The organism is Nocardioides islandensis (assembly GCF_015352455.1).
GTDB classification, from domain to species: domain Bacteria; phylum Actinomycetota; class Actinomycetes; order Propionibacteriales; family Nocardioidaceae; genus Nocardioides; species Nocardioides islandensis.
In genome coordinates, this window is the sequence record NZ_JADKPN010000012.1 from 1 (window position 1) to 57,671 (window position 57,671).

The window sequence follows — 57,671 nt, forward strand, 5'->3', positions numbered from 1 at the left end:
CCGTCGCGGTGTCCCCGTCGCGCTTGATGCGCACCTGGTCACCCTGGGTCTCCACCTGCGACGCCAACGTCACCTGCGGCACCCCCAACCGCTCGGCCAGCATCGCCGGCAACACCCCCATCGACCCGTCGGTCGAGGCCATCCCACACATCACCAGGTCCGGCACCCCACCACCAGCGGCCTTCTTCACCGCGGCGGCCAGCACCAACGACGTCGCGATCGCATCCGACCCCGCGATCGCCTCGTCCGAGACGTGCACGCCCGCGTCCGCACCCATCTGCAGCGCCTTGCGCACCGCATCCGCGGCCTTCTCCGGACCGACGGTCACCGCCGTCACCGTCACGTCGTCGGGGCTCTCGGCCTTCTCTTTCAACCGCAACGCCTGCTCCACGGCGTACTCGTCCAGCTCCGACAACAACCCGTCCACACCCACCCGATCCACGGTGTAGTCGGACTCGAAATGCCGGTCCGCAGTCGCATCCGGCACATGCTTCACACACACGACGATGGAGGTCACGGGCCCGAGGCTACTAGCGCGTAACCGGCGCCTGACACCGCGTCAGCCGTGCGATGACTCACAGCGAGGCACCGGTCACACGTCGGTCGGAGGCGTGCCTCCCGACCCCGTTCAAGTGATGTTGAGCTTGACCTGGCTGGTCGAGCGCTTGAGCGTCGGAGAGCCCAGGTACTTGGCCACGATGAGGTACGTGCCGGCCTTGCGGACGTTGGCGAACACCGTCCTGGCCTTGTCCCTGCTGGTCAGCGCGACGGTCGCCGTGCGGAGCTTCGTGCCGTTCCGCTTGAGGGTGAACTTCACCGAACCGGCGACGTCGGTGCCGAACTCGGCGACGACCAGGGCCTTGCCGACGAGCCGGAAACGGGTGTCCCGGTAGGTCATCGAGGCGGTCGTGGTGGTCGGCCCGCGCACCACGGTGAAGGCGGTGGTGGCCTGGCTGGGCGCCTTGGTCTTGTCGGTGGGGGTGAAGACGGCGGTGACGTGGTTGGGACCCATCGTGAGCGCCTGTGGGAGGTCGGCCCTCGCCTTGCCGCCCTTGACGGCGACGGTCACGGTCTTGCCGCCATAGGTGAAGGCGACCGAGCCCGAGGGCTTCGAGCTGCTGCCGCTCTGGGTGACCTCCGCACGGGCGACGGGCATGGAGCCGTACCCGACCGGTGCGTCGACGGTGAGCGTCGTGGTGGTCGTCGTCTGCACCGCGGTCACGCTGTCGACGAGGAGGTTCTGACCGGTGGCGGGCGTCAGCGCACAGGTGAACGTCGTGACGCCGGGGGCGACGGTGTTGCCGGCCGTGTCCTTCGGCGTCAGCGTGGCGGTGAAGTTCCCGGCCCCGATCAGGATCGTGGTGCCGACCGCCTTGGCGGTGATCGTGCCGCCCGGGCCTGTCCCGATGAGGTGCATCGGCGTCCCCGGAGCCGGGACCGCGGTCTTGGGAATCGTCAGCGTCGAGACGCGGCTCACGCCGTCGACCGTGCCGGTGGACTGGCTGGTCCCCTCGACGGTGGCCACGTTGAGCCCGCGCAAGGTGGTCGCGAGCGTCTCCGGGATCGTCACGTCGGAGGTCACGGTGATGGGCACGGTCATCCCGGAGCCGAGGGTGGCCGGTGCGTTGGTGTCCACGACCGCGCTGAAGTCGTACTCGCCGGCGTTCGGGCTGGTCGTGCAGTGGTAGGTGAGGGCCACGCTGGCGGCCTGGGTGGGTGCGGTGAGGACCACAGCACCAGAAGCGACCAGGGCACCGGTCGCGATCAGGGCACGGCGGACGAGCTGAGAGGAGGTCGTCATGCCCGCCATCCTCTCAGGGGCGGATGATCCGGTCCACGATCCTTCCGGCGACCAGCCAGACGATGGCCGCCAGCCCCCAGTTGAGCAGGGCGTCCTTCACCTCGGCCGTCTCGGCGTTCTTGTCGTCGAACCCGAAGACGCCGTCCTTCCGGTCGAACACGCCGAGGTCGATCTTGTTGGCGAGGTCGAGCACGAACTTCACCGCGTCGTTGTCGCGGTTCACGGTGTCCTTCAACGCGATCAGCAGTGCGCCGATCGCCAGGACCAGCGCGGCGAGCACGCAGACCAGCCAGACCAGCTGGGCCAGCCGGAGACGGACGAGGTCGACGCCCGCCTTCGCCTTGGCGGCCGCGGCCGCGCCGCGCCTGGGCTTCTGCTCGCCCGGGGTCGAGGGCGTCTCGGTCGTCTCGTCAGCCACGGTCCGTCCTTCGGGGTCAGGTGCTCCCAGCTAGAGGTCCAGCCTGGCACGTCCCGAGCCGGTTCACGGGGATCACCGGCCGACGAAGCCCGCCTTGCCGGGCCCGTTCTCGACGAAGGACCGCATGCCGATGTCGCGGTCCTCGGTCGCGAAGAGCGCCGCGAACTGCTGTCGCTCGATCTCCAGCCCGGTCTCCAGGTCGACCTCGATGCCGCGGTCGATGCTCTCCTTCGCCGCTCGGAGGGCGTACGACGCGGCGTTCGCGAAGCGTCCGGCCCACGAGACCGCCTCGGCGTACACCTGGTCGGCCGGGAACACCTTGTCCACCATCCCGATCGCCAGCGCCTCGGTCGCCTTCACGAACCGTCCCGTGAACACGATGTCCTTGGCCTTGCTCGGGCCGACCAGCCGCGTCAGCCGCTGGGTGCCGCCGGCGCCGGGGATGACGCCCAGCAGGATCTCCGGCTGGCCGAGGACGGCGTCCTCGGCGGCGTACCGGACGTCGGCACACAGCGTCAGCTCGCAGCCGCCCCCGAGGGCGTAGCCGTTGATCGCGGCGATCACCGGCTTGGGGATGCGGGCGACGGCGGAGAACGCCGACTGCAGGGCGCCGGAGCGGCGGACCATGTCGGTGTAGGACATGTCGGCCATCTCCTTGATGTCCGCACCGGCGGCGAAGACGTTCTCGCCGCCCCAGACGACCACGGCCTTCACGTCGTCACGGTCGCTCGCCTCGGCCGCGGCGGCCCGGATCTCCTCCTGGACCTGGACGTTGAGGGCGTTCATCTTCGGCCGGTCCAGCCGGATCGTGCCGACGCCGTCGGCCACCTCGAGGCGTACGAACTCGCCCATCTCTGTCTCCTGTCTCCACCAACTGATCGGGTCCTTGTCGCGCGACCGACCCTAGCCACCACAATGTGCCGGGTGAGTTCGGAGAGCTGGCCGGAGAGCTGGCGGTGGCGCACCCGCGACGAGAAGCTGGAGGTGTGGCCGGGCCGGCACCAGGACCTGGGCGCGACGTGGGCCCCCGAGGCCACGAACTTCGCCGTGCACGCCCCCGAGGCCACTGCGGTGTGGGTCTGCCTCTTCGACGAGGAGGGCGTGGAGACGAGGCACCAGCTGACCGAGCACACCCTCGGGGTCTGGAACGGACAGCTGCCGGGCGTCCAGGTCGGCCAGCGCTACGGCTTCCGGGCCGACGGCCCCTGGGACCCCCGGCACGGCCGGCGGTTCAACCCGCAGAAGCTCCTGCTCGACCCGTATGCGCTGGCCATCGACGGCGAGCCGGTGCCCGGCCCCTCGCTGCTCGACCACGTGGCCGACGGTCGGCGCAGCAAGTCCGACTCGGCCGCCGCGATGCCGCGCAGCGTCGTGGTGCACGACGAGTTCGACTGGGGCGACGACATCCCGATGCGCCGCCGCTGGCGGGACACCGTCATCTACGAGCTGCACGTGAAGGGCTTCACCCAGCTGCACAACGAGATCCCCGAGCACCTGCGTGGCACGTACGCCGGGCTGGGGACGCCCACGGTCACCAACTACCTCAACGACCTCGGCGTGACGGCCGTCGAGCTGATGCCGGTGCAGCAGTTCTTCACCGAGCCCGCCGTCGCCGCGCGGGGCATGAAGAACTACTGGGGCTACAACACGATCGGGTTCTTCGCGCCGCACGCGGCGTACTCCTCCTCGGGCACGCGCGGCCAGCAGGTCCGGGAGTTCAAGGAGATGGTGCGCAGCTTTCATCGCGCCGGCATCGAGGTGTACCTCGACGTGGTCTACAACCACACGGCCGAGGGCGAGTCGTCCGGGCCGACGTACGCGTTCCGGGGGCTCGACGACCTCGGGTTCTACAAGCGGTCGGGCGCGCCCGGCAGCGCGTACTGGGACGTCACTGGCTGCGGCAACACCGTCGACTCCTCCAACATCCACGCGCTGCGGCTGATCCTGGACTCGCTGCGGTACTGGGTCACCGAGATGCACGTCGACGGTTTCCGCTTCGACCTGGCATCGGCCCTCGCCCGCACCGGGCACGAGATCGACCTGCGCAGCGCGTTCCTCACCACGATCGGGCAGGACCCCGTGCTGCGGTACGTGAAGCTGATCGCCGAGCCGTGGGACGCCTCCATGGACGGCTACCGCGTCGGGTCGTTCCCGCCGCCCTGGGTCGAGTGGAACGACACCTACCGCGACACGATGCGCGACTTCTGGATCCGGCCCGGCCAGATCAGCGCGGTGGCGTCGCGGCTGGCGGGCTCGTCGGACCTGTACGCCGACGACGGCCGGTCGCCGTACTCCTCGGTGAACTTCGTGACCGCCCACGACGGGTTCACCGTCAGGGACCTGGTGTCCTACGACCGCAAGCACAACGAGGCCAACGGCGAGCACGACCGCGACGGGTCCGACAACAACCGGTCCTGGAACCACGGCGTCGAGGGCGAGACCGACGACCCGGAGATCGTCGCGCTGCGGCGGCGGCAGGCCGCGAACCTGATGATCACGCTGGCGCTGTCCAGCGGCTGCCCGATGATCACGGCCGGCGACGAGCGCGGGCGCACCCAGGGCGGCAACAACAACGCCTACGTCCAGGACAACGAGGTCAGCTGGGTCGACTGGCGCCCCGACGACGCCTGGCTGGACGTCTACGAGCTGACCAAGACCGCGCTGCGGCTGCGCCGCGACCACCACACGCTGCGGCAGCGCCACCACCTGGCCGGCACCCCCACGCTCGAGGGCGGCCCGAAGGACCTGGCCTGGATCCACCCGTCGGGCCGGGAGATGGAGGCGCACGACTGGTACGACGAGGGGCTCCACGTCATCGGCATGTTCGTCTCCGGCGACCCGCTCCGCTCCCCCGGCCCGCACGGTGAGCAGCAGCGCGACTCCTCGTTCCTGATCTGGCTGAACGCCGACGACGACGAAGTCGAGGTGACCCTCCCGAAGAACGAGTACGTGCAGTCCGGCGAGGTCGTCCTCTCCACCTGCGCCGACCACCCGATCGGCACGCCGGTCGACGCGGGCGACGTGCTGACCTTCGGTCCCCGCACCGTGGTCGTGCTGCGCCACTGACCGCCGAGTTGCGCCTCCGGCGCGGCCGAGTTGCGCCTCCGGCACGGTCGAGTTGCGCCTCCGGCACGGCCGAGTTGCGCCTCCGGCACGGCCGAGTTGCGCCTCCGGCACGGTCGAGTTGCGCCGCGGGCGCACGTACGGGCGATCCGAGGCGAAACTCAGGGGTGCCGGAGGCGCAACTCGGCTTACGGGAGCGCGACGACGCCGAGCTCGGCGACCGAGGCCAGCAGGCTGTTCTTCGGGATGACGCGGACGGTGTAGCCGAAGGCGCCGGAGTGGTCGAGGGTGACGGTGCCGTCGAAGCGGAACCGGCCGCCGTCGTACGCCTCGGCCACGGACAGCGACCCGGTCGTGGTGTCGACGAGGGCGTCGTCGGCGTCGATCACGCCGTGCACGACCTGGACGTCGACGTCCTCGGGAGTCAGCGAGCCGAGGGCGACGAAGGCCCGCACGTTGAGGACGTCGCCGACCTCGGGGGCGTCACCGACGCCGCCGGACTCGACGTGCTCGACGCGTACCTCGCCCCAGCCGTTCCTGACCTTCTTCTTCCAGGCCGCGAGCGTCGCAGCGCCGGCGTAGTCGTCGTTGAGGGCGCGGCCGTTGACGGCGGCGGGCGTGTAGAGGTTGCGCGTGTAGTCGCGCACCATCCGCGACGCCAGCACCTTGGGGCCGAGCGACTTCAGCGTGTGCCGGACCATCTCCAGCCAGCGGGTGGGCACGCCGTCGCCGTCGACGTCGTAGAACTTCGGCGCGACGTCGTTCTCGATCAGGTCGTAGAGCGCGTTGGCCTCGATGTCGTCACGACGGTCGGGGTCGTCGACGCCGTCCGCGGACGGGATCGCCCAGCCGTTGTTGCCGTCGTACCACTCGTCCCACCAGCCGTCGAGGATCGACAGGTTGAGCCCGCCGTTCAGCGCGGCCTTCATGCCGGACGTGCCGCAGGCCTCGTAGGGACGCAGCGGGTTGTTGAGCCAGACGTCGCAGCCGGGGTACAGCGGCTGGGCCATCGCGATGTCGTAGTTCGGGAGGAAGACGATGCGGTGGCGCACCTCCGGGTCGTCGGCGAACCGGACGATCTCCTGGATCAGCTTCTTGCCGCCGTCGTCGGCGGGGTGCGACTTGCCGGCGATGATCAGCTGCACCGGACGCTCGGGGTGAAGCAGGAGCTTCTTGAGCCGGCCCGGGTCGCGCAGCATCAGGGTGAGCCGCTTGTACGACGGCACGCGACGCGCGAACCCGATCGTCAGCACGTCGGGGTCCAGGGCCGAGTCGACCCAGCCGAGCTCCGCCTTCGCGATGCCGCGGCTCAGGCTCGACTTGGTCACCCGGCGACGGGCGTCGTGCACCAGCCGCTCGCGCAGCTCGCGCTTGACCGCCCAGATCTCGGTGCCGGGCACCTCGTCGACGGCCCGGAAGAACACGTCGACGTCGTCGCCGTCGGGGTCGGCCCCGCGGGACGCGGCCAGCTCGATGACCTCGCGGGCCACCCAGGTCGGCGCGTGCACGCCGTTGGTGATCGAGCCGATCGGCACCTCGGCCTCGTCGAACGCCGGCCACAGGCCGTTGAACATCTCGCGGCTGACGTGACCGTGCAGCAGCGAGACGCCGTTGGCGCGCTGGGAGAGCCGGAAGCCCATGACCGCCATGTTGAAGACGCTGGAGTCACCGCCCTCGTAGTCCTCGGCGCCGAGGGCCAGGACCTTCTCGACCGGGATGCCGGCCGTCGGGCCGGTCTTGCCGAAGTACTGCTCGACCAGCTCGCGCGGGAACCGGTCGATGCCCGCGGGCACCGGGGTGTGGGTGGTGAAGACGGTGGACGCCCGGGACACCTCGAGCGCGGTGTCCCAGTCGAGGGCCGGGCCGTCGGCCCCGACCGTGAGCTCGCGGATCCGCTCCAGGCCGAGGAAGCCGGCGTGGCCCTCGTTGGTGTGGAACACCTCGGGGTCCGGTGCGCCGGTGATGCGGGAGTACACGCGGAGGGCGCGAACGCCACCGACGCCGAGCAGCAGCTCCTGGCGGAGGCGGTGCTCCTTCTGGCCGCCGTACAGCCGGTCGGTCACCTCGCGGTACTGGTCGGGGTTGCCCTCGACGTCGGAGTCGAGCAGCAGCAGCGGGACGCGGCCGACGTGAGCCACCCAGATCCGGGCGATGAGGTCGGGGCCGCCGGGCATCTCGATGGAGACGGTGGCGCGCTCGCCGCTGCTCTCGCGGAGCAGGGACAGCGGCAGCTCGTCGGGGTCGAGGACGGGGTAGGTCTCCTGCTGCCAGCCCTCGCGGGACAGCGACTGCTTGAAGTACCCCGCCTTGTAGAGCAGTCCGACGCCGACCAGCGGCACCCCCAGGTCCGAGGCCGCCTTCAGGTGGTCGCCGGCCAGGATGCCGAGGCCGCCGGAGTACTGCGGGAGCACGGCGGTGATGCCGAACTCCGGGGAGAAGTAGGCGATCGCCCGCGGGGCGGCGTCACCGGCCTTGCGCTGGTACCAGCGGTCGGCCGAGAGGTACCCGTCCAGGTCGGCCTTGGCGGCGTTCAGCCGCTGGACGAACCCGTCGTCCTCGGCCAGCTCGCTCCAACGGTCGCGGCCGACGGCGCCCAGCAGGTGGACCGGGTCGTGGCCCACGGCGTCCCACGCGACGGGGTCGACCGAGGCGAACACGTCCTGCGTCGCGGGGTGCCAGGACCACCGCAGGTTGCCCGCCAGGTCGGCCAGCGGCTCGAGGGCCTGGGGCAGGACGGGGCGGACGGTGAATCGACGGATTGCGCGCACCGAGCGACGGTAGCGGAGATTCTCTGGATCGATCCAAATTGCACCGCGCCGGGTGAGACGAGCGTGCGAGTCTCGACCGGACGACGCGGGCAGGTTGAGGAGCGATCGGCGCGGACCGGAGCGCCAGCGACGGGCGGCGCGACGCGTCTCGAAACCCTCCAGCAGGACCAGGCACACCCGTTCGCATGGTCTCGACACGGGCTCGCTGACGCTCGCCCGGCTCGACCACCATGACGCCAGACACGGGCTCGCTGGCGCTCGCCCGGCTCGACCAGCACCACGCCAGCGACGGGCGGCGCGACGCGTCTCGAAACCCTCCAGCAGGACCAGGCACACCCGTTCGGATGGTCTCGACACGGGCTCGCTGACGCTCGCCCGGCTCGACCACCATGACGCCAGACACGGGCTCGCTGGCGCTCGCCCGGCTCGACCACCATGACGCCAGACGCGGGCTCGCTGGCGCTCGCCCGGCTCGACCAGCATGCGGGTGGACGCCCGGCTTGCACGCGTACCCAGGGTTCGCAATGGTGGAGGGCATGGTCGGCCGGATTCCCATCCTCAACGTCATGCCCGTGGTCGATCTCGGACGACAGCCCGCCAAGGCGACCGTGGGCGAGCCGATGCCGGTCTCCGCGACGGTCTTCCGGGAGGGCCACGACAAGCTCGGGGCCGAGGTCGTGGCCACCGACCCGGCCGGCGTACGCCGCGACCCGGTCCTCCTGCGGAAGCACCCCGAGCGACCCGACCACTACGAGGCCTGGCTGACCCCGGACCTCGAGGGCGCGTGGACGTTCGAGGTGCAGGCCTGGTCCGACCCGATCGGTACCTGGCAGCACGCCGCCGGCCTGAAGATCCCCGCCGGCGTGGACGTCGAGCTGATGTTCACCGAGGGCAGGCTGCTCTTCGAGAAGGTGAAGGAGGGCATCACCGAGGCCCACGACAAGGAGGTCCTCGAGGGCGCGATCGCGGCGGCCCAGGACACCGAGCGTCCGGTCGAGGCCCGGCTCGCCGCCCTCCAGTCCCCCGAGCTGACCCGGCTGCTGGCCGCCCACCCGGTCCGCGAGCTGGTCACCATCGAGGGCCCGTACCGGCTGTACGCCGACCGCCAGCGCGCGCTGTTCGGCGCCTGGTACGAGTTCTTCCCGCGCTCGGAGGGCGCGTACGTCGACGAGAAGACCGGCAAGGTCGTCTCGGGCACCTTCAGGACGGCTGTCAAGCGGCTCGACTACGCCGCCGACCTGGGCTTCGACATCGTCTACCTGCCGCCGATCCACCCGATCGGCGAGGTCAACCGCAAGGGTCCCAACAACACCCTGTCCCCGGGTCCGGACGACCCCGGCTCGCCCTGGGCGATCGGGTCCAAGGACGGCGGCCACGACGCCATCCACCCCGACCTCGGCACGTGGGAGGACTTCGACGCGTTCGTGGCCCACGCCCAGGGCCTCGGGCTGGAGATCGCGCTGGACCTCGCGCTCCAGGCCGCCCCTGACCACCCGTGGGTCGAGAGCCACCCCGAGTGGTTCACCACGCGCGCCGACGGGACGATCGCCTACGCCGAGAACCCACCGAAGAAGTACCAGGACATCTACCCGGTCAACTTCGACAACGACCCGACCGGCATCTGTCGCGAGGTGCTCCGCATCGTCAAGCTGTGGATGTCGCACGGCGTCCGCATCTTCCGCGTGGACAACCCGCACACCAAGCCGGTCGCGTTCTGGGAGTGGCTGCTGCGCGAGATCCGGCGTACCGACCCCGACGTCCTGTTCCTGGCCGAGGCGTTCACCCGGCCGGCGATGATGAGCACCCTCGGGTCGATCGGCTACCACCAGTCCTACACGTACTTCACCTGGCGCACGGCCAAGTGGGAGATCGAGGACTACCTCCGCGAGCTCTCCCACCACACCGACCACGTCATGCGGCCGAACTTCTTCGTCAACACCCCCGACATCCTCCACGAGTCGCTCCAGTACGGCGGCCCGGCGATGTTCAAGATCCGCGCGGTGCTGGCGGCGACCGGCTCGCCGAGCTGGGGCGTGTACTCCGGCTACGAGCTCTACGAGCACGTCGCGGTCCGGCCGGGCAGCGAGGAGTACCTCGACTCGGAGAAGTACCAGATCCGCGTCCGTGACTGGGACGGCGCCGCGGCCGAGGGACGCACGCTCGCGCCGTACATCAAGGGCCTCAACCAGGTGCGCCGGCAGCACCCCGCCCTCCAGCTGCTGCGCAACGTCACGATCCACTCCGCCGACGACGAGAACGTCCTGGTGTTCAGCAAGAGGGCCGGCGACGACATCGTGGTCGTCGTGATCAACCTCGACCCGCACGGCACCCGCGAGACGACCGTGCACCTCAACATGCCCGCCCTCGGCCTGGGCTGGCACGACAGCATCACCGTCTACGACGAGATCACCGAGCAGACCTGGAGCTGGAAGGAGCACAACTACGTGCGGCTCGACCCCGGTCACGAACCCGCCCACATCCTGAGCGTGAGGAAGCCGTGACGACCTCGGAGAGCACTCCGTCGGAGGAGGTGCTCGGCAGCGTCCGCGGCGACTTCTCCGAACAGACCCCGAGCACGCCGGGCCACGTCGACGTCTCCGAGGAGGTGACCGAGGTCGACGCGCCCACCGAGTCGCTGTCGACCCCGGACTGGTTCAAGACCGCGGTGTTCTACGAGGTCCTGGTCCGGTCGTTCCGCGACTCCAACGGTGACGGCACCGGCGACTTCCGCGGCCTCACCGAGAAGCTCGACTACCTCCAGTGGCTCGGCGTCGACTGCCTGTGGGTGCCGCCGTTCTTCACGTCTCCGCTGCGCGACGGCGGGTACGACGTCGCCGACTACACCGACATCCTCCCGGAGATCGGCACGGTCGAGGACTTCCACCACTTCCTCGACGAGGCGCACCAGCGCGGCATCCGCGTGATCATCGACTTCGTCATGAACCACACCAGTGACGCACACCCGTGGTTCCAGGCCAGCCGGTCCGACCCGGACGGCCCGTACGGCGACTTCTACGTCTGGTCCGACACCGACGAGCTCTACGAGGAAGCCCGCATCATCTTCGTCGACACCGAGCCGTCGAACTGGACCTGGGACCCGGTCCGCCAGCAGTACTACTGGCACCGGTTCTTCTCCCACCAGCCGGACCTCAACTTCGACAACCCGAAGGTGCTCGAGGCGATGCTGGACGCGATGTCGTTCTGGCTCGACATGGGCCTCGACGGGTTCCGCCTCGACGCGGTGCCCTACCTCTTCGAGCGACCCGGCACGAACGGCGAGAACCTCAAGGAGACCCACGACGCGCTGAAGACGGTCCGGAAGTTCGTGGACACCAACTACCCCGGTCGGGTGCTGCTCGCCGAGGCCAACCAGTGGCCGGCCGACGTGGTCGACTACTTCGGCGACTTCGAGGTCGGCGGCGACGAGTGCCACATGTGCTTCCACTTCCCCGTGATGCCGCGCATCTTCATGGCCGTCCGCCGCGAGTCGCGCTGGCCGATCTCGGAGATCATGGAGCAGACGCCCGCGATCCCCGAGTCCTGCCAGTGGGGCATCTTCCTGCGCAACCACGACGAGCTGACCCTCGAGATGGTCACCGACGAGGACCGGGACTACATGTGGAACGAGTACGCCAAGGACCCGCGCATGAAGGCCAACATCGGCATCCGCCGGCGGCTGGCCCCGCTGCTCGACAACGACACCAACCAGATCGAGCTGTTCACCGCGCTCCTGCTCTCGCTGCCCGGCTCGCCGGTCCTCTACTACGGCGACGAGATCGGCATGGGCGACAACATCTGGCTCGGTGACCGCGACGGCGTGCGCACGCCGATGCAGTGGACGCCCGACCGCAACGCCGGGTTCTCGGCCGCGACGCCGGGCAAACTGCACCTGCCGGCCATCCAGGACCCGGTCTACGGCTACCAGAGCGTGAACGTCGAGGCACAGCTCGAGAACGCCTCCTCGCTGCTGCACTGGACGCGCCGGATGATCCACGCCCGCCGTGGCCACCCGGCGTTCGGGCTCGGCACCTTCACCGACCTCGGCGGCAGCAACGCGACGGTGTTGTCCTATGCCCGCGAGCACCAGCGCAACGACGACAGTGGCGACGGCACCGACGTCATCGTGTGCGTGAACAACCTGTCGCGCTTCCCGCAGCCGGTGGAGCTGGACCTCCGCAAGTTCGAGGGCCTGGTGCCCATCGAGCTGCTCGGCGGGGTCACGTTCCCCCCGATCGGCGAGCTCCCGTACCTGCTCACGCTCGGCGGCTACGGCTTCTACTGGTTCCGGCTGGTGCGCCCGACCGAGGAGGCGACCGCCCCGTGAGCGACGACATCACCAAGCCCCACGACGGCCTCGCGGCGTTCGTCCAGAACGCCCGCTGGTTCGGCGGCAAGGGCCGGCCGTTCGAGGTCACCGACGTCCGCCGGCTCGGCTGGGTCGACACCGGCACCCGGGCCAAGGCCTCGATCGAGCTGCTGACGCTGTCCTACGAGGACGGCGCGACCGAGTACTACCAGCTGCCGCTGTCCTACTACGCCGACCCCGAGGAGCGCCTCAACCACGCCTTCGTCGGGTGGTGGGAGGAGGCCGAGCTCGGCGGGTTCGTGCACGTGTACGACGCCGTGCACGACCGCGACGCGATGGCCGGCTGGCTCAAGGCGTTCGACGCGGCCAAGGACGGGAGGAGCCGCACCGGCGACCTCGAGTGGCACCGGCTCCCTGGGCACGACCTGGACCTGGAGGCCCACTCGACGCTGTTCTCCGGCGAGCAGTCGAACTCCTCGATGGCGTTCGGCGACGACGCCCTCCTCAAGGTGTTCCGCAAGGTCACCCCGGGCGTGAACCCGGACATCGCGGTGCACCAGGTGCTGACCGAGGCCGGCTCGGACCACGTGGCCCACCTCTACGGCTGGCTGGAGATCGCCGACGACGGCGCTCCCCTCCAGCTGGCGATGCTCCAGCAGTTCCTGCGCACCGCCAGCGACGGCTGGGAGGCCGCGCTGGCCAGCGTGCGCAACCTGTTCGCCGAGGCCGACCTGCACGCCGACGAGGTGGGCGGCGACTTCGCCGGTGAGGCCGCCCGGCTGGGCGAGTCGCTCGCCGAGGTGCACCAGACGCTGGCCGACCACTTCCCCACCCGCGTCCGCACCGCCGACGAGCAGCGCGAGCTGGCGAACGCCATGGCCGGCCGGCTGGACGCCGCGCTCGACGTGGTGCCCGAGCTGGCGGCGTACGCCGACGGCCTGCGCAAGACCTTCGCCAACGTCGCCGACGTGGCGTCGGTGACCATCCAGCAGGTGCACGGCGACCTGCACCTCGGGCAGACGCTGCGCACGGTGAAGGGCTGGAAGATCGTCGACTTCGAGGGCGAGCCGGCCAAGCCGCTCGCCGACCGGGTGCTCCCCGACTCGCCCTGGCGGGACGTGGCCGGCATGCTGCGGTCCTTCGACTACGCGCCGCGGGTCGCCGAGCGCACCGCCGCCGGGGCCGACGACACCGGCGCCGAGCAACGGTCGTTCCGGGCCGCCGAGTGGGCCGAGCGCAACTGCGCGGCGTTCCTGGACGCCTACGTCGGCGGCCGGGAGCTGACCACCGACGAGCAGGCCCTGCTCGACGCCTACGTGGCCGACAAGGCCGTCTACGAGGCCGTCTACGAGGCTCGCAACCGCCCGACCTGGGTACCCGTGCCGCTCAGCGCCATCGAGCGCCTGGCGGGTTGAAGCTCTCGACAAGCCCGACCACCGAAAGGACCACCATGGCTGTACGTCCGGTGAACACCGAGGAGCTGGAGCTGCTCGTGCACGGCGGCCACGGGCACCCCCACGCGCTGCTGGGGCCGCACGTCCACGAGGACGAGGTGACGGTCCGCATCTTCAAGCCGCTCGCGAAGACCGTCACGGTCTCCTACAGCGGGCCCAAGGGGTCCGGCACGGTCGAGCTCGACCACGAGTACTCCGGCATCTGGGCCGGCACCCTGCCGGTCAAGGAGGTGCCGGACTACCGCGTCCACGTCGACTACGGCCAGGGCGCCATCGAGCTCGACGACCCGTACCGCTTCCTGCCGACCCTCGGCGAGATGGACCTGCACCTGATCAACGAGGGACGCCACGAGCAGCTGTGGACCGTGCTCGGGTCGCACCTCCACCAGTACGCCGCCGACGTGGCGGGCACGTCGTTCGCGGTGTGGGCCCCGCAGGCCAAGGGCGTGCGGATCAAGGGCGACTTCAACAGCTGGGACGGCCGCGAGCACCCGATGCGCCAGCTCGGCGAGTCCGGCGTGTGGGAGCTGTTCGTGCCGAACGTCGGCAACGGGACGAAGTACAAGTTCCTGATCCTCGGCGCCGACGGCCAGTGGCGCGAGAAGGCCGACCCGATGGCCTTCCACACCGAGTCTCCCCCGGCGACGTCGTCGGTGGTCTTCGGCTCGTCGTACACCTGGGGTGACGACGCGTGGATGGCCCACCGTGGCGACTCCCCTGCGGTGCACGGGCCGATGTCGGTCTACGAGATGCACCTCGGCTCCTGGAAGAAGCACTGGGGCGGCGACGCCTACAGCTACCAGCAGCTCGCCGACGACCTCGTCCCCTACCTGGTGGACCTGGGCTTCACGCACGTCGAGTTCCTGCCGGTGATGGAGCACCCGTACGGCGGGTCGTGGGGCTACCAGGTCACGTCGTACTTCGCTCCTACGGCACGGTTCGGCGACCCGGACGGCTTCCGGTACCTCGTCGACCGGCTGCACCAGGCCGGCATCGGCGTGATCGTCGACTGGGTGCCGGCGCACTTCCCCAAGGACACCTTCGCGCTGTCCCGGTTCGACGGCACCCCCCTCTACGAGGACCCGAACCCCTCGCGCGGCGAGCACCCCGACTGGGGCACCTACGTCTTCAACTTCGGCCGCCGCGAGGTGCGCAACTTCCTCGTCGCGAACGCGCTGTACTGGCTGGAGGAGTTCCACGTCGACGGGCTGCGCGTGGACGCCGTCGCGTCGATGATCTACCTCGACTACAGCCGCGAGCCCGGCGAGTGGCAGCCGAACATCCACGGCGGCCGGGAGAACCTCGAGGCCGTCCAGTTCCTCCAGGAGATGAACGCGACGGTCTACAAGCGCGTCCCCGGCGCGATGACGATCGCCGAGGAGTCGACCAGCTGGGAGGGGGTCACCCGGCCCACCGACACCGGCGGTCTCGGGTTCGGGTTCAAGTGGAACATGGGCTGGATGCACGACACGCTCGGGTACTTCGAGCGCCAGCCGGTGCACCGTGCGTGGCACCACAACGAGCTCACCTTCGCGCTGGTGTACGCCTGGGCCGAGAACTTCGTGCTGCCGATCAGCCACGACGAGGTGGTGCACGGCAAGGGCTCGTTGCTGCGCAAGATGCCCGGCGACCGCTGGCAGCAGCTGGCCAACCTGCGCGCGTTCCTCGCCTACATGTGGGCACACCCCGGCAAGCAGCTGATCTTCATGGGCATCGAGATCGGCCAGGAGTCGGAGTGGGCCGAGGCCCGCGAGCTCGACTGGTGGCTGCTCGAGCACTCCGAGCACCGCGGCGTCCACGACCTCGTGCGCGACCTGAACCGCACGTACGTCGACACCCCGGCCATCTGGTCGCGCGACGACGAGCCCGAGTCGTTCCAGTGGATCAACGCCAACGACGCCGGCCACAACGCGCTCTCGTTCGTGCGCAAGGGCCGCGACGGCGATCCGGACCTGGTGTGCGTGGCGAACTTCTCGGCCGTCCCGCACGGCGACTACCGGCTGGGTCTCCCCTCCACCGGCCGCTGGGACGAGGTCCTGAACACCGACGCCGCGACGTACGCCGGCTCCGGCGTCGGCAACCTCGGCGCCATCGAGGGTGTCGAGGGCGACCACGACGGCCAGCCGGCGTACGCGACCCTCGTCCTCCCGCCGCTGGCGACCGTGTGGTTCCGGAAGTCCGAGCGCTCGAGCGGCGAGCCTGCGAGCCGGTCGAGCTGAGCGAGGAGGTTGAGGAGCGTTCGGCCCGGTCCCGAGCTCGCGAGGGAGCGGGCGACGCGTCTCGAAAACCCGTGGGACGAAAGGCGGGCTCGACCACGGACGCTCCATTGTCGAGCGCCCGGCTAGGGTTCGAGACGTGACGGTCCCCGAGCAGCCGACGCTGACCGACGGCGTGGTGACGCTGCGGCGCTGGACGCTGGAGGACGTCGAGGAGGCGGTGGCCGGGCACGACGAGGTCATCGCGCACTGGTTCGGCTGGCCCGTCGACGGAGTCACCCCGGAGCGCATGAGCCAGGCCATCGAGCGCTGGCACACGGCGTACGCCGAGGACCGCAGCGAGGTCGCCTTCGCCGTCGAGGCCGAGGGCAAGCTGGTCGGCAGCGTGGACCTGCGCCGGCGTGACGACGGGGTCGGCGAGCTGTCGTGGCTGCTGTTCCAGGGCCAGCGCGGTCGCGGGTTCGCGACCCGGGCGGTGCGGATGCTCGCCGACTTCGCGCTGTCGGAGGACCGCCAGGGCGGGCTGGGGTACTGGCGGGTCGAGGCGAAGGTCGAGCCCGACAACCAGGCCTCGCTGCGCGTGGCGACCCGCAGCGGCCTGCGCCGCGAGGGCCTGCGGCGCATCGAGCAGGGACACGGCGACCGCGACGAGACCGCGTCGTACGTCGTCCTCGCGCGCCTGGTCAGCGACCCGCCGCTGAGCGAGCCGGAGAGCTTCCGGTCGCTGCTGAACTCGTTCCTCCCCCGCAAGCGCGCGATCGGTCAGCTGCTGGTGCGCGACACCGCGGGCCGGGTGCTGCTGTGCCAGCTGACCTACAAGCGCGACTGGGACCTGCCGGGCGGGGTCGTCGAGGTCGGCGAGTCACCCCGTCTGGCCGTCGGGCGCGAGATCGAGGAGGAGCTCGCGCTCGAGATCGACGCGGGCGGCCTGGTGCTGACCGACTGGCTGCCGCCGTGGGGCGGCTGGGACGACGCGGTCTGCCTGGTGTTCGACGGCGGCGTGCACGACGCGTCGATCCTCGACGCCATGGTCACCCAGCCCCGTGAGATCCGTACCGCGGAGTTCTGCACCCTGGACCAGGTCGAGGAGCGCTGCGCCGACTTCACCGCCCGCCGCATCCGTGCGGCCCTGGCGGCCGTGGAGTCCGGCGTGCCGGGGTACACCGAGAGCGGTCGCTGACGCCTCGAGCGCTCGCAGGCCCGAGAGGTCGGATGCTGCCGGTGCTCGGGTGCCAGAAATCGCGCGATCGCGCCCAAACAGCAGGTCCAGGCCGCTCCAACCTGCAATATCCGCGCGATCGCGCGATTCCTGGCACCCCGACGACTCGCCCCGACCAGCGGTCTCGCGTCAGCGGTACGAAGCCGCCTGCACGTCGTACAGCTCGGCGTACTTGCCGCGCGCCGCCATGAGTGACTCGTGGCTGCCGACCTCGGCGACCTCGGCCCCGTCGAGCACGACGATGAGGTCGGCCATCCGGACGGTCGAGAACCGGTGCGAGACCAGCACGGTGATCCGGCCGTCGACGTTGTCGGACCGGGCGGCGGCGGCGAACCGCTCGAACAGCGCGTGCTCGGTCTCCGCGTCGAGCGCTGCCGTCGGCTCGTCGAGCACGAGCAGCAGCGGCGCCTCGCGCATGAACCCGCGGGCCAGCGCGACCTTCTGCCACTGCCCGAACGACAGGTCCACGCCGCCGGGCCAGTGCGGCCCGAGCTGGGTGTCCAGGCCGTCCTCGAGACGACGGACGACGTCGTCGGCGCCGGCCCGCGTGACGGCTGCCGACGCGGCCTCCGGGTCGTCGAGGCGCGGGAGGTCGCCGAGCCCGATCGACTGCTGGGCCGCGAGCTCGAACCGGTAGAAGTCCTGGAACGCGCCGGCCACCCGTGCCCGCCAGGCCTCCGGGTCGATGGTGTCGAGGGGTACGCCGTCGACGAGCACGTGTCCGGCGGTCGGGGCGTACATCTGGGCGAGCAGCTTGACCAGGGTCGACTTGCCCGCGCCGTTCTCCCCCACCACCGCGACGACCGAACCGGCCGGGAGGTCGAGGGAGACGTCGCGCAGCACCAGCCGGTCCCGGGCACCCGGGTAGGCGAACGACACGTGGTCGAAGCGGATCCCGTCGGTCAGCCGCACGGGGGCCGGACCGTCGCCGGTGCGCTGGACCGCGGCGTAGTCCTCCAGCCACGCGAGCCGTCGTGACCCGTCGAGCCACACGCCCCGCAGGAAGCCGATCTCGCCGACCGTGGCGCCGACGTACCCGGACAGCCGTCCGCCGGCGGCCAGCACCAGCAGCACGTCGGCCACCGTCCCGTCGAGGCCGTCGGTGACCCAGACGACCGCCACGACGAAGCCGAGGCCGAAGACCGTCCAGGCGAGGGTGTACCAGACGGCGCTGGCCCAGCGCGCCGTCGTGGTGGGGCGGTACCACTCGTCCCAGGCCGTACGCCGGCCGGTCGCCACCCGCGAGCCGAAGCCCAGCACCCGCAGCTCACGCGCCGGCGCCGCGGTGGTGGCCAGCCGGTAGAAATGCGTCGCCCGGCGCTGGTACGGCGCGACCTCCTCCTGCACCCGGCGCTCGACGCCGGGGCGCCAGCCGGACGCCGCGACCGTGGGCAGCGCGGCCACCACGAGCAGCGCCAGTGACCAGTGGATCGACATCAGGAGGCCGATGGTCACCCCGAGCCGGAGGATCCAGCCGCAGGTGGAGAAGACCGACATGTACAGGTGGTCGAGCACGAAGATCTGGTCGCGCAGCACCGACAGCCGGTCCAGGTAGTCGGGCCGTTCCTGGTGGGCGACGGTCACCACGCGGGCCTGGAGCCCGGCCACGTGGCCCTCGAGCGCGATGGTCACCTTGTCGCGGAACCGCCGCTGCAGCCGCGTCGAGATGACGCGCAGCAGCCAGGTCAGCGTCGCCGAGGCGCCGAGCCCGACGGCCGCGACGGTCACCAGCCGGTCGTCGCCGCCGACGACACCCTTGCCCAGCAGGGCCAGCCAGAGCGCGACCATCGCGTCCGGCAGCGCGGAGAGCAGGGACAGCACGAACGCCGTGGTCAGCAGCCGCGGCTCGTGGCGGTAGCCGAGCTTGAACAGCCGCCACATGGAGGAGAGGGCGCCCGGAAGGGCGTCCGGCTCGACCTCAACGGAGGACGTCATACTCCACCCCCTCCTCGTCCGCGGTGAGGTCGAAGCGCTGCGCCTGGAGCTCGAACATCGTGCGGTAGCGCCCGCCGAGCGACATCAGCTCCGCGTGGCTGCCCAGCTCGGCGACGCGGCCGTCCTCGACCACGCAGATGCGGTCCACGTGGCGGACGGTCGAGAAGCGGTGCGAGACCAGGATCGTGGTCACCCCGCGGGTCGCCTCGAGCAGCCGCCGGAAGATCTGCGCCTCGCCGCGCACGTCCAGCTGAGCGGTCGGCTCGTCGAGCAGCACGACACCGGCACCGCGACGTACGGCGCACACGGCCCGGGCCAGCGCGACCCGCTGCCACTCACCGCCGGAGAGGTCGAGGCCGCCGGCGTACTGCGTGGACAGCACCGTGTCGAGCGGCGCGAGGTGGTCGGCGCCGGCCGCGGCGAGGGCGGCCAGCACGTCGTCGTCGGGGGCGCCGAGCGGCGCGACGTTCTCGCGCAGCGAGAGCTCGAACCGCGTGAAGTCCTGGAACACCGCCGCCACCCGGGAGCGCCACTCGACGACGTCGAGGTCGCGCAGGTCGGTGCCGTCGACCTCGATGGCGCCGCCGGTCGGGTCGTAGAGCCGGCAGAGCAGCTTGGCCAGCGTGGTCTTGCCGGCGCCGTTCTGGCCGACGATGGCCAGCGAGGAGCCGGCGGGGATGGTCAGGTCGAGACCGCGCAGCACCTGCCGGTCGGTGCGCGGGTAGGCGAACGACACGTCGCGGAACCGGATCTCCGCGCTGGGACGACCCGCCGCCGACTCTGTGCCGAGGCGCGAGAGCCGTCCGGCCTCGCGGGCGGTGGTGCGCAGGCGGAGCACGGCAGCCACGGGGGCGGCAGCGCCGTCCAGCGCCCAGTTGAGCCCGCCGAAGGCGATCAGCGACGCACCCACCGCGACCTGCGCGTAGACGACCGCGCGGCCCAGCGGGACGGCGCCGCTGCTGGCGTCGTGGGCGAGGGCGGCGAGGACGCCGACGTTCGCGGCCGTCACCAGGACGACGCTCAGTGCCAGGGACCGCTCGCGCAGCCGGGTCGCGGCCTGCTGGAGGTCGAACAGCTGCCGGCGCCGCTGGGCGAACCGCTCCAGCGACCAGTCCGCCAGGCCGAACACCCGCAGCTCCTTGGCCGGAGGCGGGTCGACCGCGAGCCGGAAGGCGTACTCGGCGTGCAGGCTCGCCTCGCGCACCACGTCGGTGTTGCGGTCCTTCCAGACGGCACTCTCCCGCAGCAGCCAGTGCGTGGCGCCCCACGCGGTGACCAGCGCGAGCGGTGCCCACCACGCGTAGCCGAGGAGCACGACCGCCGACGCGACCCCCGTGCCGAGGTCGATCAGGCCGGTGGCGATGAACGGCAGGTTCACCTCCATCGGCGGCCCGTGGTGCCCGCTGTCGAACTCGCGGGCCACCGTGATGTCGCCGGCCAGCGTCGGGTCCTCGAGGTGGCCGATGCCCGGCGGGTCGACGCAGGACGCCGTGAGGTCGTCGTACAGCCACGCCGAGACGCGGTGGCCCAGGCTCTCGCTGACGGTCTGGTGGAGCGGAGCGGAGACCTGCAGCGCGACGAACACGAGCCCCATGGCGACCAGCGGACCGGTCGTCGACGAGCGGCCCTGCACCGCGCCGATCACCAGGCCGGTGGTCACCGCGAAGACCGGCGGCAGCACGGCACGCAGCCCGACGAGCGCCCACCAGGACGCCGCCAGCGGCCGCCCGGCGCGAGGCAGGTTCGCGAAGAACTGCCACTCCTGCCGCTCCCGGAACCGCACCCGCCACACCCTAGGTCCCGGCTCCGACGGCTCAGGCCAGCCGCTGCACCACGACCCGCGCGAGGTCGCCCTCCAGCACCCCGTCGCGACCGGTGGCGGGGAGGGGTGCGGCGAGCACGCCACCGTCGGCGAACACCTCCAGGACCGGGCCGTCCACCACGAGGCGCACCCGTTCGCCGGACCACGGGAGCTCGTGTCCCGCCACGACGACCGCCTCCTCGGAGGCCTGGGCGCGGAACAGGCCGGGCGACTCCAGCACGTCGCCGGGCCGCGGCGACCAGTCGAGGTCGGCGACGGCGGGCAGCAGCCCGGGCGGCACCTCCCCGGTCCGGCGGCCGTCGAGGGCCGGGTGCGGGCGGGCGACCAGGCGACCGCCCGAGGCCGACAGGAGGTACGGCAGCGAGTGCGCGCCCATCCAGCCGGCCTCGACGTCGCCGATGCCACGCAGCCACACGAGGAGGCCCGGCCGGCCGTCGGCGTCGTGGAAGCCCGAGGCGGCGTACAGGCTCGGCCCGTGGGTCAGCCGTTGCCACGGCGCCAGGCGGAGCCGGTCGCCGTCGTCGTCCTCGACCCAGGCGTACACGACGGCGTGCTGGTCGCTGGGGCCACCGACCGAGATGACCACGACCGGCCGGCCGTCGACCTGGAGCAGCGCCGGGCACTCCCACAGCGATCCCTGGTCGGTGCCGGACGCGGCCACCGCCGGCGGAGTCCACGAGACCAGGTCGTCCGAGCGCGAGGTCCACAGGGCGCCGGAGCCGTCGGTCAGCGAGCCGGCCAGCAGCATCCGCCAGCCGTCACGGTACGGCGCCACGAACGGGTCGCGGAACGCCCTCAGGTCGTCGTCGGCCGGCGTCGTGAGGACGACGTCCTCCTTGCGCCAGGTGGTCCACGACGCGTCGTCGGCGAGCGCGCGACGCACCCGCCCCCGGTCCGCGTCGGCGGCGTCCACGGCCGTGTAGAAGGCGATGCCGTCGGCCACCGAGCCCGACCACACGCCGTCCTCGCCGTCGCCCACGTCCAGGGCGAGGGGCTGCGTCTCCCAGGTGAGCAGGTCCGGCGAGGTCGCGTGGCCCCACGTGCAGGCGACGTCCCAGGTCGTCCGCCCGGCGACGTACTGGAAGAACAGGTGGTACTGCCCCTCGTGCCAGGTCGGGCCGAGCGGGTCGTTCACCCAGCCGGACGGCGGCGAGTAGTGGAGCGCGGGACGGGGGGAGCTCATGGCTGCATCCTTGCCGAAACCACCCCTGCCACACCGGCCTCGTTGGTGCTTGGATCGGCTCATGGTCACCTACGTCTACGACTTCGCCCAGGGCAACAAGGACGAGAAGGACCTCCTGGGCGGCAAGGGCGCGAACCTCGCCGAGATGACGAACCTCGGCCTTCCGGTGCCGCCGGGCTTCACGATCTCCACCGAGGCCTGCCGCGCGTACCTGAAGAACGGCGGCGAGCCGGACGGCCTCGCCGACGAGGTCTCCGCGCACCTGAAGTCGCTGGAGGAGGCGATGGGGCGCAGCCTCGGCGCGCCGGGCGACCCGCTGCTCGTCAGCGTGCGGTCGGGAGCGAAGTTCTCGATGCCCGGGATGATGGAGACCGTCCTCAACGTCGGCCTCAACGACGAGTCCGTGCAGGGCCTGGCCCGCAGCAGCGACAACCCCCGTTTCGCCTACGACTCCTACCGCCGCCTGCTGCAGATGTTCGGCAGCACCGTCCTGGGCATCGAGGGCGAGACCTTCCGCGACGCGCTCGACGACCTGAAGAAGGAGCGCGGCACCACCGCCGACACCGACCTCGGGGTCGAGGACCTCCAGGAGCTGATCGAGACCTACAAGGCGATCATCGAGAAGGAGACCGGCCGGTCGTTCCCGCAGGAGCCGCGCGAGCAGCTCGACCTCGCGGTCCGCGCCGTCTTCGACTCCTGGAACACCGACCGCGCCGTCCTCTACCGCCGCCAGGAGCAGATCCCCGAGGACCTCGGCACGGCCGTCAACGTCCAGGCGATGGTGTTCGGCAACTTCGGCATGGACTCCGGGTCGGGCGTCTGCTTCACCCGCGACCCCGCCAGCGGTGACCAGGGCGTGTACGGCGACTACCTGCAGAACGCCCAGGGCGAGGACGTCGTCGCCGGCATCCGCAACACGGTCTCGCTGGCCGACATGGCCGAGGTCGACAAACGGTCGCACGACGAGCTGCTCGCCATCATGACCAAGCTCGAGCAGCACTACCGCGACATGTGCGACATCGAGTTCACCGTCGAGCGCGGCAAGCTCTGGATGCTCCAGACCCGCGTCGGCAAGCGCACCCCCGAGGCGGCGTTCCGGATCGCGGTGCACATGGCCGACGAGGGCCTCATCGACATGGACGAGGCGCTGGGGCGCGTGACCGGCGAGCAGCTGGCCAACCTGATGTTCCCGCGCTTCGACGAGAAGGCCGAGCGCACCCTGCTCGCCAAGGGCATGAACGCCTCACCGGGCGCGGCCGTCGGCAAGGCGGTGTTCGACTGGGCGACCGCCGTCGAGTGGGCCGACCGGGGCGAGGACGTGATCCTGGTCCGCAAGGAGACGACCCCCGACGACCTGCACGGGATGATGGTCGCCCGTGGCGTGCTGACCAGCCGCGGCGGCAAGACCTCGCACGCGGCCGTGGTCGCGCGCGGCATGGGCCGCACGTGCGTGTGCGGCGCCGAGGCGCTCGACGTGGACGCCCGCGAGGGGCTGTTCGCGGTCCGCAACGGCCCGACCGTCCACGAGGGCGACGTGATCTCCATCGACGGGTCGACCGGCGAGGTGTTCCTGGGCGCCGTCCCGGTGACGCCCTCCTCGGTGGTGCGCTACTTCGAGGGCGAGGACGTCGACGAGCCGCTCGTGGGCGCCGTACGCCGCCTCATCGAGCACGCCGACGCCTCCCGGCGGATGAAGGTGCGCACCAACGCCGACACCGCCGAGGACGCCGCCCGTGCGCGGCGGTTCGGCGCGCAGGGCATCGGCCTGTGCCGCACCGAGCACATGTTCCTCGGCGAGCGGCGCCAGCTGGTCGAGAACCTCATCGTGGCCGAGGACTACGACGGGCAGGAGGCGGCCCTCGCCGAGCTGCTGCCCCTCCAGCGTCAGGACTTCATCGACATCTTCGAGGCGATGGACGGGCTGCCGGTCACCATCCGGCTCATCGACCCGCCCCTGCACGAGTTCCTGCCCGACCTGACCGAGCTGTCCGTCGCGCTGGCCATCGCCGACTCGCGCGGCCAGCGCAAGAAGCGGGACCGCAAGCTGCTCGCCGCGGTGCAGAGACTGCACGAGCAGAACCCGATGCTGGGCCTGCGCGGCGTACGCCTCGGCATCGCCATCCCGCACCTGTTCAGCATGCAGGCCCGGGCGATCCTGGAGGCGGCGGCCACCCGCCTCAAGGCCGGGGGCGACGTGCTGCCGGAGATCATGATCCCGCTGGTGGCGACCGTCCGGGAGCTCGACATCGTGAGGGCCCAGATCGCCGAGGTGGCCGCCGCCGTCGAGGAGGAGCAGGGCATCGAGATCCCGCACCTGGTCGGCACCATGATCGAGCTGCCGCGGGCGGCCATGACCGCGGGCAAGATCGCCGGGTCGGCGGACTTCTTCTCGTTCGGCACCAACGACCTGACCCAGATGACGTGGGGGTTCTCGCGCGACGACGTGGAGGCGTCGTTCTTCTCCACGTACCTCGAGCAGGGCATCTTCCCGGTCTCGCCCTTCGAGTCCCTGGACACCGAGGGCGTCGGTGCGCTGGTCCGCAAGGCCAGCGAGTCCGGCCGGGCGGTCAACGACAAGCTCAAGCTCGGCGTCTGCGGTGAGCACGGCGGCGACCCGGCCTCGATCCACTTCTTCGACGAGGTGGGGCTCGACTACGTCAGCTGCTCGCCGTTCCGGGTCCCCGTCGCCCGCCTCGAAGCCGGCCGGTCGGCGCTGGGCTGAGTCGCCGCGGGCGGGTCGATTGTCACGCGGGTGGCCGATCTAGAACAGGGCCGAGGCGAGGTTCCCGCGAGCGCGGGTGACGCGGGGGTCGGCGTTGCCGACGGCCGCGAACAGGCCGAGCAGGTGCTCACGGGCCTTGTTGCGATCGGCGTCGGAGGTACGCCGGACGAGGTCGATCAGCCGGTTGAACGCGTCGTCGACGTGGCCGCCGAGCATGTCCAGGTCGGCGACGAGGGTCTGGGCGTCGACGTCGTCGGGGTTCGCGGCGCCGGCGGCGCGGGCCTCGGTGAGGTCGACGCCCTGGGTGCGCTGGAGGACCTTCGCCATCGCCAGGCCGGCGGCGGCCTCGGTGTCGGCGGGGTTGGCGTCGACCAGCTTCTGGTACTCGGCCACGGCGCGGTCGATGTCCCCCTCACCGAGGGCGTCCTGCGCGGCGGCGTACCGCGGGTCGGCGATCGGCTCCTGCTCCTCGCCCTCACCCACCGGTGCCGCGACCGAGCGCGGCTGGTGCCGGCCCGTGATGCCCTGCGCGGTGAGCTGCTGGCCGAGCTGGTTGAAGAGGGTGCGCAGCTCGTCGATCCGGATCAGTCCGGGGATCGGCTGCGTGGCCGGCCGCCCGTCGAGGAGCACGAACAGCATCGGCACCTGCGGGATCTGCATCGCCTGCGCGATGGCCGGCGTGGCGTCGATGTCGACGAGCCCGGCGAGGAACCGCCCGTCGTACTCGCCCGCCACCGTCGCCACGTCGCGTGCCATCTGCGCGCTCTCCGGCGCCTGGCTCGTGGAGTAGAACACCAGCACCACAGGCGCGGTCATCGAGGACTCGAGGAGGGACTGGAAGCTCTGCTCGTCGACGTCCAGGGCGTACGCCGACGCGCCGGCCGCGCCGCCGATCCCACCCGCTGGGCCACCCGCCGGGGCGCCCGCGCCGGCGCCTCCGCTCGCGGGCCCGTGCTGGGGCGCCTGACCGGCCGGCCGCGTGAGCCCGGAGAGGTCGATCGCGCCGGGGCGGCTGAAGGGCTGCTGAGTCATGCGGCTATCTTCCCGAAGCCTCCGAGACGCTCCAACTCGGCCCGACGTGACGGCTGCCGCGACCGGCGCCCGCAGGCGCTGTAGACCAGTTGAGGCAATCTCTTCAGTTCGTCAACAGGCGACCCTCACGCCCGCTTGACTGGAGCCCTCTGGGCAGCCCGCCCGGACAACTCCGTCACCGCCCCCGTGAGGAGGCCCCCAGGCCGAGCAGACCGACGACCCCTGTTCTCGAGCAGCAGTCGACCCTCGTGGCCCTGCTCCGCGCATCGGCGAACCCAGGCCGGGCTGCTCGCTGCTCGACCGCAGGTCCTGACGACCTCCCCCCGGTCGTCACGGCCCTGCACCTGGGGCCGGCACCCGGAGCATCCATCGGGTGCCGGCCCACCTCCTCCCCTCGTCTCGGAAAGTCGCTGACCCATGACCGCCCCCTCGATCGAACGGCCGACCCTGCCGCGCCGGGTCCACGACCCGGCCCGCGAACAGATCGGCTCCCCCGCCCCGACGCCACCACCGACCCACGTGGCACCGCCACCTGCCCCCGCACCGCGCCCGGACCCCACTCCCCTGACCATCGAACCCGTGCTGACCCGCCTCGCGGCCGAGCTGCCCACTCTCAGCTCGGCGCTGGTGTGCAGCTCCGACGGGCGGGTGCTCGCGGCGTACGGGCTCACCACCGACGAGGCGACGCGCCTCTCGGTGCTGATCAGCTCGCTGAACGCGATGTCCACCGCGACGACGCAGGCCCACCACGACCGGTCGGTCGACCACGTGACCCTCGCCAGCGGTTCGGCGCACACCGTCGTCCTGACGGTGCCCTCGGCGGCGGCCGGTCACCCGCTGGTCGCGCTGACGGCCGACGACGTCAGCCTCGGCCGGATGCTCCTGCAGGCGCGGAAGACCGCCGACGGCGTGCGCGACGCCCTCGAGAGGTACGCCGGACAGCTGTCGGGCTAGAGCTCGTCCTCGACGACGTGCATGGCGGCCTCCTCGGCGGAGGCCCCGGCACCGTCGATGCCGGCGTCCTCGGCGTACAGCTCGGCGTCCTCGTCCTCGTGGGCCCCCTCGTCGGGTGCCACGAGACGGCCGGCGCGCGCGGTGCCCACCTCGCCGTCGTCGAGGAAGTCGTCGTCCTCCTCGGCGTACGGGTCCGGCTCGGGCTCCTCCTGCGCGATCCGCATGTCGAGCGTCTCGCCGAGCTCCTCCTCGAGCGGGGTGTTGCCGTACCCCTCCGCGACCGACCACTTCTCCGGCGGCGAGTACCCCTCGTCCAGCGGGTCGTCCAGGCCGCGGTTGTCGGTCAGGCTGTCGCCGTCACCCTGCGGCTGGTCCTCGTCGTCGACGCTGTAGCCGCCGTAGACCTCGCTGTCGTTCTCGCTCATGCCCCGACCCTAGACACCGGCCGGTGAGCGATTCGTCAGAGGTCGCCTCCTGGTGGGGACCCGCAGGATCGCTGACGAATCGGGGGGGGCCACCCGTCAGAAGCGCGCGGGCTCCCGGTACTCGCCCCACTCGGCGCGCAGCGCGTCGCAGATCTCGCCGAGCGTGGCCTCGACCCGGACCGCCTCGAGCATCGGCTCGATCATGTTGGCGTCGGTACGGGCGACCTGCACCAGGTGCTCGAGCGCGGCCTTGACCACGTCGTCGTCGCGGCCGGCCTTGCGCTCGGCCAGCAGCCGGACCTGCTCGACCTCGACCTCGTGGGACACCCGCAGGATCTCCAGGTCGTGGGTGACGGACTCGGTGTTGGTGTTCACGCCGACGATCTTCTTCTCGCCCTTCTCCAGCGCGACCTGGTAGACGAAGGCCGCCTCGGCGATCTCCGACATGAACCAGCCCTCCTCGATGCCGCGCAGCAGGCCCTTCGTCACGGGGGTCTCGCCCCGCTGGGTGGCCTGCGCGAGGCGCTCGGTGTCCTGGTGGGACATCGTCGAGCCGCCCATCGAGAGGATCTTGTCGAAGATGAGGTTCGCCTCGGCCTCGATCTGGTCGGTGAGCGCCTCGACGTACCAGGAGCCGCCGAGCGGGTCGGCGACGTTGACGACGCCGGTCTCCTCCATGATCACCTGCTGGGTGCGCAGCGCGATCTCGGCCGCCTGCTCGCTCGGGAGAGCGAGGGTCTCGTCGAGGGCGTTGGTGTGCAGCGAGTTCGTGCCGCCCAGCACCGCCGCGAGGGCCTCGATGCCCGTGCGGACGACGTTGTTGTACGGCTGCTGGGCCGTCAGGCTGACGCCGGCCGTCTGGGTGTGGAACCGCAGCCACTGCGCCTTCTCCGACGTGGCGCCGTACACGTCGCGCATCCAGCGCGCCCAGATGCGCCGGGCCGCGCGGAACTTGGCGATCTCCTCGAAGAAGTCGACGTGCGCGTCGAAGAAGAACGAGAGGCCGGGCGCGAAGAGGTTCACGTCGAGGCCGCGGGACAGGCCGAGCTCGACGTACCCGAACCCGTCGGCCAGCGTGAAGGCGAGCTCCTGCGCGGCCGTCGAGCCGGCCTCGCGGATGTGGTAGCCGGACACCGAGAGCGGCTTGTAGTCGGGGATCTCCGCGGCGCAGTACTCCATCAGGTCGCCGATCAGGCGCAGGTGCGGCTCCGGGCCGAACAGCCACTCCTTCTGGGCGATGTACTCCTTGAAGATGTCGGTCTGCAGGGTGCCGTTGAGCTTGCCGGTGTCGACGCCCGCGCGCTCCGCGGCGACGATCATCATGCAGAACACCGGTACCGCGGGCCCGCTGATCGTCATCGACGTGGTGACGGAGCCGAGGTCGATGCCGGCGAAGAGCCGCTCCATGTCGGCCGCGGAGTCGATCGCCACGCCGCAGTGCCCGACCTCGCCGAGCGACATGCGGTCGTCGGAGTCGCGGCCCATCAGCGTGGGCATGTCGAAGGCCACGCTCAGGCCGCCCCCGCCGCGGCCGAGGATCATCCGGTACCGCTCGTTGGTCTGCTCGGCGTTGCCGAACCCGGCGAACTGCCGGATCGTCCACGTCCGCCCCCGGTACCCCGTCGGGTACAGGCCGCGCGTGAACGGGAACTCGCCCGGCCACTCCGAGTCCTCGGTGCCGTACGCCGGCTCGACGGTCATCCCCGAGAGGGTGGTGAAGTCGGCGTCGCGGGTGCGACCCGACGTCAGCGCAGCGTCGTACCGGGACTGCCAGCGTGCGCGAGGGGAGTCGGTCATACCGAAATAGTAGGACGTCCTACTAATTTACGCGAAACAACGTGCCCTACCTGACCCAGCAGTAGATCTGCCCGTCGCGCACCTCGACCTCGACCGGTGGCTTGGCGCCGTTCTCCCGGAGGTGGTCCAGCACCTTGGTCCGGCCCCGGAGGGAGACCCGGCCGTCGTCGAAGTGCAGGTACGGGTGCAGCAGCGGCCTGAGCTCACCCCAGGAGCCGGAGTCGAGGAACCCGTACGCCGCCATGGCCGGCGCTGGGAGCTCCGGCAGGTCGTGCAGCATCTTCGGGGTGCACATCCGCCAGGCGTCGGTGACCAGCTCGCGCATCTCCTGCTCGTCCAGCCCGGCGAGCACCGCGCACACCCACTGGTAGCGGAGGTCCGAGGTCCCGGGCAGGAAGAACGTGGCCGGGTCCGACGCGACCAGTCCGTCCCGCTCGGCCTTCGGGAACCCGAAGCCCATGGTCAGCTCGTCGGCCGAGAACGCGACGTACACGATCGAACCGACGCGGAACTTCCAGCGGCCCCGGACCTGCACCTCGTACGAGCGCGGCAGGGCCAGCGCCACCCGGCGTACGGCGTCCGCGTCGGTCATCGCGCCCTCACCGGCTCAGTCTGCGAAGTCCCCGGCGTCGCGACGTACCGGCCGCAGCAGGGCCGAAAGCTCGGCGAGCTCGTCCTCGGTCAGCGACTCCAGCGCGAAGTCCGTCGCGACCAGGTCCTTGGTCGCCGCCTCGACCAGCGCCCGGCCGCGCGGGGTGATCTCCGCCAGCACGCCCCGGCCGTCGTCGGGGTGCGGCAGCCGCACGACCAGCCCGTCCTGCACCAGCCGCTGCACGATGGAGGTCACCGACGTCGGGTGCACCTGGAGGCGCTCCCCCATCTTCCCCAGCGGCAGCGAGCCCCGCGAGGAGAAGGTCAGCAGCACGAGCGCCTCGTACCGCGCGAACGTCAGCCCGTGCGGCCTGAGGATCGCGTCCAGCCGGCCGATCACCAGCTGCTGGACCCGCATCAGCGACGTCACCGCGTGCATCGCCGGCACCCGGTCCCATCTCAGCCCCCACTGGCGCGCTGCCTCGTCGATCGGGTCGAACGGCAGCGGCGCCTGGCTCGGTGGCATGGGTCGATTATCGGGCCCACCGCTGGTCGAGGAGGGACGAAGTCCCGTCACGAGACCCGGTGGCGTTCGCAGCCTCCCGCGGTCTCGTGACAGGCGCTGCGCGCCTTCCTCGACCAGCGTCAGCGAACGTCGGCCTGCCTCAGCGTCGCCGGCGTCCCCAGGCGGACGGTACGGCGCGCGATCCACCAGGCGATGACCAGGACGACGAGCAGCACCACGCCCAGCACGCCGCCGAGCACCAGCCACCGCAGGTCGTAGTCGACCGCGGGGTCGAACGTGCCGACCACGCCGATGTCCAGCGACGGGAGCACGAGCAGCAGGGCGGCGACCGCGGCCAGCGCACCGCCGACGACGGCCATGCCGAGCAGCGCGACGTACTCGGTGAGGATCGCCCGGCTCAGGTCCCGCCGGCGGACGCCGACGACGCGGAGCGCGGCGACCTCGTAGGAGCGCCAGCGGAGCTGGACGATCGCGAGCGCCAGCACCCCGAGGAAGGCCAGCGCCAGCGTCAGCACGCCGACCAGCAGGAAGACCTTCCAGCCCAGCGAGAAGGCGTCCGAGCGCAGCTGGTGGAGCTCGCCGGACTCGGTCCGCACGGTGGAGAGGTCGACTCCGGCCTTGCGCAGGTCGGCGATCACCGACCGCGGGGTGCCGGAGGCGACCAGCAGCTCGGTGAGGCTGACGTCGGTGGAGAGGTCGCCGTACTCGCGCAGGGCGACGCCGAGGTCGGAGATGCCGCCGTTGTTCCCGACGACGGGAAGGGCGTCCGCGCGTCCGGTCACCTGCATCGGCGTGCGGGTGCCGATCAGCGACGCCCCCTCGACCTCGTCGCGACCCGCGTCGTCGAGCTTCGTGCCCGTCGTGGCCACCATCGCCGGGGCGTCCGGCAGGTCGGTCGTCGTGATCCGGACGACGGTCGGCTCACCCTCGGCGATGTCGAGGGTGAGCCCACCGGCGCCCGCGCTGAGGGAGACCGGCGCCGTGTCGGACGTGCCGAACGGGCGCGCGGCCCGCCAGGCCGAGGCGTCGGTCAGCCGCCAGTCGCCGGAGTCCTCACCATCGGTCGCGACCGCGGCGATGGTGAAGGTCCCGTGGACGTCGGTGACCGAGGAGCTGCTGCCGGAGAGGTACAGCTGCTGGAGCTCGCACCCCTGCTCGCAGCCGGAGGCGAAGCCCTCGATGGTGGCGTCGCCCGTCAGCGGCAGCTCGCCCATCGGCAGGATCTCCTGCTGGCCGGTGCCGGTGTCGACGTACCTCATCCAGAGCGAGACCGGGAGGTTGAGCTTGCCCTTCAGGGCGATGCCGGTCAGCTCGAACGTCAGGTCGTTGCCCGTCCAGGTGACCGGGTCGGCGCGGACGCCGGAGGAGAGCCATCCCTGCACCTGGCTCGGCCCGGTCCCCCACGACGGGTCCCAGGCCGACACCCGGGCGAACCGCGGTGAGTCGACCAGCGCGACCCTCGCCCCGTCGGTGGTGCGCGGGGTCGGCGGCACGAAGGCGGCGAGGTACCGGCCGTCGGCGTCGATCTCGTGGGTCAGCCAGTAGAGCTGCGCGGGTGAGCTGTCGGTGAAGTACACGGTCGGCGCGCCGACCGTGGCCGCCGCCTTGGACACCCGCCAGTCGTCGGCCACCTTCCACGCCGAGGCCGCGAACGTGGCCATCGCCGTGGCGAGCAGCAGCGGCAGCACCAGCTGCATCAGGTCCTGGCGGCGCACCAGCCGCCGCGAGGCTAGGAACGGCGACAGGCCGCCGCGCGCGGACGTGCGCGACATCCACAGGCGCGCCAGCGCGCCGAGCCCGACGAGCGCCAGGACCGACGCCCCCAGGGCGACGAACAGCGGCGTCAGCAGCTCCAGCAAGCTGGAGGACTGGGTCGCGTCCGACGTCACGACCTGCACGACCGCGGCCGCCGACAGCATGACGAGGGCGCCCTGGGCCAGCAGGGCCCAGCGGGACGTCGTACGCCGCCGGGTCGCCGACGCCAGCGACGCGGCGAGGGGTTCGCGGACGACGCCCAGGACGGCGACGAACGCGCCCGCGAGGGCGGCGACCGTGACGATGACCGCCGACGCCACGGCCTGCGGCGTCACCACGAACGGCGTCTGGCCCAGCCACGTGTCGGTGACGAAGCGCGAGGCCGCGACGGCCAGCGCGATCCCGACCGGCACGGCGAACAGCAGCACGGCCACCGGCTCGGCCACCGCGAACCGGACCACCTTCGCCGACGAGAACCCGCGCAGCTTGGCCAGCGCGACCTCCTGACGCCGTACCTCCGCGGCCGACGAGACCAGGACGTACAGCAGGAGCAGGGCGAGCACGACGAGCGGCACGATCGCGGCGAGGGTGATCTGGGACAGCAGGTGCTGCTCGGCCCGGACGTCCTCGAACAGCGACAGGAGGCTCGCGGGGTCGTCGCTCTGGAGGACCGGCGGCGCCTGGCCCGCGATCTCGCCCTGCCACTCCACGAGGTCCGCGTTGGCGGCGTCCATGGTGTCGATGTCGAGAGCCCGCAGGTCGATCGCCCGCTCGGCGCCACCGACGGCCGCGTAGCCGATGCCGGCCTGGTCGACGAGCAGCGACGGAGCCGGCAGCGGCGGGTCGCCACCCGGCGGCGGACGCAGCAACCCGTCGCCCACGGTGTGCGCCGGGTCGAACCAGTAGGCGTCCGTGGCGTCGGCGATCGTGTAGGTGCCGACGATGGTCCAGGCCTGCGTGAAAGTCGTGGCCTTCTTGTCGTCGCCCGCGAACACGGTGTACTCAATCGTGACCTGGTCGCCGACCTTCTTCTGGAGCGTCCTGAGCATGGTCGGGTCGACCAGCGCCTCGTCGGGACCGGCGGGACACCGTCCGACCACCGTCGCGTGCTCGCACATGCCGTCGCGCCACAGGGCCCGGATCGGGTGCTGCACGCCGCCGACCGGCTGGGTGCTGCCGGTGCTCTCGAGGAAGCCCACCGGCGGGTGCCAGTAGGTGCTGGCTGCGTCGCTCGACGCCAGGTCGAGTGCGGTGTCGACCATGCCCTGCTTGGTGCTGTCGCTGAGCGGCTCGGGGGCCTGGTCGTCGGCCGCCCGGTCCTGGCCCGCCGGCACGCTGGCCACCGTGATCGGGTGGTAGGTGCCCCCGGCCTCGTCCGACGGAGGGGCGACCTCCACCTGGAGGCCGGTCTCGATGTTCGGGCGCTGCAGGGTGCGCTGGTCGAGCACGTGCTCCGAGGACGACCGGGCGTACAGCGGCGTCGCGACCGCGACCAGCATGGACAGGGCGCCCAGCACGAACACGCCGATGTTGAGCCAGCGCCGCGAGCGCAGGCCGGCGAGGAAGGTGCTCATCGGCCGTGGTCTCCCGGAGGCGACACGTCCACCCGGCGTACGAAGAACCCGTCCTCGGTCTCCTCGAACTCGACCAGGGAGCCGGGCGGGTAGTCGTCCGCCCACTCCTCGGGCAGGTGCACCGCACCGTCCTGGTCGATGACGGCGTAGTCGCGGCCGTGCACGCCCTCGGAGCCGATCCGGCCGTTGCGGATGGTGATGCGCCGCGGGATGCGCGAGGCGATGTCGGGGTCGTGGGTGACGATGACGACCGTGGTGCCGAGCTCGGCGTTCACCCGCTGGATCAGGTCGACCATGGTGTCGCGGTCGGCGTGGCCGAGCTGCGAGGTCGGCTCGTCACAGAGCAGGAGACCGGCGCCGCTGGACACGGTGACGGCGAGCGCGACGCGCTGCTGCTCGCCGCCGGACATGGCGTTGACCGGCTTGTCGGTCAGCTCGCCCAGCCCGAGCAGGTCCAGCAGCTGGCGCGGGCTCGGCAGCTCGCGGACGTCGGCGGGCGCCAGGCCGCGGCGGGCGAACTCGACGTTGCCGGCGGCGGAGGCGTAGGTCAGCAGGTTGCGGCGCGCCCCCTGGAGCAGCGAGGCGACCTTGCCGGCCCGCAGCCTGGTCAGCTCGGACTCCGGGATGCGGCTGATGTCGATGCCGTCGACGACCACCTTGCCCGCCGACGCGCGCTGCAGGCCGCCGAACAGCCCCAGGAGCGTCGACTTGCCGGACCCCGACGGCCCGAGCAGCGCAACCTGCTCGCCCGGGGCGATATCGAGGTTGACCCCGCGCAGCGCGACGACGTCGTGCCCGGCCAGCGTGGTGTAGATGTGCACGACGTTCTGGCACCGCACCGCGATGCCCGTACGTCGTCCCACGGCGGTCGAGCCGGCCGAGACCCAGCTGTCGACCGACATCAGGAGGTACCGGGCCGCATGAAGGCGTCGTGCTCGTGGCCGGGCTCGGGTGGCGGGGGCGGGGCCTCGTGCACCTCGATCCTCCCGTCGACCAGGTGCACCTCCTCGTCGCACTCCTCGGCGACGGCCGGGTCGTGGGTGGCGACCAGCACGACCGCGCCGCGGTTCGCCTCCATCCGCAGCTGGCCGACCACGACGTCCCGGTTGGCCTCGTCGAGCTCGCTGGTCGGCTCGTCGGCGAGCAGCACGGCCGCCTCGACGACGAGCGCACGCGCGACGGCGACCCGCTGGAGCTGTCCACCGGACAGCTCGGAGATGAGCCGGTCGGCGAGCTCGTCGACGCCCACCCGGCCCAGGGCCTGGACGGCCTTCTCGGTCGCCTCGACCGGGCCGACGCCGCGGCCGCGCAGCGCGATGGAGACGTTCTCGGCCGCGGTGAGCGTGGGCACGAGCCCGTAGCTCTGCAGCACGAAGCCCGTCCCCGGAAGCGGGTCGCCGGCCTTGGTGGTGACCGGCCCGCCGTCGTACGTCGCGGTGCCGGTGGCCGGCTTCGCGAGCCCGCCGACGAGAGTGAGGAGCGTCGTCTTGCCCGACCCGGAGGAGCCCGTGACCGCGAGCATCCGGCCGGGCTCGGCGGCTACCGACACCGTGTCGAGCACCCGGCGACCTTCGACGTCGAACGACAGGTCGGTCCCGACCAGACGGCCGTCCTGGCGCCCGTCGTCCCCGATCGTGGTCACCCGATGGAGGTTAGGGACGTCCTCCGGCAAATCCCACGCCGGGGTGCCGCCTGTGGCGAAATCGTGACCTCGCGCTACAAGTTCTCCAGGAGCGTGTCCGCGGCGGTGTACGGGTCGGACTCGCCGGCGACGACCGCGGCCGCGAGGTCGTCGAGCTCGACGCGGGCGTGCACGTCGTCCCAGCGACGGCGCAGCGCGGTGACGGCGATCGTCTCGATCTCGTCGCGCACCCGGCGCGTGCGCCTCTTCTCGAGCTCGCCGGACTCGGCCAGCCACGCGAAGTGCCGGTCGATCTCGGCCACCACCTCGTCCACGCCGTCGCCCTTGTGGGCGACGGTCTTCACGATGGGGGGCTTCCAGTCGTCCGCGTCGCGCTCGCCGAGGGCGATCATGCCGCGCAGCTCGCGGCGCAGCTGGTCGGCGCCGTCGCGGTCTGCCTTGTTGACCACGTAGATGTCGGCGATCTCGAGGATCCCGGCCTTCGCCGCCTGGATGCCGTCGCCAGCGCCCGGAGCGAGCAGCACGAGGGTGGTGTCGGCCTGCCCGGCGATCTCGACCTCGCTCTGGCCGACGCCGACGGTCTCGACCAGGACGATGTCGCAGCCGGCCGCGTCGAGCACGCGCAACGCCTGCGGCGTCGACCACGAGAGCCCGCCGAGGTGCCCGCGGGAGGCCATCGACCGGATGTAGACGTCCCGGTCGAGGGCGTGGTCCTGCATCCGCACGCGGTCGCCGAGGAGCGCGCCGCCGGAGAACGGGGAGGACGGGTCGACCGCGAGCACGCCCACCCGCTTGCCGGCCTTGCGGAGCTCGCCGACGAGCGCGTTGGTCGAGGTGGACTTGCCGACCCCCGGCGACCCGGTGATGCCCACGATCTGTGCGTGGCCGGCGTACGGCGCGAGCGCGGCCATCACCTCCCGCAGCTGCGGGGCCTCGTCCTCGACCCAGGAGATCAGCCGCGCGACGGCGCGCGCGTCACCGTCGCGGGCCCGGCTGACGAGCTCGTCGACCGAGGGGTTTGCCCTCACTCAGGGCACGCGGACGATGAGGGCGTCGCCCTGGCCGCCGCCGCCGCAGAGCGCGGCCGCACCGGTGCCGCCGCCGCGGCGCTTCAGCTCCAGCGCGAGGTGCAGCACGATCCGGGCGCCGGACATGCCGACCGGGTGGCCCAGCGCGATGGCGCCGCCGTTGACGTTGACCTTGGCCTCGTCGAGGCCGAGCGTGCGCGCCGAGGCGATGCCGACCGCGGCGAAGGCCTCGTTGATCTCGACGAGGTCGAGGTCGGCCGGCGTGATGCCGTCCTTCTCGGCGGCCTTGGCGATCGCGTGGGCCGGCTGCTGCTGGAGGGTCGAGTCGGGGCCGGCGACCTGGGCGTGCGCCCCGATCTCGGCCAGCCACTCCAGACCCAGCTCCTCGGCCTTCGCCTTGCTCATCACGACCACGGCGCAGGCGCCGTCGGAGATCTGCGAGGCGGAGCCGGCCGTGATGGTGCCGTCCTTGCCGAACGCCGGGCGCAGCTTGCTCAGCGACTCCACCGTCGTGTCGCCGCGGACGCCCTCGTCGGCGCTCACCTGGATGTCACCGCCGCGGGCCTTCACCGTCACCGGGACGACCTCGTCGTCGAAGAGGCCGTTCTTCCAGGCCTCCGCCGCGCGCTGGTGGGAGCGGGCGGCGAACGCGTCCTGCTCCTCGCGCGTCAGGTTGTCGGCCGCCGCGTTGCACTGCTCGGTGAGCATGCCCATCGCCTGCGCGGTCTTCTGGTCCCACAGCGCGTCGTACGCCATCGAGTCGACCAGGGTGGTGTCGCCGTACTTGAAGCCCTCACGCGACTTCGGCAGCAGGTGCGGGGCCAGGGTCATCGACTCCATGCCGCCGGCCACGACGATGTCGACCTCGCCGGCGCGGATCAGCTGGTCGGCCAGCGCGATCGCGTTGATGCCGGAGAGGCACACCTTGTTGATGGTGATGCTCGGGATGTCCATCGGGATGCCGCCGGCGACGGCGGCAGTGCGGGCGGGGTTCTGGCCGGCGCCGGCCTGGATGACCTGGCCCATGATCACGTAGTCGACCTGGTCGCCGGACACGCCGGCCTTCTCCAGAGCCCCGGCGATCGCGACCCCGCCGAGCTGGGCCGCGGACTGGTCCTTGAGACCCCCGAGCAGCCGTCCGATCGGCGTACGCGCACCCGCGACGATGACGTTCCCGGACATGGAGTGCCTCCTGGTTCAGCGCCTGACACATGACTGTGTCCCTCCTGGCGAGGGTACCCACGGGCCCGTACGGCGGGCCATGCCGCGGGCCCCGCCGCGGGTGAGGAAATGCTCACAGCGCGTGGCCTTCCCGGCGGCAGTACGGCGAGCATGGCGGCATGCTCCCGACTGATCTGCCCGGTCATCTCTTCACCGCCATCGACCACGTCGGCATCGCGGTCCCGGACCTCGACGAGGCGATGGCGTTCTACCGCGACACCTTCGGCATGGAGACCGTGCACGAGGAGACCAACGAGGAGCAGGGCGTCCGGGAGGCGATGGTCGCCGTCGGCGACTCGGGTTCCTGCATCCAGCTGCTCGCACCGCTGTCCCCCGAGTCCACGATCGCGAAGTTCCTCGACCGCTCCGGCCCCGGCATCCAGCAGCTCGCCTACCGCGTCGACGACGTCGAGGCCGTGGCCGGCGTGCTCCGCCAGCGCGGCGTACGCCTCCTCTACGACGCCCCCCGACGAGGTACGTCCGGCTCGCGGGTCAACTTCGTCCACCCCAAGGACGCCGGCGGGGTGCTGATCGAGCTGGTCGAGCCCGCCACCCCCTGACCGCGTGCGAGTTGCGCCCCCGGTACGTGCGAGTTGCGCCCCCGGTACGCGCGAGTTGCGCCTGGGACACCGGCCAGCTGCGCCTCCGGTACCCGAGCTTGGTGACGGAGACGCAACTCGACCGTACCCGGGGCGCAACTCGACCGTGCCCGGAGCGCAGCTCGACCGTGCCCGGGGCGCAACTCGGCGGGAGGCGTGTCAGGTCCCTCACAGACCTGCCCATGCGTGGTGAATGGCCGCTAACTTCCCGAGGATGCAGCAGATCCGCGACGCCATCCTGGCCGGAGACACGTCGGGCGAGGAGTTCGCCGCCCTCGAGGTGCCCGAGTCGTACCGGGCCGTCACCGTCCACAAGGACGAGGTCGGCCTCTTCGAGGGACTGGACAGCAAGGACAAGGACCCGCGCAAGACGCTGCACCTCGACGACGTACCCGTCCCCGAGCTCGGTCCCGGCGAGGCGCTGGTCGCGGTGATGGCGAGCGCGATCAACTACAACACCGTCTGGACGAGCATCTTCGAGCCGGTCTCGACGTTCGGGTTCCTCGAGCGGTACGGCCGGCTGTCGCCGCTGTCGAAGCGGCACGACCTGCCGTACCACATCGTCGGCTCCGACCTGGCCGGCGTCGTCCTGCGCACCGGCCCCGGCGTGCACCTCTGGCACCCCGGCGACGAGGTCGTCGCCCACTGCCTGAGCGTCGAGCTCGAGAGCCCGGACGGCCACAACGACACGATGCTCGACCCGGAGCAGCGCATCTGGGGCTTCGAGACGAACTTCGGCGGCCTCGCCGAGATCGCGCTGGTGAAGTCCAACCAGCTGATGCCCAAGCCCGCGCACCTGACCTGGGAGGAGGCCGCGTCGCCGGGGCTGGTCAACTCCACGGCGTACCGCCAGCTGGTCTCGCGCAACGGTGCCGGCATGAAGCAGGGCGACAACGTCCTCATCTGGGGCGCGAGCGGCGGCCTCGGCGGGTTCGCGACGCAGTACGCGCTGAACGGCGGCGCGACCCCGGTCTGCGTGGTCAGCAACGACGAGAAGGCCGACATCTGCCGCGCGATGGGCGCCGAGCTGATCATCAACCGCTCCGAGAAGGCCTACAAGTTCTGGAAGAACGAGCACGAGCAGGACCCGGCCGAGTGGCGGCGGTTCGGCAAGGACATCCGCGAGCTCACCGGCGGCGAGGACGTCGACATCGTGTTCGAGCACCCGGGCCGCGAGACGTTCGGTGCGAGTGTGTACGCCGCCCGCAAGGGCGGCACGATCGTCACCTGCGCCTCGACCAGCGGGTTCATGCACCAGTACGACAACCGGTACCTCTGGATGAACCTCAAGCGGATCATCGGCTCGCACTTCGCCAACTACCGCGAGTCGTGGGAGGCCAACCGGCTGATCGCCAAGGGCATGATCCATCCCACGCTCTCGCAGTCCTACCCGCTCGAGGAGACCGGCCAGGCCGCCCTCGACGTCCACCGCAACGCCCACCAGGGCAAGGTCGGCGTGCTCTGCCTGGCCCCCGAGGAGGGCCTCGGCGTGCGCGACCCGGAGCTGCGGGCCAAGCACGAGAGCGCGATCAACCGCTTCCGCGGCGTCTGACCGTCGTCGGCTGAGACAACCCCACGGGGTGGTCTGGCGTCCCACCCTTCATGGGGGAGACTGGGGTCTCCGAGACCAGCCCCGAGGGAGTGACGCTGCATGAGCGACCGAGGCCTGTCCATCTTCGATGACGACGAGCCTGACGACAGGCCGGACGAGGGGGAAGAGCTGACGGGCGAGCCGGTACCCGGCCAGGACGTCGAGCGCACCCAGGTGCTGCCCGTCGCGCCGAGCCAGCCTCTCCCCCAGCGCCCCCAGCCGACCCAGCAGCAATCGGCCCAGCAGCAATCGGCCCAGCAGCCGGCTCAGCAAGCGGCGCCACGACCGGCCCCGCAGCCCGCGGCCCCTCAGCCGGCCCCACCGGGCTCGGTCGCCGAGGCGGCGCAGGTGTACGCCCGGCAGACCGTCGTACCTCCCGCGGCCGCTCCTCAGCCCGGCTCCATCGGGCTGCCGACCGTACGCCGCGGCGGCTACGACAAGAACGCCGTCGACGCGCGGCTGCGCCACCTCGCCGGTGAGCAGGAGCGCCTCGGCAGCACGCTCAGCCAGGCGCACAGCCGCATCGGCGAGCTGGAGAGCTCGCTCGACTCCGCCCGCCGCGAGCTCGAGGAGAACCGCAACCCGTCGTACGCCGGGCTCGGAGGCCGCGCGACTGCGATGCTGCGGCTGGCCGAGGAGGAGGCCGCCGAGGTCCGCACGGTCGCCGACCGGGACGCCCGCGAGATCCTCGAGCAGGCACACCGCGACGCCCAGGCGGTCCGCGCCGACGCCACCCGCGAGGCCGAGGACATGCGGCTGGTGCAGCTCAAGGAGCTCGACGAGACCCGCGCGCGGATCCTCGCCGACGCCGAGCAGGAGCGCAGCCTGGCTCGGAGCGAGGCGGCCGACGTGCTCGCGTCCGCGCAGCGCGAGGCCGACCAGCTGCGTCTCGCCGCCCAGCAGGAGACCAACGAGCTGCGCATCAGCGCCAAGCGCGAGGCGGAGCAGGCCCGGGCCGCCGCCGACCGCGAGGTCCAGGAGGCGCGCCGCACGCTGGCGGTCGAGAAGGAGCGGCTGGCCAAGGAGGCGGCCGACCACCACGCCAGCGCCACCGCCGAGACCGGCCGGCTCGTCGCCGAGGCCGAGTCCCGCGCGACGTCCGCCGAGCAGCGCGCCCGGGAGGCCATCTCCCAGGCACAGAGCCACCGCGAGCAGGCGCACACCGAGTCCGAGGCGATGCTGTCCCGTGCGCGTCGCGAGGCCGAGCAGATCGTGTCGCTGGCCCGCAGCCAGGTCGACTCGTTGAACACCAGCGCCCAGGCCGACGCCGAGCGTCAGCTCGCCGCCATCCGCGCCGACGTCGAGCGGATGACCAAGCGCCGCGACGCCATCACCGCCCAGCTCTCCAGCCTGCGCGACGTCGTCGCCGGGTTCGGCGAGGACGAGGACGGTCCTGCGGAGAAGTCGTCGGACGGCACCGGCAAGGCCGGCGCTTGACGCCCGGCGACAAGTCCGGCGACGCGTCGGACGTCGAGATCGAGAACGCCGAGAAGGTCGAGGTCGTCGAGGAGGAGCAGGTCGACCTCGGGCGGCAAGGAGCGCGCTTCGACCGGCACTCGCCGTTCTACATCGGCTTCTTCGGTGGGCTCGGGTTCGTCCTGGCGATGTGGCTGTTCCACCAGGCCGAGCGCATCGGCGGCGTCCTCATCCTGATCGTGGTGTCGCTCTTCCTGGCCGCCGGCCTGAACCCGTCGGTCGAGTGGTTCCAGCGCCGTGGCATGCGGCGCAGCCTCGCGGTGACCTGCGTGATCGTGCTGTTCCTGCTGGGCGTCGCCCTGTTCCTGCTGGCGATCGTCCCGGTCATCACCGACCAGGTCGCCCAGATCACCGACAACGCGCCCGGCTGGCTCGACCAGCTCCAGAAGAACAAGATGGTGCAGGACCTCGACGACCGCTTCGACGTCATCGACAAGGTCCGCGAGTACGTCACGGACGGAAACTTCACTTCGAGCATCTTCGGCGGCGTGCTCGGCATCAGCCTGCGGGTGCTCGGCGCGCTGGCCAACGCGTTCGTGATCCTCGTGCTGACGCTGTACTTCCTGTCCTCGCTCGACTCGACCAAGAACGCGATCTACCGGCTGGCCCCGGCCTCCCGCCGTGACCGCGTCAGCAAGCTCGGCGACCGGGTTGTCGCCAGCGTCGGCGGGTACGTCTCCGGCGCCGTCGTCGTCGCCGCCTGCGCCGGCATCACCTCGCTGATCTTCCTGTTCAGCGTCGGGTTGGGCCAGTACGCCGTCGCACTGGCCTTCGTGGTCCTGCTGCTCGACGTCATCCCGATGATCGGCGCGACGATCGGCGCGGTCATCGTGTCCGCGATCGGCTTCGCGACCGACTACAGGATCGGGCTCGCCTGCGTGATCTTCTACGTGATCTACCAGCAGGTCGAGAACTACGTGATCTACCCGCGCGTGATGTCTCGCTCGGTCGACATCCCGGGCGCTGCCACGGTGATCGCGGCCCTCGTCGGCGCCGGCCTGCTCGGCGTGGTGGGCGCGCTGCTCGCCATCCCGACCGCCGCCGCGCTGCTGATGATCACCCGCGAGGTGTTCATCCGGCGCCAGGACGGCAGGTAGGTCCGCCGGGCCCGTCCGGCCGGGCGGCGGTGCGTGAGGGTCGGTCTCGGCTCGCCGGACCGACACTCACTCACCGCTCACGGACAGCAGGGTGGGCCACAGAGGTGGCCCGCTCCCCCAGCTTGACCCCGACGACGCCGGCGAGGATCAGCGCACCGCCGAGGAGCTGGGCGGCGTGCGGCAGCTCGCCGAGCAGGAACCACGCCCACAGCACGCCGGAAACGACCTCGAGCAGCGCCACGAACGACGCCAGCCGCGAACCGAGGCGGCGGATGGCCGCGATCCCGGCCACGTAGGACACCGCCGCGGTCACCACGCCGAGCAGCACGACGGGCACCCACCAGGCCACCGCCGTACCTGCCAGGTCGACGTCCACGGTCGCCGCGCGCATGTCGAGCAGCCCGACGAGCCCGAGCAGCGCCAGCGCGACCGCGGCCACCAGCATGCCGCCGCCGGCGAGGGCGATGGGCGGCAGGCCGGTGTCGTCGGCCGACAGCAGGAAGTACGTCGCGCAGCCGATCATCGCGACCATCGCCCAGGCCACGCCCACCGCGCTCAGGTCGGCGCCGGACACCAGGTCGAGCACCAGCACCAGGCCGAGGGCCGCGAGCAGCGCACCGCCCACGGTCACCCGGCTCGGCCGCTCGCCGCGGCGCAGCCACAGGAAGAGCACCACGGCGGCCGGCGCGGTGAACTCGATCAGCAGCGCGGGCGCCACCTGCGTGTGCGCGACGGCGGAGAAGTAGGAGAACTGGGGCATCGCCACCGCGACGATCCCGTAGAACAGCAGGCCACGCAGGTTGCGGCGCAGCAGGTGCCAGCGGCCACGCAGCGCGACCGCCCCGAACGGCGCCACGACCGCGGCGGCGATGGCGATGCGGAGCAGCGAGACGGCGCCAGGCGTCCAGCCGGTGTCCAGGAGGCCGCGCGCGAGCGCCCCGGACAAGCCGAACGACGCCGCCGACAGCACGGCGAACCCGAGCCCCGCCAGCGCGCGCGACGAGACCACGTCCGGGGTCGTGTCATGCGCCAATGTCGCCATGACACATGACACTAGGCCGCCTCGTGTAATCTGTCAACGTGGTCTTCGCACATGACACCGAGATCTCGCTCCAGGCGGCGGTGACCCTCGTCAACACCGGCGAGGACCCCGACACGCTGACCTCGGTGGAGGACCTGGACGCGTTCTACGCGCGGTTCGAGTTCACCGGCCGCCGCGACGGCGACGAGGCCGAGCTGGACGCCGTACGCCGGTCGCGTCCGCGCCTGCGCGCCCTGCTGACCGCCGAGCGCGACGAGGCCGTCGAGATGGTCAACGAGATGCTCCGCGAGGCGCACGCTCTCCCCCAGCTGACCCGCCACGACCGCTTCGACTGGCACCTGCACGCGGTCGACCCCGACGCGCCGCTGGAGCGACGCATCATGGTGGAGACCGCGATGGCGATGATCGACGTGATCCGCTCCGACGAGATGTCCCGCCTCGGCGTCTGCGCGCAGGACGACTGCGAGGGGATCGTGCTGGACCTCTCCCGCAACCGCTCGAAGATCTTCTGCGGGAGCAGCTGCAGCAACCGCGCCGCGGTCGCGGCGTACCGCGCCCGCAAGCGCTAGCGCGACGTCGCGAGGAACGCCTCCAGCACGCTGGCGAACGCCTCCGGCTGCTCGGAGTGCACCCAGTGCCCGGCGCCGCGGACGGTCAGCTTCCGCACGCGGGGGAAGTACGTCGCCATCGCGGCCGCGTGCTCGTCGGTGATGTAGTCGGACCGCTCGCCGCGCACCCACAGCACCGGGCCGGGGTACGGCGCCACACCGGTGAGCTCCTCGGCCGGCCAGCCGGTGATCGCGCCGAGGTCGCGGTCGATGACCTCGAGGTTCGGCTGCCAGGACCAGCCGGGGGGCTCGGGCGAACGGCGCAGGTTCTGCAGCAGGAACGCCCGGACGACGTCGTCGGGGACGGCCTCCCGCAGCGCGGCATCGGCGTCCGAGCGGCTGTCCAGCCGGGCGAGGTCGAGGCCGCGCATCGCCTGTACGTACCCCACGAACTGACGGCCGCCGTCGTACGCCACCGGAGCCACGTCCACGACACAGAGCCGGGCGACCCGCTCCGGGTGCCGCAGCGCCAGCACCATCGCGATCTTCCCGCCCATCGAGTGGCCGACCAGCGCGACCGGCTCGTCGCCGGCGCGCGCCGCGATCGCGGCCTCGACCTGGTCGGCCGCGCCGACGTACGAGAACCCGTCGGTCCACGGCGACCGCCCGTGCTGCGGCATGTCCAGCAGCAGCACCCGGTGCCGCTGGGCGACGGTCTTGGACATCTGGGTCCAGTTCTTGCCCTGTCCGAAGAGCCCGTGGCAGAACACCACCCACGAGCCCTGCTCGCCCTGGGTGGTCGCGTACAGGCCCGGATCGCTCATCGGGGCTCAGCCTAGGTGGTGCGGTCAGGTGCCTGGCACGACCCGGGACCCGCCGTCCGGGGCGGGCGTGGTGACCTCGCAGGAATGCGTCGAGAACTGGCACGTGACCAGCGTCGAGTAGCGCACGCGGGTGAAGTCCCGGTTGAACCGGTACTGAGCCAGGACCACGCGGTCGTCGTCGAGCCACTGGACGAGCCGGAAGTCGTCGTCGGTGGGCAGCTGTCCGTGGCCGCGGAACTGCACCGGCTCTCCGCTGGCCACCACGAACCGGACCAGCTCCCCCGGACCGGGGCCGTAGACCTCCACGCGGGGCCATCCCCCGATCTGGAGGCCGAGCCCCTCGCCGACGAGGTAGTCGTCGCTGGTCTCGTCCATCGGCTTCCCGGATGCTTGACGCAGCTCGATCACCCGGGGCCAGGCGCGGACGACGGCGCGGAACTCCGGCGAGGTCAGCAGCCGGCCGTCTCCGGAGGCCAGGTCGGTCTCACGTGTGGTCGGCGTCGGCTCGACGTTGGACTCGTCGTCGTGCGTGGGTGGGAAGCCCCGGCACTCCTCCCGGCACGGCCGGTCGGTCCAGTAGAGCCGGCCGTCGTGGGCACCGAAGATCTCGGCGCACTCGCCGGAGCAGCCCGGATCGACCCCGGTCGGCACGCGGCCGACCTCCTCGCGGGTCCTGGTGTCGTAGACCACCGCGTCGACCCCACCGGAGCCGTCCGGCTCGAACCACTCGAGGTCGGGTCCGGTGGCCTGGGACACCAGCGGGTCCACCTCCCAGTCCGCGATCCAGGCCGGGTCGGTGGAGCCGATCTGTTCCGGCGCTCCCCCGTCGGAGAGCCAGATGCTGCCGTCGGACCTCATGAAGGCCACGCCGTAGTCGGTGACCTCGATGGCGTCCGGCGGCGCGTCCACGTCGACCTGCCGGGTGCCGTACTGGATGGCCGAGCCCTCGGCGTACGTCAGGGGACGTGTGGAGTCGACGTTGACCGGTGGAGGCAGCACCGGCTCCTGCGTCCGCTCCTCGGGGCGCAGGGTGGTCGCGGCCCACGCCACCCCGGCGACCACGACCCCGGCCACGACCCCGGTCGTCACCCGCCGGCGCAGCGTCGTGCGGCGAGCGCGGCGCCGTACCCCGTCCACGTCCACGAGGTGCGCCGGCAGCGAGGCCAGCCGGGTACGGACGTCGCGGGCCACCCTCTCCTCGATGCTCATCGGCCACCCCCGCTCGACGGTGTCTCCAGCTGGTCGAGGCGTCCCCGCAGGCGGGTGAGCGCCGCCGCGGTCTGCGACTTCACCGTGCCCTCGCGCACCCCGAGGGCGGCCGCGGTGTCCGCGACGGAGAGGTCCTCGACGTACCGGAGCACGACGACCGCACGCTGCCGCGGCGGCAGGGTCGCCAGGGCCCGCCACACCTCGTCGACGTCGGCCACCACGTCCTCGTGGGACGGCACGTGCCCACGCTCGGGCAGTCGCGCCGAGGGCACCTCGCGCCGGAAGGACAGCCGGCGACGCCAGGTCAGCAGCTGGTTGAGCACCATGCGCTGGACGTAGGCCTCCGGGTTGGCGGCTTCCCGGACGCGCCGCCAGCGGGAGTACGCCGAGGCGTACGCCGCCTGGAGGGCGTCCTCGGCGAGCTGGTAGTCGCCGGCCACGGCGTACGCCGTGCGGAATAGCCGCGGGGACGACGCGCGCACGAACTGCGCGAAGTCCTCCTCGGCGGTCATGCCCAGACGACTCCCCGGCACGGCCCCCGGGTTCGGCGCCGGGCGCTCGGTCTAGACCAGCGCTGGGGCGCCCGCCCTAGAAGTCGAAGCCGTCGAACAGGTCGCCGATGCCGTCGCCGATCGAGCCGATGCCGTCGCCGATCCCGTCGGCCAGCGCACCCAGACCGTCGCCGAGGCCGTCGAACCCGCCCCCGAACATCAGCCCGACGAACATCCACTCCATCGGCCCGAACCCGCCGAAGTACCCCTGGGCGTACGGCGCGTAGGTGCGGCCGCCCTGCCAGTACGGCACCCGCTGCGAGCCGACCATCACCATCCGCGAGTCCGGCTCGGCACCGGCCTTGACGCGCTCGGCGTCCAGGGCGCACGCGGGCACGTCGCGCTCGACGCCGCCCGGCGGGGCGTACGGCACGTCCTCGACCGCCATCCCGTGCCGCGGGTCGAAGAAGCAGGCCGGTCGTCGCGTCGGCAGCGGCTGACCCGCGACGCGCGCGCGGACGCACGCGATGGCGTACCGCCCGTCGTCGAGGATCTTGGTCACGTGGGTGATCTCGTCGGGCGACGTCAGGTAGTCGCCGGCCATCTTGGCCGACTCGTAGGCGTCCAGAGCGCGCTGGTAATCGGAGCGCGCGCCCTTGTCGAGGTCCTGCCCGGACATGTCCTCGCCCAGGTCCTGGAGCTCGACGCCGAGGGCCGTGATGTCCTCGTACGCGAGCTTCTTCACCGGCTCCAGCTCGGCGGCCTTGCGCTCGAGCGCCTTCCGGTCCGCGGAGCGCTTGGCGACCACCGCGACGCCGGCGATCACGGCGATGAGCACGACCAGCAGCACCAGACCCATGCCGCCAGCCTACGAAATCGCGCCAAGGCCGGCCGTCGGCACGCGTGCGGTGTCCCCGCTGCCTGGCAGGGTGGCGACCACGCCACCCGAGAGGAGCTGCTGATGGCCGCCACGGTCCAGGTGACGTTCGACTGCGCCGACCCCCGCGCCCTGTCCCTGTTCTGGAACGAGGTGCTGGGCTACCGGCTCGACAGCCCGCCACCGCCCTTCGAGACCTGGGACGAGGCGCTCGACGCCTGGGGCATCCCCGAGGCGCGTCGCAACGACGCCTCGGCGTCCGTCGACCCGGACGGCGTCGGGCCCCGCCTGTTCTTCCAGAAGGTGCCCGAGGGCAAGTCGGCCAAGAACCGCGTGCACCTCGACGTGCGCGCCGCCCCCGGCCTGCGCGGCGACGAGCGGATGGCCGCGCTGGAGCGTCGGTGCGAGGAGCTGCTCGCCGTCGGCGCGACCCGGCTCTACCGGGTCGAGGCCGATCAGGTCGACCAGGGCCACATCACCATGGCCGACCCCGAGGGCAACGAGTTCTGCCTCGACTGACCGCTCCTCCCGATTCGTCAGCGATCCTGCGGGTGCCCGAGGCGAAGCGATCGCTGACGAATCGGGCGTCGTGCGTCGTCAGACGACGGCGACCTTGCCCTCGCCGGTCCGGGTGATCAGGCCGTCGCTGACGGCGAGAGCGAGGGCCTTGTCGAAGCGTCCGGACTCCCAGTACTCGTCGCCGACCAGGCGGCCCAGCTCCTCCGGCCTCTGCGGGCCCTGGGACCTGAGCGCCCGGACCAGCTGGCCGATCTCGTAGGTCACGTGCCGGTCGCGCGGGCCCTCGGTGGAGGGCTTCGGGGGTGGCATCGGGGTCATCGTCGTCCTCCTGTCGTGGTGGGGTGGTCCTCGGTGGTCGGGCCCGGCTCGTCGGCGTCCTCCGCCGTCAGCGGCTGGGCGAGCGACTCCAGCGACCGGCCCTCGGCCTTGACGCCGAGGAACGCGGCGACGATGCCGCCGGCGACCATCAGCGCGGCGCCGATGAAGTAGCCCGGGGCGATCCCGGTGATGTCGTCGGCGCTGTCGATGAGCTTGCCGAAGTACAGCGGGCCGGTGATGCCGCCGACCGCGGTGCCGATCGCGTAGAAGAACGCGATGCACAGGGCCCGCGTCTCCATCGGGAAGACCTCGCTCGCGGTGAGGTACGCCGCGCTGGCGCCGGCCGAGGCGAAGAAGAAGATGATGCAGCCCATCAGCGTCAGCGTGACGGCCGTGACGCTGCCGAGGAAGAAGCCGGTGCCGGCGAGCAGCACACCGGACAGGATGTAGGTGCCGGCGATCATCGGCACCCGCCCGACGGTGTCGAACAGCTGGCTCAGCAGCAGGGCCCCGAGGAAGTTGCTGATGGCGAAGACCGCGATGTAGTAGCCCGTCTGCTTCACGTCGAGGAACGTGCTCAGGCTGTCGCCGTAGGTGAAGAAGAAGGCGTTGTAGAGGAACGCCTGACCGACGAAGAGCGAGAAGCAGAGGATCGTCCGCTTCGGGTACATCGTGAAGACCGTCTTGGCGATGAGCGCCAGGCTGATCGTCTTGCGCTGCCGGATGGTGATGGTGTCCGACACCGACCCGAGCTGCTTGCCCGACTCGTCCTGGACCGTGTCCTCGATGTCGCGGACGATCTTCTCGGCCTCGTCCTCGCGGCCGTGGATGAAGAGCCAGCGCGGGCTCTCCGGCACGTGCCGGCGCACGAACAGGATGCCGACGGCCAGGATGGCGCCGAGCCCGAAGGCGAGTCGCCAGCCCCAGGCCTCGTCGATGATGTTGGGGTCGAGCAGCGGGATCGTCAGCAGCGAGCCCGCGGTGGCGCCGACCCAGAACGAGCCGTTGATCGCGACGTCGACCCGGCCGCGGTACTTGGCGGGGATCAGCTCGTCGATCGCGGAGTTGATGGCGGCGTACTCGCCGCCGATGCCCGCACCGGTGAGGAACCGGGCGCCGAAGTACCACAGCGGGCTCATCGAGAACGCCGTCAGCACGGTCGCGACGGTGTAGACCGCCAGGGTGATGAGGAACAGCTTCTTCCGGCCGAACCGGTCGGTGAGCTGACCGAAGAACAGTGCGCCGAGGCAGGCGCCGGCGACGTACACCGCTCCCGCCATCCCGATGTCGGAGCTGCTCAGCCCCAGGCCGGTGTCGCCCGGCTTGAGGGCGTCGGACATCGAGCCGACGATGGTGACCTCGAGGCCGTCGAGGATCCAGACGGCCCCCAGCCCGATGACGATCATCCAGTGCCAGCGGACCCACGGCAGGCGGTCCATCCGGGCCGGGATGTCAGTGGTGATGCGTCCGGTCTCGACGGACATCGGTCTCGCCTCTCCGCCCGGACCCTCGGGGTGTGACGACTGCTGCCCGGGCAACCTTCCGGACGGTAGTTCTGCGCGGGGCCATCCCACACCACCCCGATGGATGCACACCTGGGGGTGAGTCGGGTCCCAACGGTCGTGGAGGGAGGAAGTCCGTCGCTGGTCGAAGGAGGGACGAAGTCCCGTCACGAGACCCCCGCCGACCCCTCAGCGGTGCGTGTAGTCGCGGAACCCGCGCTGCGTCTTCCGTCCGAGGTACCCCGCCGTCACCAGGTGCTCGAGCAGCGGCGCCGGTGCGAACCCGGGCTCGCGGAACTCGAGGTACAGCTCGCGCTGGATCGCCAGCGAGACGTCGTTGCCGACCACGTCGAGCAGCTCGAACGGACCCATCGGCAGCGCGCAGCCCAGCTTCATGGCCGTGTCGACCTCGTCGGCCGTCGCGTAGTGCGCCTCGAGCATCTTCACGGCGTCGTTGAGGTACGGGAAGAGCAGCGCGTTCACGATGAACCCGGCGCGGTCGCCGCACGACACCGGGACCTTGCCGACCTTGGTGCACAGCGCACGCACGGTCTCCGCGACGTCGTCGGCGGTCGCCACGGTCGAGACGACCTCGACCAGCTGCATCACCGGGGCCGGGTTGAAGAAGTGCATCCCGATGACGTCCTGCGGCCGCTTGGTGGCCATCGCAGCCGAGATGATCGGCAGCGACGACGTGGTGGTCGCCAGGATCGCCCCGGGCTTGCAGATCTCGTCGAGGTTCTCGAAGAGCGTGGTCTTCACGCGCAGGTCCTCGGCGATCGCCTCGACCACGATGTCGCAGTCGGCGAGGTCCTCCAGCGAGGTCGAGCCGGTCAGCCGGCCGAGCACCTCGCCGCGCGCGGACTCCTCGAGCTTGCCGCGCTGGATCGCCTTGTCGAGCGAGCGCTCGATGGTGGCGTGCACTCCCTCGACCTTGGCGTCGGACCGGCCGACGTACACCACGTCGTACCCGGCCTTGGCGAAGACCTCGACGATGCCGGACGCCATCGTGCCGGTGCCGACGACGCCGACGCGGCTGATGTCGCGGCGCAGCCGGGGCTCGTCGTCGGCGGACGGCGTGAGGTGGTCCGGCACGACCTTGGAGCTGTCGGGGGCCTCGTAGGTGTAGAAGCCACGCCCCGACTTCCGGCCGAGCAGCCCGGCGGTCACCATCTGCTTGAGGATCGGCGCCGGCGCGTGCAGGCGGTCGCGGCCCTGCTTGTACATCGTGTCGAGGATCTCGTACGCCGTGTCGAGACCGATCAGGTCGAGCAGCGCGAGCGGGCCCATCGGGTACCCGCAGCCGTAGCGCATCGCGGCATCGAGGTCCTCGCGGGTCGCGTAGTGGCTCTCGTACATCGCGACCGCGTGGTTGAGGTACCCGAAGAGCAGGGTGTTCGCGATGAAGCCCGCGCGGTCGCCGCAGACGACCGGGCTCTTGCCCAGCTCGGCCAACAGCGCCTGCACGTCGGCCAGCACGTCGGGCTCGGTGACGACGGTGCGGATCACCTCGACGAGGTTCTGCACGGGCGCGGGGTTGAAGAAGTGCACGCCGACGACGCGGCCGGGGTGACCGCTGGCGGCCGAGATCTCGGTGACCGAGAGCGACGAGGTGTTGGTGGCCAGGATCGCGTCGGCGTCGACGATGTCGTCGAGCGTGCGGAAGACCGACTTCTTGATGTCCAGGGACTCCACGACCGCCTCGACCACGAAGTCGGCGTCGGCGAGGTCCTTCATCTCGGTGGTGAACGTGATACGCCCGAGCAGCTCGGCCTGCTCGGCCTCGGTCAGCTTGCCGCGGGCCACCGCTCGGCCGGTGGAGTGCTCCAGGTGCTGGCGGCCGCGCTCCAGGGCCTCGTCGTTGATCTCGACACCCGTCACGGCGTACCCGTTGCGGGCGAAGACCTCGGCGATGCCGGCCCCCATGGTGCCCAGGCCGATGACACCGATCCGGTCGAACTCGCGGCTCGTCATGGGGCGCATCCTCCCACCGGCGCGGGACGTACGCCGAGGCCGCAGGCGTGTGGAAAGGGTCACGCGTTCATCGGTGGTCGAGGTGCGAGGAGCGCCGGCGACGAGCCTCGAGACCACCCCGGTAGGTTGCTGCCTCGTGAGGCTCGTGGTTGCTCGGTGCCAGGTCGACTACGCCGGCCGGCTCACCGCCCACCTGCCGATGGCGACCCGGGTGCTGATGATCAAGGCCGACGGGTCGGTGCTCGTGCACTCCGACGGCGGCTCCTACAAGCCGCTCAACTGGATGTCCCCGCCGTGCACGCTCCGCGAGGGCGTGACGGACGACGGTGCCGTCGAGTGGGTCGTCATGTCCAGGACCGAGGACACCCTGCGCATCCTCATCGAGGAGGTGCTGCACGACTCCTCCCACGAGCTCGGCATCGACCCCGGCCTCCAGAAGGACGGCGTCGAGAAGCACCTCCAGGAGCTGCTCGCCGAGCACCCCGCGACCCTCGCGGACGGTCTGACCCTGGTACGGCGCGAGTACCCGACCGCCATCGGTCCCGTCGACCTGATGTGCCGCGACGCCTCCGGCGCCTCGGTCGCCGTCGAGATCAAGCGGCGCGGCGAGATCGACGGCGTCGAGCAGCTCACGAGGTACCTCGAGCTGCTCAACCGCGACCCGCTGCTGGCCCCGGTACGGGGCATCTTCGCCGCCCAGGAGATCAAGCCCCAGGCCCGGGTCCTGGCCACCGACCGTGGCATCGCCTGCGCCGTCGTCGACTACGACGCCCTCCGCGGCCTCGACTCGACCGAGGACCGGCTCTTCTAGCCGCCGGCCCGTGCAGATCTTCCACATCGCCACCGCGGCCGACTGGGCCGAGGCGAGACGGACCGGGGCGTACACCACGTCCACCCGCGGGGTGACCCTCGACCAGGAGGGCTTCATCCACGCCGCCCGTCGCGAGCAGGTACGTCCGGTGTGGGAGCGCTACTACGCCGACGCCGCCGAGCCGCTCGTGCTGCTGACCGTCGACACCGACGAGCTGACGTCCCGCTGGCAGGAGGACGCCGTCGGCGACGACACCTACCCGCACGTCTACGGCCCCATCAACACCTCCGCGGTGGTGCGCGCGCAGCCGCTCGACCGGCGCGGGAGCACCGGGTCGTTCACCTCGGTCTTCGTGCAGGAGATGGGCGTGCGCGCCGGCCTGGCGATCGCAGCGATGATGCTCGCCGGCCTCGGGGCAGCCATCGGCGGCCGTACGCCGTCGGCCTGGGGTGAGTTCGTCGGCGGCGTGGTCGGGCTGCTCATCGGGCTGGGGCTGATCGGCCTGGTGCTGCGCCGGCGGCGGTGACCCATGCTGGTCGAGCCGGGCGAGCGCCAGCGGCGACCCATGCTGGTCGAGCCGGGCGAGCGCCAGCGAGCCCGTGTCGAGACCCGGCGACCGGACAGCGGCGGTCTCGACACGCTCGGCCGTGGCCGGCCTCACGGCTCGACCACCAACGACACATGCTGGTCGAGCCGGGCGAGCGCCAGCGAGCCCGAGTCGAGACCCGGCGACCGAACAGCGGCGGTCTCGACACGCTCGGCCGTGGCCGGCCTCACGGCTCGACCACCAACGACACATGGTGGTCGAGCCGGGCGAGCGCCAGCGAGCCCGTGTCGAGACCCGGTGACCGAACAGCGGCGGTCTCGACACGCGAGGCCGTGGCCGGCCTCACGGCTCGACCACCATGCGATCGCTCACTCCAACAACGACACGACCTCGTCCGCCGTACCCCACGACAACGTGACCCCGGCTCCCCCGTGCCCGTAGCAGTGGATGACCGACCCGATCCGCTCGACCCGTACCGACGGTCGCGCGGGCCGCAGGCCGACCCGGTGCTTGAGCACCCGGGCGCCGGACAGCGCCGGCACCAGAGCACGGGCTCGCTCCAGGATCGCGGCCGCGGTCTCCGAGGACGGGGTCCGGCTCCAGTCGCCCTCCTCGTCCGTACCTCCCAGCACGATGTCCGCGGACCGGGGCACGACGTAGGTCAGCGACGACGACGAGTCGAGCAGCCACTCCTCCAGGCCGACCTGCGAGACGTACACCACCTGGCCGCGCACCGGCTCGACCGTCAGGTCCGACGCCAGCAGTCGCGACCCGATGCCTGCGCAGTTCACGACCACGTCGGGCCCGACAGGCAGCGACGACAGGTTCAGCCGGGTGATCGTGCCGCCGAGCGAGAGGACCCGCCCGGCCAGCCACTGCAGGTAGACCCCCATCTCGACCACCGGCGCGACGAACGTCCACGCGTCGGCGTACCCCTCCGGCGCAGGCACGTGCTCCAGTCGCGGCACCGCCGGCCGCCACCACGGCTCGTCCTGGGCGGAGCCGAACAGCTCGACACCCGGCCGCATCACGATGCCCGCCTCGGGAACCGAGGCGAGCCCGTCGAACACCTCGTAGCTGCGCGTGGACCAGGCGAGCACCCGGTCGAACGGAAAGGCGCGGTACGGGTACCAGATGGCCGCGGCCACCGCGGACGTCGTCTCCAGCGGCAGGTCCCGCGCCAGTACGTCGACCCGGTGGCCGTTCTCGAGCAGCCGGACGGCGCACGTCAGGCCGACCACGCCGGCTCCGACGACCGTCACCCGCGCCATGCGAGCAGTCTGCCGTAACCCGCCGGTGCCACTCCTCGTTGCACGGACGGGACAGGCCTTCCGCCGCTCCAGTCTGAGCCGGGCTCCTGGGGCGGCGGTTGGTCCCTCGGGCCGTCAGGCCCCGGCGATCCGCGGGGCCGTCGGGTCGGCCTCGCCGCCGCCCTGCTCGCGCGCGACGTACTCCTCGATGTCCTCGATGTCGTCGCGGTTGCGTGTCACCACGGCGAGCAGGTCGCTCATGGTCGCGACCTCCTCGACCTGCTCCTTGATGAACCACTGCATGAACTGCTCGGAGGCGAAGTCCGACTCGTCCCGCGCGATGCGCAGCAGGCCGTTGATCTGCTCGGTGACCCGCTTCTCCTGGGCGAGCGCGAGGGTGACCGGCTCGACGACGTCCGCGAACGCCGCCACCGGCGCGTCGACGCCGGGGATGACGACCTCGGCGTCGGTGTCGATGAGGTACTGCACCATCATCATCGCGTGGTCGCGCTCCTCGAGCGCCTGGCCGTAGAAGAAGGCGGCCATCTGGGGCATGGTCAACGCGTCGTAGTAGACCGCGCACGCGAGGTACTGGTTGTGCGCGGCCAGCTCGTTCCCGATCTGGGAGTTGAGCTGCTTGACGAAGGCGTCGGCCGCCATGGTGCCTCCAGGGCTGATGTGTCTTCGGGTCAGGCCGCGTCGGGCAGCTTGACGAGCTTGCGCTTCTTGACCGTATAGCCGGTCGGCAGGGTGCCGCGCTTGAGTGCGAGGAGAGGGCAGCGCCGGCACTTGTCCTTGGACACGCAGCACTTCTTCTTCGGCAGGCAGGCCTTCTTGCCCTTCTTGCCCTTCTTCGCCACGCGCCGGACCCTAGCAGGCCATGCTAAGGGTTGCCTAACCTAAGACTGTCCACCCGGACGAGTCGCCCTCGAGCTCGACGTACCCGCAGTTCGGGAAGTCCCATGTCCGGCCGGGGACGTAGTCGAGGACCGCCTGGGTCGCCACGATCGCGCCGCCGTGGCTGACCACGAGGACCGTCTCGCCCCGGTGCTGGTCGGCGATGGCGTCGAGCACGGGTACGACGCGCGCGGCGACCTCGCGAGCACTCTCGCTGCCCGGGTACTTCACGTCGACGTCGCCGGCGACCCACTGCTCCATCTCCTCGACGAAGATGCCCTGGCCGGCCGGCAGCCCGTGCGCGTCCCCCACCGCGAACTCCCCGAGACCCTCCCGCACCGTCACCTCGACGCCGAGCACGCCGGCCGCCAGCTCGGCGGTCTGCACGGCTCGCGAGATCGAGCTGCAGTAGACGTGCGCGATCCGCTCTCCTCGCAGCTTCTCGCCGAGCTCGCGCGCCTGCGCCCGGCCGACCGTGGTGAGGGAGCCGCCCTGGCTGACCATGACCGGGCTCTCGTACTCCGTCTGGCCGTGCCGCGCGAGGAACACCCGGGCCGGGCACTGCAGGTCGGTCATGCGCACACCCTAGGTAGCGTCGCGGGCATGCGGCCCACACCCCTCCCCACCGCCCCCGGCCAGGAGTCCGTCTGGGACTACCCGCGTCCGCCGCGGGTCGAGCCGAGCGACGAGGTCGTCGAGGTCGTGCTGGGCGGGGAGGTGGTGGCGCGTACGACGGCGAGCCTGCGCGTCCTGGAGACCAGCCACCCGCCGACGTACTACCTGCCCGCCGACGCCTTCTCCGACGGCGTGCTCCGCCCGACGCCCGGCCACACGTACTGCGAGTGGAAGGGCCGGGCGTCGTACTTCGACCTCGTCACCCCGACGCGGACCACCGCCCGTGCGGCCTGGACCTACCCCGACCCGATCGCCGGGTTCGAGGCGCTGGTCGGCCACGTCGCAGTGATGCCCGGCCTCGTCGACGAGTGCCGCGTCGACGGCGAGGTCGTCCGCCCGCAGGAGGGCGGCTTCTACGGCGGCTGGATCACCGACCGCGTCGTCGGCCCGTTCAAGGGCGGCCCGGACACCCGCGGCTGGTGAGGTTCGGCGTCGCTGCTGTCTCTTTGGCGTCGTTGCAACGACGCCAAACGTCCGGGATACCCGCCCGAGCGGGTATCCCGCCCCCTACCCGATCGGCCGCAGCTCGTCGGCGTACGACACCGACACCCGGCGCAGGACGCCGTCGTCGTCGACGGCGTACTGCCCCATCCGCCACAGCGGCGGGCTGTAGGCGTGGACCGAGACGGTGCCCTTCTCGGCACCGTTGAGCCGGTGGATGTGGTCGGCGCCGAAGGAGAACGCCTCGCCCGCACCGACGCGCACCTCTCGGCACTCGGAGCCCACGCGCAGGTTGTTCTCGACCAGCTCCCCGGCGACGACGGCGACGGCGCCCGAGGAGATGTCGTGGTCGTGCCAGCCGGTGTCGTTGACCGGGGTCCAGCACAGCAGCCACACGTCGACGTGGGTGTCACGGTGCAACGAGGCGTAGACACGCTCGTCGTCGTCGAAGCCGACGTGGTGCGCCCATCGGTCCGGATCGGCGGCCAGCGACACCACCAGGTCGCGCAGCTCGTCGGGCGTCAGGTCGCGTCCGGGCAGGGTGTCCAGGGTGACGGCGGTCAGCTGGCTCGTGGCCATGAGCGCACTCCTTCGGGCTCGGTGACGGGCAGCCCGAGAGCCCGCCGTGGGTTGGTGACGCGCACGGCGCGCGTCGCTGCCTCGCCCCAGTGCCCGTGCTCGGCAGCGACAGGCGCGGCGTACGGCCGGTCGCTGCCGAGCACGAGGGCGTCGATCCCGAGCACGCGCACCAGCGCGTCCAGGCCCTGGGGCCCGTACGACGAGGTGTCGACGTGCAGCAGTGGGTCGACCGCCCCGGTGGTGCCGCCACGGGCGACGTGCCGTTCGTGGTGCACCGGGGCCAGCCCGCGCCGGCGGCGAACACCACGCGCAGGGACGGATGGGAGGACCGGACGTCACCGGCTTGCCAGGCCCACCACGCCGCCTGGAGCTGGGCGGCGTACCCGACGACGGCCGGCCACCACGCGGGCAGCGCGTCCGCCCGCGGGTCCGGCGCCTCCGGTCCCGGATGCACCAGCACCGGCCGGCCGGCCGCCTCGGCGACGGCGAGCACCGGCGCCAGGCGCGCCCAGCCCGCCGGCGTGCGAACGTCGGTGGCGGGCACCTGGACCCCGACGAACCCCCCATCGAGCAAGGAGGCCAGCCCCTCCAGGTCGGGCTCGACCGACGACACCGACGCCCACGCCCCGAAGCCCTCGGGCAGCGCCGCCACCCCCTCGTGCCAGGCGTCCAGCAGCGCAGCGGCCGAGGGCCCGCGCAGCGACTCGATACCCAGCGGCGCGGACAGGGACAGGCACGCGAGCCCGATGCCGTCGTGGGCGTTCTGACGCAGGCGGTCCGGTACGTCGTGGTGGCCGGCCTCGATCTCGTACGGCGCCTCGCCCTGGGTGTAGAGCGTCCACCCGCGCAGGTACGGGAACCGCGACCGCGCGCGCAGCCGCTCGACCAGCGCCTCGGGCCAGAGGTGCTGGTGCAGGTCGACCGCGGCGACCGGCCAGGCCGGGTCGAACGG

50 protein-coding genes are annotated in these 57,671 nt (G+C 71.7%); 18 read left to right on the top strand and 32 right to left on the bottom strand.

From position 1 onward, the window contains the following. The 4 genes from ISU07_RS17440 to ISU07_RS17455 all read right to left on the bottom strand — a co-directional run. Positions 1–517: electron transfer flavoprotein subunit beta/FixA family protein (locus tag ISU07_RS17440; protein ID WP_407671444.1), on the bottom strand; the 517-nt coding region annotated here is incomplete at its 3' end. A 111-nt stretch (positions 518–628) separates the two neighbouring features. Beyond that, complete coding sequence (locus ISU07_RS17445) at positions 629–1,801, bottom strand: DUF6801 domain-containing protein (RefSeq protein ID WP_194708113.1); 1,173 nt, start codon at positions 1,799–1,801, stop codon at positions 629–631. Positions 1,802–1,814: 13 nt separating this feature from the next. Then, positions 1,815–2,219 (bottom strand): hypothetical protein, encoded by a 405-nt coding sequence (locus tag ISU07_RS17450; protein WP_323742684.1) that lies wholly within the window; start codon positions 2,217–2,219, stop codon positions 1,815–1,817. Positions 2,220–2,291: 72 nt separating this feature from the next. Next, positions 2,292–3,071, bottom strand: a complete 780-nt coding sequence (locus tag ISU07_RS17455) for an enoyl-CoA hydratase/isomerase family protein (RefSeq protein ID WP_194708114.1) — start codon at positions 3,069–3,071, stop codon at positions 2,292–2,294. Positions 3,072–3,143: 72 nt separating this feature from the next. Here ISU07_RS17455 and glgX point away from each other — a divergent pair, with 72 nt between their 5' ends. After that, positions 3,144–5,285, top strand: a complete 2,142-nt coding sequence (glgX, locus tag ISU07_RS17460) for a glycogen debranching protein GlgX (RefSeq protein WP_323742685.1) — start codon at positions 3,144–3,146, stop codon at positions 5,283–5,285. Between the two features lie 185 nt (positions 5,286–5,470). Here the strand turns inward: glgX and glgP are convergent, their stop codons facing one another. Then, on the bottom strand, positions 5,471–8,050 hold the full coding sequence (glgP, locus tag ISU07_RS17465; RefSeq protein WP_194708116.1) for an alpha-glucan family phosphorylase: 2,580 nt from the start codon (positions 8,048–8,050) through the stop codon (positions 5,471–5,473). Between the two features lie 536 nt (positions 8,051–8,586). Here glgP and ISU07_RS17470 point away from each other — a divergent pair. The 5 genes from ISU07_RS17470 to ISU07_RS17490 all read left to right on the top strand — a co-directional run bounded on the left by ISU07_RS17470 (position 8,587) and on the right by ISU07_RS17490 (position 17,206). Then, positions 8,587–10,551: an alpha-1,4-glucan--maltose-1-phosphate maltosyltransferase gene (locus ISU07_RS17470; RefSeq protein ID WP_194708239.1), complete on the top strand. Its 1,965-nt coding sequence runs from the start codon at positions 8,587–8,589 to the stop codon at positions 10,549–10,551. A gap of 104 nt (positions 10,552–10,655) precedes the next feature. Beyond that, positions 10,656–12,374 carry a maltose alpha-D-glucosyltransferase gene (treS, locus tag ISU07_RS17475; protein ID WP_194708240.1) on the top strand — a complete coding sequence of 573 codons (1,719 nt, stop codon included), beginning with the start codon at positions 10,656–10,658 and terminating at the stop codon, positions 12,372–12,374. Beyond that, positions 12,371–13,771 (top strand): maltokinase N-terminal cap-like domain-containing protein, encoded by a 1,401-nt coding sequence (locus ISU07_RS17480; protein ID WP_194708117.1) that lies wholly within the window; start codon positions 12,371–12,373, stop codon positions 13,769–13,771. Before treS ends, ISU07_RS17480 begins: the two co-directional genes overlap by 4 nt. Before the next feature lie 35 nt (positions 13,772–13,806). Beyond that, entirely contained in the window at positions 13,807–16,029 is a 2,223-nt protein-coding gene (gene glgB / locus ISU07_RS17485) for a 1,4-alpha-glucan branching protein GlgB (RefSeq protein ID WP_194708118.1), read from the top strand. A gap of 136 nt (positions 16,030–16,165) precedes the next feature. Continuing rightward, positions 16,166–17,206, top strand: a complete 1,041-nt coding sequence (locus ISU07_RS17490) for an NUDIX hydrolase (protein ID WP_194708119.1) — start codon at positions 16,166–16,168, stop codon at positions 17,204–17,206. Positions 17,207–17,374: 168 nt separating this feature from the next. Here the strand turns inward: ISU07_RS17490 and ISU07_RS17495 are convergent, their stop codons facing one another. The 3 genes from ISU07_RS17495 to ISU07_RS17505 are packed head-to-tail and all read right to left on the bottom strand — an operon-like array spanning position 17,375 to position 22,185. Next, positions 17,375–19,180, bottom strand: a complete 1,806-nt coding sequence (locus ISU07_RS17495; protein WP_194708120.1) for an ABC transporter ATP-binding protein — start codon at positions 19,178–19,180, stop codon at positions 17,375–17,377. Further along, complete coding sequence (locus tag ISU07_RS17500) at positions 19,164–20,963, bottom strand: ABC transporter ATP-binding protein (protein WP_323742686.1); 1,800 nt, start codon at positions 20,961–20,963, stop codon at positions 19,164–19,166. The genes ISU07_RS17495 and ISU07_RS17500 overlap by 17 nt, the downstream gene beginning before the upstream one ends. A gap of 31 nt (positions 20,964–20,994) precedes the next feature. Then, entirely contained in the window at positions 20,995–22,185 is a 1,191-nt protein-coding gene (locus ISU07_RS17505; RefSeq protein ID WP_194708122.1) for a glycoside hydrolase family 32 protein, read from the bottom strand. A 61-nt stretch (positions 22,186–22,246) separates the two neighbouring features. Between ISU07_RS17505 and ppdK the strand changes: the two genes are divergently transcribed. Further along, positions 22,247–24,907 (top strand): pyruvate, phosphate dikinase, encoded by a 2,661-nt coding sequence (gene ppdK / locus ISU07_RS17510; protein WP_194708123.1) that lies wholly within the window; start codon positions 22,247–22,249, stop codon positions 24,905–24,907. Between the two features lie 39 nt (positions 24,908–24,946). On the opposite strand, the gene ISU07_RS17515 is transcribed toward ppdK, so the two are convergent. After that, a complete protein-coding gene (locus tag ISU07_RS17515; protein ID WP_194708124.1) occupies positions 24,947–25,939 on the bottom strand; it encodes a co-chaperone YbbN in 993 nt (330 codons plus the stop codon). 579 nt (positions 25,940–26,518) lie between these two features. Here ISU07_RS17515 and ISU07_RS17520 point away from each other — a divergent pair. Continuing rightward, a complete protein-coding gene (locus tag ISU07_RS17520) occupies positions 26,519–26,893 on the top strand; it encodes a roadblock/LC7 domain-containing protein (RefSeq protein ID WP_194708125.1) in 375 nt (124 codons plus the stop codon). On the opposite strand, the gene ISU07_RS17525 is transcribed toward ISU07_RS17520, so the two are convergent. From ISU07_RS17525 to ISU07_RS17565, 9 genes are all read right to left on the bottom strand, one after another. Next, a complete protein-coding gene (locus ISU07_RS17525; protein WP_194708126.1) occupies positions 26,890–27,318 on the bottom strand; it encodes a DUF5709 domain-containing protein in 429 nt (142 codons plus the stop codon). The two genes, ISU07_RS17520 and ISU07_RS17525, sit on opposite strands and share 4 nt — an antisense overlap. A 96-nt stretch (positions 27,319–27,414) precedes the next feature. Continuing rightward, entirely contained in the window at positions 27,415–29,115 is a 1,701-nt protein-coding gene (locus ISU07_RS17530) for an acyl-CoA mutase large subunit family protein (RefSeq protein WP_194708127.1), read from the bottom strand. A 46-nt stretch (positions 29,116–29,161) separates the two neighbouring features. After that, positions 29,162–29,707 carry an MmcQ/YjbR family DNA-binding protein gene (locus ISU07_RS17535; protein WP_194708128.1) on the bottom strand — a complete coding sequence of 182 codons (546 nt, stop codon included), beginning with the start codon at positions 29,705–29,707 and terminating at the stop codon, positions 29,162–29,164. A gap of 15 nt (positions 29,708–29,722) precedes the next feature. Next, on the bottom strand, positions 29,723–30,232 hold the full coding sequence (locus ISU07_RS17540) for a MarR family winged helix-turn-helix transcriptional regulator (RefSeq protein ID WP_194708129.1): 510 nt from the start codon (positions 30,230–30,232) through the stop codon (positions 29,723–29,725). 119 nt (positions 30,233–30,351) lie between these two features. Continuing rightward, positions 30,352–33,561: an FtsX-like permease family protein gene (locus tag ISU07_RS17545; protein WP_194708130.1), complete on the bottom strand. Its 3,210-nt coding sequence runs from the start codon at positions 33,559–33,561 to the stop codon at positions 30,352–30,354. Beyond that, positions 33,558–34,463: an ABC transporter ATP-binding protein gene (locus ISU07_RS17550; RefSeq protein ID WP_194708131.1), complete on the bottom strand. Its 906-nt coding sequence runs from the start codon at positions 34,461–34,463 to the stop codon at positions 33,558–33,560. The genes ISU07_RS17545 and ISU07_RS17550 overlap by 4 nt, the downstream gene beginning before the upstream one ends. After that, the gene (locus tag ISU07_RS17555) at positions 34,463–35,203 is read right to left on the bottom strand and encodes an ABC transporter ATP-binding protein (RefSeq protein ID WP_323742687.1); all 741 of its coding nucleotides are present in this window, start codon (positions 35,201–35,203) and stop codon (positions 34,463–34,465) included. Before ISU07_RS17555 ends, ISU07_RS17550 begins: the two co-directional genes overlap by 1 nt. Positions 35,204–35,277: 74 nt before the next feature. Continuing rightward, positions 35,278–36,231, bottom strand: a complete 954-nt coding sequence (meaB, locus tag ISU07_RS17560) for a methylmalonyl Co-A mutase-associated GTPase MeaB (RefSeq protein WP_194708132.1) — start codon at positions 36,229–36,231, stop codon at positions 35,278–35,280. After that, positions 36,232–37,413 (bottom strand): acetyl-CoA C-acetyltransferase, encoded by a 1,182-nt coding sequence (locus tag ISU07_RS17565; protein WP_194708133.1) that lies wholly within the window; start codon positions 37,411–37,413, stop codon positions 36,232–36,234. Positions 37,414–37,571: 158 nt separating this feature from the next. Between ISU07_RS17565 and mce the strand changes: the two genes are divergently transcribed. The 4 genes from mce to ISU07_RS17585 all read left to right on the top strand — a co-directional run bounded on the left by mce (position 37,572) and on the right by ISU07_RS17585 (position 42,215). After that, the gene (gene mce / locus ISU07_RS17570) at positions 37,572–38,012 is read left to right on the top strand and encodes a methylmalonyl-CoA epimerase (RefSeq protein ID WP_194708134.1); all 441 of its coding nucleotides are present in this window, start codon (positions 37,572–37,574) and stop codon (positions 38,010–38,012) included. A gap of 253 nt (positions 38,013–38,265) precedes the next feature. After that, positions 38,266–39,603 carry a crotonyl-CoA carboxylase/reductase gene (ccrA, locus tag ISU07_RS17575; protein ID WP_194708135.1) on the top strand — a complete coding sequence of 446 codons (1,338 nt, stop codon included), beginning with the start codon at positions 38,266–38,268 and terminating at the stop codon, positions 39,601–39,603. 99 nt (positions 39,604–39,702) lie between these two features. Further along, complete coding sequence (locus ISU07_RS17580) at positions 39,703–41,079, top strand: coiled-coil domain-containing protein (protein ID WP_194708136.1); 1,377 nt, start codon at positions 39,703–39,705, stop codon at positions 41,077–41,079. Beyond that, on the top strand, positions 41,076–42,215 hold the full coding sequence (locus ISU07_RS17585) for an AI-2E family transporter (RefSeq protein WP_228522121.1): 1,140 nt from the start codon (positions 41,076–41,078) through the stop codon (positions 42,213–42,215). Before ISU07_RS17580 ends, ISU07_RS17585 begins: the two co-directional genes overlap by 4 nt. A gap of 70 nt (positions 42,216–42,285) precedes the next feature. On the opposite strand, the gene ISU07_RS17590 is transcribed toward ISU07_RS17585, so the two are convergent. Then, a complete protein-coding gene (locus tag ISU07_RS17590) occupies positions 42,286–43,257 on the bottom strand; it encodes an EamA family transporter (RefSeq protein ID WP_194708137.1) in 972 nt (323 codons plus the stop codon). A 38-nt stretch (positions 43,258–43,295) separates the two neighbouring features. Between ISU07_RS17590 and ISU07_RS24885 the strand changes: the two genes are divergently transcribed. Next, complete coding sequence (locus tag ISU07_RS24885; protein WP_194708138.1) at positions 43,296–43,826, top strand: CGNR zinc finger domain-containing protein; 531 nt, start codon at positions 43,296–43,298, stop codon at positions 43,824–43,826. Here ISU07_RS24885 and ISU07_RS17600 read toward each other — a convergent pair. The 4 genes from ISU07_RS17600 to ISU07_RS17615 form a co-directional block, all read right to left on the bottom strand. Further along, positions 43,823–44,629: an alpha/beta fold hydrolase gene (locus ISU07_RS17600; RefSeq protein ID WP_194708139.1), complete on the bottom strand. Its 807-nt coding sequence runs from the start codon at positions 44,627–44,629 to the stop codon at positions 43,823–43,825. The genes ISU07_RS24885 and ISU07_RS17600 overlap by 4 nt on opposite strands. A 24-nt stretch (positions 44,630–44,653) precedes the next feature. Next, a complete protein-coding gene (locus ISU07_RS17605; protein WP_194708140.1) occupies positions 44,654–45,838 on the bottom strand; it encodes a hypothetical protein in 1,185 nt (394 codons plus the stop codon). Next, positions 45,835–46,350: a SigE family RNA polymerase sigma factor gene (locus ISU07_RS17610; RefSeq protein ID WP_194708141.1), complete on the bottom strand. Its 516-nt coding sequence runs from the start codon at positions 46,348–46,350 to the stop codon at positions 45,835–45,837. Before ISU07_RS17610 ends, ISU07_RS17605 begins: the two co-directional genes overlap by 4 nt. 76 nt (positions 46,351–46,426) lie before the next feature. Beyond that, complete coding sequence (locus tag ISU07_RS17615; RefSeq protein ID WP_194708142.1) at positions 46,427–47,188, bottom strand: hypothetical protein; 762 nt, start codon at positions 47,186–47,188, stop codon at positions 46,427–46,429. A gap of 102 nt (positions 47,189–47,290) precedes the next feature. On the opposite strand from ISU07_RS17615, the gene ISU07_RS17620 reads away from it, so the two are divergent. Further along, the gene (locus ISU07_RS17620; RefSeq protein ID WP_194708143.1) at positions 47,291–47,725 is read left to right on the top strand and encodes a VOC family protein; all 435 of its coding nucleotides are present in this window, start codon (positions 47,291–47,293) and stop codon (positions 47,723–47,725) included. 78 nt (positions 47,726–47,803) lie between these two features. On the opposite strand, the gene ISU07_RS17625 is transcribed toward ISU07_RS17620, so the two are convergent. The 3 genes from ISU07_RS17625 to ISU07_RS17635 form a co-directional block, all read right to left on the bottom strand. Further along, on the bottom strand, positions 47,804–48,034 hold the full coding sequence (locus ISU07_RS17625; RefSeq protein WP_194708144.1) for a hypothetical protein: 231 nt from the start codon (positions 48,032–48,034) through the stop codon (positions 47,804–47,806). Positions 48,035–48,039: 5 nt separating this feature from the next. Continuing rightward, complete coding sequence (locus ISU07_RS17630; protein ID WP_194708145.1) at positions 48,040–49,527, bottom strand: MFS transporter; 1,488 nt, start codon at positions 49,525–49,527, stop codon at positions 48,040–48,042. A 207-nt stretch (positions 49,528–49,734) separates the two neighbouring features. Then, a complete protein-coding gene (locus tag ISU07_RS17635) occupies positions 49,735–51,519 on the bottom strand; it encodes a 3-hydroxyacyl-CoA dehydrogenase family protein (protein WP_194708146.1) in 1,785 nt (594 codons plus the stop codon). A 136-nt stretch (positions 51,520–51,655) separates the two neighbouring features. On the opposite strand from ISU07_RS17635, the gene nucS reads away from it, so the two are divergent. Then, the gene (gene nucS / locus ISU07_RS17640; RefSeq protein WP_194708147.1) at positions 51,656–52,330 is read left to right on the top strand and encodes an endonuclease NucS; all 675 of its coding nucleotides are present in this window, start codon (positions 51,656–51,658) and stop codon (positions 52,328–52,330) included. Between the two features lie 10 nt (positions 52,331–52,340). Further along, complete coding sequence (locus ISU07_RS17645) at positions 52,341–52,856, top strand: DUF952 domain-containing protein (protein WP_194708148.1); 516 nt, start codon at positions 52,341–52,343, stop codon at positions 52,854–52,856. A 389-nt stretch (positions 52,857–53,245) separates the two neighbouring features. Here the strand turns inward: ISU07_RS17645 and ISU07_RS17650 are convergent, their stop codons facing one another. The 4 genes from ISU07_RS17650 to ISU07_RS17665 form a co-directional block, all read right to left on the bottom strand. Continuing rightward, complete coding sequence (locus ISU07_RS17650; protein ID WP_194708149.1) at positions 53,246–54,148, bottom strand: FAD-dependent oxidoreductase; 903 nt, start codon at positions 54,146–54,148, stop codon at positions 53,246–53,248. Positions 54,149–54,262: 114 nt separating this feature from the next. Beyond that, positions 54,263–54,787: a ferritin gene (locus ISU07_RS17655; protein WP_194708150.1), complete on the bottom strand. Its 525-nt coding sequence runs from the start codon at positions 54,785–54,787 to the stop codon at positions 54,263–54,265. Positions 54,788–54,816: 29 nt separating this feature from the next. After that, positions 54,817–54,987 carry a hypothetical protein gene (locus ISU07_RS17660; protein ID WP_194708257.1) on the bottom strand — a complete coding sequence of 57 codons (171 nt, stop codon included), beginning with the start codon at positions 54,985–54,987 and terminating at the stop codon, positions 54,817–54,819. A 34-nt stretch (positions 54,988–55,021) separates the two neighbouring features. Further along, positions 55,022–55,600, bottom strand: a complete 579-nt coding sequence (locus ISU07_RS17665; RefSeq protein WP_194708151.1) for a histidine phosphatase family protein — start codon at positions 55,598–55,600, stop codon at positions 55,022–55,024. A gap of 27 nt (positions 55,601–55,627) precedes the next feature. Between ISU07_RS17665 and ISU07_RS17670 the strand changes: the two genes are divergently transcribed. After that, complete coding sequence (locus tag ISU07_RS17670) at positions 55,628–56,122, top strand: DUF427 domain-containing protein (protein WP_194708152.1); 495 nt, start codon at positions 55,628–55,630, stop codon at positions 56,120–56,122. Between the two features lie 84 nt (positions 56,123–56,206). Here the strand turns inward: ISU07_RS17670 and ISU07_RS17675 are convergent, their stop codons facing one another. Both ISU07_RS17675 and ISU07_RS24150 read right to left on the bottom strand, forming a co-directional pair. Continuing rightward, on the bottom strand, positions 56,207–56,719 hold the full coding sequence (locus tag ISU07_RS17675; RefSeq protein ID WP_194708153.1) for a cysteine dioxygenase: 513 nt from the start codon (positions 56,717–56,719) through the stop codon (positions 56,207–56,209). Continuing rightward, entirely contained in the window at positions 56,701–56,994 is a 294-nt protein-coding gene (locus tag ISU07_RS24150) for a hypothetical protein (protein ID WP_228522122.1), read from the bottom strand. The genes ISU07_RS17675 and ISU07_RS24150 overlap by 19 nt, the downstream gene beginning before the upstream one ends. On the opposite strand from ISU07_RS24150, the gene ISU07_RS24155 reads away from it, so the two are divergent. After that, positions 56,986–57,486 (top strand): hypothetical protein, encoded by a 501-nt coding sequence (locus tag ISU07_RS24155; RefSeq protein ID WP_228522123.1) that lies wholly within the window; start codon positions 56,986–56,988, stop codon positions 57,484–57,486. The two genes, ISU07_RS24150 and ISU07_RS24155, sit on opposite strands and share 9 nt — an antisense overlap. The last annotated feature ends 185 nt before the right edge of the window (positions 57,487–57,671 follow it).

Coding starts and splice junctions, on each gene's coding strand:
- ISU07_RS17445 (WP_194708113.1), bottom strand. CDS start 1,801: ATGACGACCTCCTCTCAGCTCGTCCGCCGTGCCCTGATCGCGACCGGT.
- ISU07_RS17455 (WP_194708114.1), bottom strand. CDS start 3,071: ATGGGCGAGTTCGTACGCCTCGAGGTGGCCGACGGCGTCGGCACGATC.
- ISU07_RS17470 (WP_194708239.1), top strand. CDS start 8,587: ATGGTCGGCCGGATTCCCATCCTCAACGTCATGCCCGTGGTCGATCTC.
- glgB (WP_194708118.1), top strand. CDS start 13,807: ATGGCTGTACGTCCGGTGAACACCGAGGAGCTGGAGCTGCTCGTGCAC.
- ISU07_RS17495 (WP_194708120.1), bottom strand. CDS start 19,180: ATGACGTCCTCCGTTGAGGTCGAGCCGGACGCCCTTCCGGGCGCCCTC.
- ISU07_RS17505 (WP_194708122.1), bottom strand. CDS start 22,185: ATGAGCTCCCCCCGTCCCGCGCTCCACTACTCGCCGCCGTCCGGCTGG.
- ppdK (WP_194708123.1), top strand. CDS start 22,247: ATGGTCACCTACGTCTACGACTTCGCCCAGGGCAACAAGGACGAGAAG.
- ISU07_RS17515 (WP_194708124.1), bottom strand. CDS start 25,939: ATGACTCAGCAGCCCTTCAGCCGCCCCGGCGCGATCGACCTCTCCGGG.
- ISU07_RS17525 (WP_194708126.1), bottom strand. CDS start 27,318: ATGAGCGAGAACGACAGCGAGGTCTACGGCGGCTACAGCGTCGACGAC.
- ISU07_RS17530 (WP_194708127.1), bottom strand. CDS start 29,115: ATGACCGACTCCCCTCGCGCACGCTGGCAGTCCCGGTACGACGCTGCG.
- ISU07_RS17535 (WP_194708128.1), bottom strand. CDS start 29,707: ATGACCGACGCGGACGCCGTACGCCGGGTGGCGCTGGCCCTGCCGCGC.
- ISU07_RS17540 (WP_194708129.1), bottom strand. CDS start 30,232: ATGCCACCGAGCCAGGCGCCGCTGCCGTTCGACCCGATCGACGAGGCA.
- ISU07_RS17545 (WP_194708130.1), bottom strand. CDS start 33,561: ATGAGCACCTTCCTCGCCGGCCTGCGCTCGCGGCGCTGGCTCAACATC.
- ISU07_RS17550 (WP_194708131.1), bottom strand. CDS start 34,463: ATGTCGGTCGACAGCTGGGTCTCGGCCGGCTCGACCGCCGTGGGACGA.
- ISU07_RS17565 (WP_194708133.1), bottom strand. CDS start 37,413: ATGTCCGGGAACGTCATCGTCGCGGGTGCGCGTACGCCGATCGGACGG.
- mce (WP_194708134.1), top strand. CDS start 37,572: ATGCTCCCGACTGATCTGCCCGGTCATCTCTTCACCGCCATCGACCAC.
- ccrA (WP_194708135.1), top strand. CDS start 38,266: ATGCAGCAGATCCGCGACGCCATCCTGGCCGGAGACACGTCGGGCGAG.
- ISU07_RS17580 (WP_194708136.1), top strand. CDS start 39,703: ATGAGCGACCGAGGCCTGTCCATCTTCGATGACGACGAGCCTGACGAC.
- ISU07_RS17590 (WP_194708137.1), bottom strand. CDS start 43,257: ATGGCGACATTGGCGCATGACACGACCCCGGACGTGGTCTCGTCGCGC.
- ISU07_RS17600 (WP_194708139.1), bottom strand. CDS start 44,629: ATGAGCGATCCGGGCCTGTACGCGACCACCCAGGGCGAGCAGGGCTCG.
- ISU07_RS17605 (WP_194708140.1), bottom strand. CDS start 45,838: ATGAGCATCGAGGAGAGGGTGGCCCGCGACGTCCGTACCCGGCTGGCC.
- ISU07_RS17610 (WP_194708141.1), bottom strand. CDS start 46,350: ATGACCGCCGAGGAGGACTTCGCGCAGTTCGTGCGCGCGTCGTCCCCG.
- ISU07_RS17615 (WP_194708142.1), bottom strand. CDS start 47,188: ATGGGTCTGGTGCTGCTGGTCGTGCTCATCGCCGTGATCGCCGGCGTC.
- ISU07_RS17620 (WP_194708143.1), top strand. CDS start 47,291: ATGGCCGCCACGGTCCAGGTGACGTTCGACTGCGCCGACCCCCGCGCC.
- ISU07_RS17625 (WP_194708144.1), bottom strand. CDS start 48,034: ATGCCACCCCCGAAGCCCTCCACCGAGGGCCCGCGCGACCGGCACGTG.
- ISU07_RS17630 (WP_194708145.1), bottom strand. CDS start 49,527: ATGTCCGTCGAGACCGGACGCATCACCACTGACATCCCGGCCCGGATG.
- ISU07_RS17635 (WP_194708146.1), bottom strand. CDS start 51,519: ATGACGAGCCGCGAGTTCGACCGGATCGGTGTCATCGGCCTGGGCACC.
- ISU07_RS17650 (WP_194708149.1), bottom strand. CDS start 54,148: ATGGCGCGGGTGACGGTCGTCGGAGCCGGCGTGGTCGGCCTGACGTGC.
- ISU07_RS17655 (WP_194708150.1), bottom strand. CDS start 54,787: ATGGCGGCCGACGCCTTCGTCAAGCAGCTCAACTCCCAGATCGGGAAC.
- ISU07_RS17665 (WP_194708151.1), bottom strand. CDS start 55,600: ATGACCGACCTGCAGTGCCCGGCCCGGGTGTTCCTCGCGCGGCACGGC.
- ISU07_RS17670 (WP_194708152.1), top strand. CDS start 55,628: ATGCGGCCCACACCCCTCCCCACCGCCCCCGGCCAGGAGTCCGTCTGG.
- ISU07_RS17675 (WP_194708153.1), bottom strand. CDS start 56,719: ATGGCCACGAGCCAGCTGACCGCCGTCACCCTGGACACCCTGCCCGGA.